We start from the raw sequence: 44,345 nt of genomic DNA on the forward strand, positions 1-44,345 counted from the left end.
CTTGGGTGCCGCTGGCCGGTTCCGCAGACACCGCAGGACCGGTTGCCGCGACGCTCAGATCCTGACCCACGCGGGCTGGGACACGGGCCAGGTGTTCGTGTCCCGGGAAGTACTTCCGGCGGTTGCTTCCGCGAGCCTGACAGTTGCGGCCGGGGCCCTCGTTGTTGTGACCGGGTTCTGGTTGGGGGCATCCCCTGCACGGTTGATCCTGACTTACGGAGTGCTCACGGCGGTGGTGGCAGTGACAACTGCGATGCAGGTGATGTGTTCCTGGCACAGCGTGGCCTCCGCGCACGCCGCAACCGATGGACGCATGCTGTGACGCTCCTGGAGGTTGACCAGCTCAGTTTCACCTGGCCCGCTGGCGGTGCTGGGCTCCAGGACGTCACCTTCGGCGTGGGTCCAAGTGAATGCCTGCACCTGACCGGGGACAGCGGCAGCGGCAAATCCACGCTGCTGGGCCTGGTGGCAGGTAGTCACAGACCCGCACGTGGAGCTGTCACCCTGGATGGGCACCCGGCCAATTCGGCTGACGCCCGCACTCTGCGCTGGTACATGACTTCCGCACCAGCCATTTACCCCCTGTTGACGGTGCGGGAGCAGCTGCATTTCTACGCGGCCGCCCACCACGTGGACCAGACCGCCTCCCTGACACTGCTGCACCACGTACTGCAGGCTCACGTGGAAGATCTGCTGTGCCGAGATCTGACCAGTGAACAAGCGCAGATCGTCTGGTTCACGGCTGCCTTGAGCTGCCACGGGGCTGGGCTCTTGGTCCTGGATGAGCCGTTCGCTGCGGTCGGCGTGCAACCGGCACGGCGCATGGTGGCTGCACTGCAGCAGCACCTGGATGGTGGCGGCACTGTGCTTCTGAGCAGCCGCACTCACGGTGATCTTCTGCACCCGTCAGAGAACTGGCGGACGTTGGCCCCACCGTGGAACGAATCGCCGTCGCTCACACCTTGACAATGCCCTCGCGCAGCGCCATCACAGCGATCTGCAGGCGGTCATGGACTTCCAACTTGTGCAGCACATTGGACAGATGGGTCTTGACGGTGGCTTCGGACATCGCCAGGGATTTGGCGATCTCTCGGTTGCTCTTGCCCTCGCACAGAGCCTCCACAACATCCAGCTCACGGGCGGAAAGCAGCGCTGCCTTTCGCTGCACCTCCTGGTCCGCCGCGCGCCGGGGGGCCTCCTGCTTCAGCGTGTGGATGAGGGTGCACGCCACTGCAGAGGACACCACGGAACCCCCCGCATGCACGGTGTGAATGGCAGCAAGAACTTCCTCCGGCTCAGCGCCCTTGAGGAGGTAACCATTGGCACCGGCTCGCAACACGGGAACCACGTACTCGTCCGATTGAAACGCGGTCAGAGCCAGGATCTGCACCTGAGGGAACTCAGCGGCAATGTGCTCGGTGGCCACCACACCATCCATCACCGGCATCTGAAGGTCCATGAGCACAACATCGGGGCGCAGCGCTCGGACTTGCTGCACAGCTGCTTCACCGTTCATGGCCTCCCCCACCACCTTTAGGCGGGAGTCACTGTTCACGTAGGCACGCAAAGCCGTGAGCATCAACCGTTGGTCGTCCACCAGCAGCACCGAAATCTGTTGCTCCGAGGGCTCCACTCGGGATTCCTCGGCGTGAGCGTGGCTGGTGGATGGTCTCCGCGCTGATTCCATGCATTGAGAGTATCCATACGTCCTTGGTGTGGTCACGTGAAAGCTCAAGGCAAGTCGATCTTGGATCATTCTCCGTCAGAAGGATGAGCGGCCACCGCCAACCGGGCGATGCACGCCCGCCACTTTGACGGCCACAGTGGTGCACATCACATCAATTGCAGTTGACCTGCACGCCAGAAGGGCAAGGACATGACTTTCCAGAACACCACCGCAGCCGCACAGACCGCTCGTCCGGACACCTTCGCAACTACGGGGCGTCGTCGTGCTGGGCGTCGCCTCACGCAGTGCGTTGCAGCCGCCGCCATCGCCGTTGCCGCACTGGCCCCCGCCCCTGCCATGGCTTTCACTTCAAACGCACTGGCCACACAGGTACCTTTGAGTGTGACCCAACCCACAACCCAGGTGGGATCGCCCAACCTGGGCGCAGGTCAGATCCCGGTCACGACCGCCAAGAACTTCGGGCGATGTGGTGGGTGGTACTTCTGGTGCTGAGGTGAGCCAGCCGCAGGCTTACTTCACCGGCACCATGTCTAAGGTGGTGGCGGATGGAGTTGGACGCTGCAAGTCGAGCCCGAAAGAACCCACCCCTTCCTTTGCCTGGGCCTCTGCGATCCGTTCGGCGCTTACTGGAGCTCAAAGGGCAAAAACCGCACATCGTGCTGGTGTGGGCGGGCTTGGCCATTGCCGTGGCCTCTGTCATCAGCGACGCTTTGACGCTCGTTGGGGAAGACCAGCAGGACCTGGCCACTATCGATTTCATCAGGGTTGGGGCATCGGTTGCCAGCAGCACTTACCTGTGCTTGGTCTTGCTTCGCCCCCAGGTGGCGCCCCTTTTCCTTGTGCTCTCGTGGTTTCCGATCCTGTTCGACCCTGCTCCCGGCGGACTGATCCCCTTTGTGTACCTGGGCCTGGCGTTCGCTGCGTTCACATCACGGGGTCGCACCATCGCAGTGAGCCTGGGCGTGACCCTGATCTGGGCGGCCATTTGGGTTCCATGGACTTCCAACTTGCCCAATGAGGCTTTGTGGGGCTACCTGCCGGTCACCGTTGCTTTTGTCGTACCCGGCATTGCCGTGCAGATGCTCACGGAGCAGGTGGTCTCCGAAAGACGACGACGCGAGGGTGCTGAGACTGCCACCGCGTTGGCCCGCGTCCAAGAACGCAAGAACTTGGCCCGGGAACTGCACGACATCGTGGCGCACGAACTCACCATCATCGCCATGCAAGCACGCGCAGGCGGTATGAGCCGCGACTTGGACGACGCACATCAGTCCCTGCAAGTGATCGGCGATTCCGCCCGTTCGGGCCTGGAGGAGATGCGCCGGTTGATCGCCGTGATGCGTGCCGATGGTGCCGCCCGCGCCCCAAGCGATCCCAACGACGCCGCGGGGCATGTCACGGACCTGGTGCAGGCCATCAATCAGGCCCGGGACAAACTGACGGCCGTTGACATACCCACCACGGTTCAGATCATCGGGGACACAGATGAAATCCCTGTGGGCCTGCGCGTGACCGTGGCCGCAGTCTTGCGTGAGGGTACAACCAACGTGATCAAGCACGCCGGGCTGCACGCAACCTGCGCGGTGTCTTTGACGGTGACCCGCGCCCACGTGGAGTTCTTCATGCGCAACACCGTGCCGGGAGAATCGCTGAACTTTCCCACATCTGGATTCGGGCTGGTGGGTGTGCGCGAGCGAGTGGACGTGCTCGGTGGCGAATTGATCTCCCAGCCCGAGGGCTCCGAATGGCTACTTGGCGTCCGCCTGCCCCTCCTGGAATCCGGCGGGGCGCCGGGGATCAGCGTGGGGTGAAACTCCTGATGTGCCTCTGAGCTGCATCCACGCTTCACCAGACCGTCCCGGCCATCCCCACGGCCGAACTGCAAGTAAGCCAATTGGATGATTGGCAGTGTCCACCCGACCGATCCACGCACCACGGCCACCTCCGATGCTTGAAGCAGCCCACCTCGGGCTGAAGTCAGAACAGGAGATGGATCTATGTCCCCCACAGCTGTTGTCACATCCACCCACGCACCACAGCATCGAACCACCGCTGCCTGCACACACAGACCGTCCGTCCTGCTCGTCACGGCCCAACCATTGCTGACACATGCGCTGAGTTTGTGTTTCAGCCGTGAATCTCAGGGCAGTCCTACCACCTCCCCCTTGGTCTCCATGGTCCTGGCCGGCGCCGCACGGACGGTGGATGAGGCCTTCGAGATCATGCGGACCCGCAACGATGCGGTCCAGATCATGGTCCTTGACCTCGACCTGGTTCGAGACACGGCCGCCGATTCGATTCGTGCCATCTTGGCCGAGTGCCCTCGGCTACGGATTCTCACCCTTTCGGGCGGTGATGACCTGGAGCTGGCCGTTACGGCATTGCGCGCGGGAGCCTGCGGCTATCTGAGCAAGGAAGCCGAATGCAACGATTTTGTGCAAGCGCTGCACTGCTGCTTGGACAGCGATCTGGTGGTGGAGGCAAGGACCATGCGGGCCCTTGCCGCCCGCGCCCTGGGGCGCGAACCCGCCGGGTTGTCCGCGAACACCGCCGCCAAATATGGACTCGATTCCCACGAGGTGGCTGTCTTGAACCACTTGGCCCAAGGCCGCAACAACCAAGAGATGGCCATGGCGTTGTTCGTGTCCCTGGGATCGGTGAAGGCCTATCTGGCAGGTGCCAGCAAGAAGCTCGGCGCCCGGGACCGTGTACAACTTCTTGTCCGCGCCTATGAGCTGGGTTTGGCCACGCCGCACCTTGCTGAGGTTGACAGCAGTCCCCAAACCCCTGTGGACCACCTGCACTGACCGAATGGTCAACCACATGGCCACCAAACCGCAGTCGTGAGTTCAGCGTGGCACCCAAGGTCTGGCCCCGGGTTTAGGTGGCCACGACTGTGGTGCTCACCACTTGCCGAACCACCTGCAAGGGTCACAACGTGAGGAGCCCGCCATGTCACCGAACACGATCACCCGTCCACTGACCACCCGCTTGGCCACCCTGTTGGGTGCCGGAGCCATTTTGGCCGGCAGTTTCGTGGGAATGGGCGCGCCAGCCGCCCACGCCGACCAAGGCGCCATGAGCATGCCGACCTCTGGAACCATCACGGGAACACCCAACGGGTACTGCAGGTCCGGCAACTCCCACGGCGGCTTCGACATCGCCAACGTCACCGGGACCCCCATTCGCGCGGCAGCAGACGGCAAGGTCACCTACCTGGGCTACGGGGCCCGTTCCGGCAACATGATCACGGTCGGCCATGCCGGTGGGTGGGCCACCAAGTACATGCATCTGAGCAAGTACAACGTGGCCAATGGCGCCAGCGTGAAGAAGGGCCAAGTCATTGGCTACATGGGCTCAACCGGCAACTCCACCGGGCCTCACCTGCACCTCCAAATCGAACGCAACGGTGCCATTGTGCGGGATGCCTCCCTGATCGATGACTTCCGCTGTGGATCTTCGGTGACCGCCGGCCGGGAGATCTCCTACGCCTTCCCGGGCCTGCCCAAGACCGGTGGCCCGGTGACCCCGCCGTCGTCGTCCTACCCCACCCTCCAGCAAGGTGCATCGGGTGCGGCCGTGACCCAGCTGCAAAACCTGCTCAAGGCCCGGGGCTACTCGGTGACCGTGGACGGGCAGTTCGGACCAGCCACCGCAACGGCGGTGCGCAGATTCCAGGGCAACATCGGCACCACGGTCGACGGCGTGGTGGGGCCCAAGACCTGGGGGGCCTTGGAAGCCCGTGCAGCCGGGTCCACCACGCTCAAGCAAGGCTCCTCGGGCAGTGACGTGACGGCTCTGCAGAAGGCGCTGAACGCCACCATGGGCTCGGGGCTCACGGTTGACGGTCAATTCGGACCCGCCACTCACAACGCCGTTGTCAGGTATCAGAAGAGCCGTGGTCTCAGTGCCGACGGCGTGGTTGGCACCCAGACCTGGGCTGCCCTCAAGGGCGGACGCTGAGGCCGCGGGCCGTCAGCCGTCACTGTCACTCTCCAAGGAAGGAACCCTGCCGTGAATCTCCACACCGTTTCTCCCGCATCGGCAACCGCCGAGAAGGCGCCCACACAGTTCTCCCGGCGAGGGGTCATCAAGGCCTCCACCCTGCTGGGTGCTCTGGGCATGACCACCGCCGCGAGCGCCGTCACTTCCCAAGCACCGGCCTTGGCCGCGATCGCGCCCCCCGCCATCATCTCCACGGCCGCTTGGGGTGCCAAACCCCCAACATCAGCGCTGAGCACCTTGAACTACCGACCCACCTACCTGGTGATCCACCACATGGATTCCCCCAACGTCACGGACTACTCCGTGGCCGCCGCGCATCGTATTGCGCGCAGCGTGCAAAGTTGGCACTTTGCCCGTGGTTGGGCGGACTCCGGTCAACAGTTCTCCATCAGCCGCGGCGGCCACGCACTGGAGGGTCGCCACGGTTCCGTACGAACCCTTCAGGGTGGCGCGTCCTTTGTCCTGGGCGCGCATGTTGCCAACAACAATTCCAAGGCCGTGGGCATCGAATGCGAAGGTGTCTACAGCAGGGTCCTGCCCACGCAGAGCCTGTACGCCACCCTGGTTCATCTGGCCACCTACATCTGCCAGCAGTACCGGATCCCCGTGGCCAACATCGTCCCGCATCGTCATTTCGGCAGCACCAGCTGTTGCGGCGACGCATTCGTGGCTGCCCTGCCCACCCTGCGTTCGGATGTGGCCAGGTCCCTGTCCGCTGGGCGAATCCTGGTCTCCCAGCTCGGGGGGCCGCCTCCGCTGCCACCGACGACGACCTACCCCACCTTGCGGCAGGGCAGCACCGGCGATGCAGTGGTCCGCCTTCAGAAGCTCCTTGCCGCACGGGGCCACAGCCCAGGGGCCGCAGATGGATCCTTTGGCCCGGCCACACTGGCCGCCGTCCAGTCCTTCCAGCGCGCCATTGGCACCACGGCCGACGGTGTGGTTGGACCCAAGACCTGGGGCGCGCTGGAGGCTCGAGCTGCAGCGGGATCCCGGCTGGCCATGGGCGCAGCAGGTGCAGAGGTCACCGCCTTGCAGAAGGCACTGAATGCCACCATGACGGCGGGGCTGACCGTGGACGGTCAATTCGGGCCCAATACAGAGATCGCGGTGAAGAACTACCAGCGTTCACGGTCTCTGAGCGCAGATGGCGTTGTTGGCACTCAGACGTGGGCTGCCCTCAAAGGTGGGCGGTGACGAGAACCGGCACCAACCGCCCGGATCGACAACACAGTGAGTGGAGCACTGGGGGTCGTAGGTGACGTTGTGTTCACCTACGGCCCCTAGACCCACGCCCCCAGAATCCACAACCCGCACAGCGCGATCACACCCAGGAATGCGGCCAACCACAACCATGCAGGTACACCCGTGCCGGCTGCCAAGAGTGTGGCGTCAGATGAGGGCAGGCGCCTGCGCCCTGACTTCACGTGGTGGCGCACCAGGTTGATCCACGCACGCACAGCTCCGATCCACAGGGCGGCGCCAACAGCCAGCAGGAACCATCGGCCCACTGTCAGATCGAACCAGGAGAGGGTGAGCAGCAGGGTGGCCGTCGTCGTCGTGACCAGCCAGGAGAGCCAGCCGCGCATGACCACCAAGGAAACCAGCAGGACAACTGCACTGAGCACTGCGGCCAGTGGCCAGTACCCTGCGCCCACTGCCGCGGTCCAGGCCGCCCCCACCAGGGCGGGGAACGGGTAGCCCCAGAACGTGGACCACATGGCTGAGGCGCCGCGACCCATGGAATGGGTGACGCCAGAGTGATTGGCGTTGATGCGGATGCGCATGACCCGGCGCCCGGTGAGCAGACCGGCCAGTGCGTGCCCGAGTTCGTGCACCACGGTGACCACCAGACCGAACCATCGCCAGGTGGCACGGGGTCCGCTCAGTGCCACGGCGGTGGCCAGACACAGCAGCAGGACCCAGGAGTCGGCGGGTGGAACCGGCCGGGCGGAGAACAACCCGCCCAGGAACTGCGCGAATGTCACGAGTGGGCGGCCTCCGGATACCCGCGCCACGTCATGAGCACGTGGTCAATACCTTCCTCCAGGAAGTTGGGGCCGGTGCGCTCAAACCCGAACTTGCCGTACCAAGCCTCCAGATAAGCCTGGGCATGGATCTCCACAGGCCGCCCGGTCGGTGCCGCCCGGTCCAGGGCCTGGCGCATCAATGTTTCCGAATGCCCACGACGCCGGTGGGCAGCTGCCGTGACCACCCTCCCGATCCGCACCACGGGACCGTCCGTCAGCAGTCGGAGGACGGAGACCACGTTGCCATCGACTTCCAGCCAGATGTGCACAGTGGTCTCCGCGCGGTCCAGGTCATCGATCTCCTCGCAGATGATCTGCTGTTCGGCCACGAACACGGCCACCCGCACCTGCAGAATTTTCTGCATCTGGATGGCGGTCATCTCTTGCGGGGCGTGGGCGAACACCTGAACGTCAGTCATGCCGGGATCCTACGAGCCCATCCTGAATGATGACCATGTGGCGGTCCCCGCGCGAGATTTCTGAGAACTTCTCAGACACCACCTGGGCGGTGGCTCAACCCCGCGATCCCGCGGATGAACGTCCCCATGGATGCCGCGGCAAGTGTTTGCGCCGGTCAGGGCCTCATGTGGCTTTCATAAGCGTGCTGTTCACTGCCCGCCATGATCAGGCGACTCACCCTTCTACTGGTGGTCATGGCCATCCCGGTGCTCACCGCTTTGGGCACCCAGCAATTGGCCCGCACCACCGCTCCCCCGGCACTTCCCACGGACCCGGTCACCTCCCAGACCGTGGACGGCACCTCCCAAGACACCTCCCAGGACCCCGACCACGGCGCCTCCCCCGGTCCGCGATCCGGCTCCGTGGCCCCTGTGGTTCCGGGCAGCGTGGATCAGAACGGGGACGTCACGGCCCCGGGAGTCGGCGCGTCAACGCCTGCTGATGACGACATCGTCGGTGACGTCGAAGACGACATTGACCATGACGACGATGACTTTGCTGATGCCGACGAGCACCCCGAGACCGGGACGGTGGACCGATGAACACCGCAAAGCCGATCGGACCCACACCCACCGCCAACCCGGCCCAGGCCGCCACCGCCAAACCCACCGAAACCCGTGGCTCACGGATCTCCGCCCGGTGGCGGATTGTGGGGTGGATGGTGCTCACGACGGCCATCGTGCTGTTGGCCATTGTTGCCTCCATGCGCTCGATCCTCATGGGACAGGTGGCCCAAGCCGCCAATGAGGGCATTGTCCAGGAGGTGGACGAGTTCCGGACTTTCGTGGGCGAAGGAGTGGACCCCACCACCGCGGAGCCCTTCACCTCTGAGACGGAGCTGATGGAGCGCTACCTCTCCCGCCAGACCCCGGCCACTCATGAGGCATTCATTGCCGTGACCGATGAACGCATCATGTTCCTGGACAACGCTGCTGATGACGCCGGAGAGCTGCTGGCCCAGGACAACGCCGAGGTGGAACGCCTGATGACTGCAGCGGCTGCCTCCGGCGTGGATGAAACCGAGTACGGCACCATGCGCTGGGGCCGGGCCGAAACCGAAGGTGGTTCCGCCCTGTTGGTGCTCCAGTTCACCGACCCCGCTCAGGAGCAGGTCAACCAGCAGACCTTCATCCTGGTGGCAGTGGCCACGGGTGGCCTGGTGTTGACGGCGGCCATCGCATGGTTTGTGGCCGGTCAGATTCTGTTGCCTGTGCGCAGGATCAGCGAACTGGCCACCGCCATTGATGACCAGGACCTCTCCGCCCGTATCCCCGTGGAGGGCCGGGACGACATTGCCCGGGCAGCCCATTCGGTCAACGGCATGCTGGACCGTTTAGAGTACGCCTACGGTCGGCAACGCCACTTTGTGGCCGAGGCCCGCGTTCACCTGAACCGCCCCCTGGACAAGAGTTTGCGGGCGTTGGAGACCGCTTCCCGTGAAGGTCCTTCCACGGCACGGTCCTCCCTGTGGGAGATGCGCCGCACCTTGGGAGACCTGGCCCTGCTGGCAGATGCCCAGACCCCCGGATTCCTGCGCCGCAAGCAGGTCTCCGTACCCGCCATGCTGGTCCAGGTCCTGCAGGAGGCCACCCGTCTGAGCCCCCAGCACGAGTGGACTCTGCATGAGGTGCCTGAAACCACAGCCAACCTGGACCGGGACGCCGTCCAGGCCGCTTTGCTGCAGTTGGCCCGTAACGCCGCCGACCACACGCAGACCGGCGAGGAGATCACCCTGGCCGGGGTGGTCCTGGACCCGGAGAACACAGGCCGCCACGCAGATTCCGTGGTGCCGGATGCCGCTGAAGCCTCCGTGCTGCCGGGTACGGTCCTGCGGGTTTCCGTGTCCAACCAGGGCGATCCGCTGGCCCCTGAGTCCGTGCGCGCCATGGTGGAGGACTACCGCTCAGCCGCCCAGGAGGACATCGGCGAAACCGAGCCCAGCACCCGAACCTCCAGCATCCACATCGGCCCCGGCGCCCCCATGGAGCAAGCCAATGGCAACGGTGACCAGGACCGTGTCCTGGGCATGGGGCTCGGCCTGGCCGTGGCCCGCAGCGTGGCTGATGCTCACCACGGCAGCCTCTGGGTCACCTCCGATCCCTCCGGACTCACCACCGTGGGCCTGGACCTGCCCCTGGACGACGACGCCCCCACGGAAGCCACCTCGCAAGCGCACCAAGCGCAGGTGGCGGATGCCATGGAGACGGACCGATGAGCAGCAGTTCCGCCACTGACACCGTGACCACCCCGTCCGCCACCCGGTGGGCATCACTTCCGCCGCAGGGACAGACCGAGGCCCCCAAACGGCGTCGTACCTTCCGACCGGCACCCCTGCTGGTGGCGTTGGTCCTGGCTGCCTTCGCGGGTTGGTGCATCTGGGCCGCCACCGGAGGGGACCTGAACCCCATGGGTGCCATGACCCTGGTGGTGTTTGCTGCCGCCGTGTGGCTGTGGATCTTCTCCCCGTTGGATGACACCTACGTGGCGTTGGGCGCGGCCCTGGTGCTGGTGGCCACGGGTGTGGTCACGGACAACGAGCTGTTCTCCTCCTTGGGTGAGGACACCGTGTGGCTGCTGCTGGCGGCCTTTGTGATCGCCGCAGGGGTCACCGCATCCGGCCTGGCCACGCGGATTGCGGGCTTTGTGGTCACGGGTGCCACCTCCGTGAACCAGCTGTTCCACCTGACAACCCTGGTGCTGGTGGTGACCGCCTTTGCCGTGCCGTCCACCTCCGGCCGCGCCGCCCTGGCCCTGCCGGTGTTCGTGGCGCTGGCCACCGTCCTCCAGGAGCGACGACGCGTGGTGCTGGCACTGTCCCTTCTGTTCCCGGCTGTCATCCTGCTCTCCGCGGTGGGCTCCTACCTGGGAGCGGGGGCGCATCTGATCACCTCGCAGATCCTGGCCTCGGCCGGGGAACGCAGCTTTGGTGTGGCTTCCTGGTTGCTGCTGGGCCTGCCGTTGGCGTTGGTCTCCTCCCACGTTTGTGCCGAGTTGATTCTGCGGTTGTTCACGCACAAGGCCGACCGGCGGCTGGGGGTTTCCATCACCCTGGAGGACCTGCAACGTCACGCCCCCACACCCATCACGGGTCCCATGACCACGGCACAGTCACGCTCGGCCATGTTGGTGGCCGTCGTCGTGGTGCTGTGGTGTTCGGAGCCGTTGCACGGTCTGCACCCGGCGGTAGTGGGGTTGATCGGTGCGCTGCTGGCCGCCAGCCCCAAGTGGGGGTCGGTCAAACTGGCCAAGGCGCTGAAGTCCGTGCCCTGGTCCCTTCTGGTGTTCATGGCAGCCACCCTGACCCTTGGAACCGGGCTGGTGAACTCCGGAGCTGCGGACTGGCTGGCGCGGCAGGCCCTGGGGCCGGTGAACTCTGCCGGTGCCACTGCACCGGCGCTGTTCGTGATCCTGGTGGTAATTCTCTCCACCGCCGCGCACCTGGTGATCCAGTCACGGTCGGCGCGGTCGGCCGTGTTGATTCCTATCATCGTGGCCCTGGCACCCGGCCTGGGCGTGGACGCGGCTGCCGCAGCCTTCGCCTCCACTGCCGCCGCAGGCTTCTGTCACACCCTGACCAGCTCCGCAAAGCCGGTGACCCTGTTCTCCGACGTGGAGGGTGTGGAGACCTTCCAGCCCGAGCACCTCTTGCGGCTCTCGGCCTTCCTGGCCCCCGTCAGCGCCGTGTTGGTGCTGATCTTCTCCTTCTGGATCTGGCCCCTCATGGGTCTGCCGCTCTTCATGTAATTACACGTTTCCCTCAAAGGAGTCTCACGATGCCCACCATGCCTTCCACCGCTTTTGTCCGCCGCGTCCTGGTGGCGCCCTCCGGCTTCAAGGAGTCCCTGGGTGCCGAACAGGTGGCACGCGCCATCGGTGCCGGTGTCCGCCGCGCCATCCCCGGCGTTCGGGTGCGCACCGTTCCCATTGCCGACGGCGGTGAGGGAACCGCCCGCACGTTGGCTGCAGCCACGGGTGGATCGATCGTGAACCGAACCGTCACCGGGCCGGTGGGAGATCCGGTGGAGTCCCACTGGGCCCGGCTGGGCGGCGATTCCGAAGGCCGCGCCGTGGTGGAGATGGCCGCCGCGGCCGGGCTGCGCCTGGTGCCGCAGGACCGCCGGGACCCCACCCTGACCACCACCCGCGGTGTGGGCGAGCTGATCGCCGCCGCGCTGGATTCTGGGGTCACCTCCGTGGTGGTCGGCTGCGGTGACTCCGGGACCTCCGACGGCGGTCTTGGAGCCCTCCAAGCACTCGGCGTCCGTGTGCTGGACGCCGACGGTCAAGAGGTGGGTCAAGGTGGTGTGGAACTGACCCGCGTGGAGAGCCTGGATCTGACCGGGCTGCACCCCGCCCTGGCCACCGGCAAGGCCCATGTGGTGTTGGCCCTGAACCCGCACAACGTGCTGACCGGATCGCGCGGCGTGGCCCGGGTGTTCGGCCCGCAGAAGGGCGCCACCCCGGAACAGGTTGAGCAGTTGGCGGCAGGATTCGAGAACTGGGCGCGGGTCCTGGAGCGCGACTGCATCGAATCCGCACGCGGCACCGACTTTGCCCAAGGAGTGGGTACGGGAGCCTCCGGCGGGTTGGGAGCGGGGCTGGCCGCCGTCGGCGCCTCCCTGGTTCCGCGGTTCGAGGCCCTGTTGGACTCCGGGCTGGCGGGGATTGATCTGGACAAGTCCATCCGCGGCGCGGACCTGGTGATCACCGCGGAAGGTGCCATCGACTTCCAGACCCCGCGCGGCAAGGTGCCTGCCGAGGTGGCACGCCGTGCTGCCGATCAGGGTGTGCCGGTGATCGGCCTGGCCGGGACCCTGGGGCAGGGCTCGGATGCGGTGCACGGCATCGGGATCGACGCCGTGGCCTCCATCCTCCCAGTGCCCATGAGCCTGTCCGAGGCCGTGCGCGACGGCGAGGACCTGCTGATCACCGCCACCGAACGGTTCATGCGCACCCTGATGTTGGGGGCATCCATTGCAGAAGCCCGTCTGGTGGGCGACGACTGGTGAGGTGAGCTGCCCTGGGCTCCGCGCCGCCTGTTCAGAACACGCTTTTGGCCGGATTCAGCGCCGGTTTTCCGGCCTGAAGCGTGTTCCAAACATTGAGCGATTCGGTGACCTGGACCACACTGGAGGTGTGCAGGGTGCTGATCAACACTCCGCAGCGCTCGGTGCCACCCACAGGCCGCCCGGGCACACCATCGGCTCCACGAAAGGCTCACCATGCTCATCGGCATCCCCAAAGAGACCAAGAACCAGGAAGATCGCGTGGCGATCACCCCGGCAAGGGTACATCAGCTGGTGAGCCAAGGCCACGACGTCGTGGTTGAACAGGGCGCCGGGGCGGGTTCGCGCATCCCTGATGAGGAGTACGTGGAAGCGGGCGCCCGCATGGTCTCCGTGGAGGAGGCGTGGGGTGTGGAGCTGGTGCTCAAGGTCAAGGAGCCCATCCCGTCCGAGTACGGCTACCTGCGTTCTGACCTGGTGTTGTTCACCTATCTGCATTTGGCCGCTTCAGAAGAACTGACCCGGGCGCTGGTGGAGGCCGGAACCACGGCCATCGCCTATGAGAACGTGGAGACCGACGACGGCGCCCTGCCCCTCCTGGCGCCCATGTCCGAGGTTGCGGGGCGGATGGCTGCCCTGGTGGGCTCCCACCTGTTGCTGGCCACGAGCGGTGGGCGTGGCCTGCTGGTTCCGGGGATTCCGGGTGTTCGCCCGGCGGTGGCCACCGTGATCGGTGCCGGAAACGCCGGCTCCAACGCGTTGAGCCAGCTGGTGGGGCTGGGGGCAGACGTGACAGTGCTTGACCTGTCCATCGATGCCCTGCGCCGCGTGGATGACCAGTACGGCGGGCGGGTGCGCACGGTGGTGTCCAGCCCGTACGAAATCGAAAAGTGTCTGCTGCGCTCCGACCTTGTGATCGGTGCAGTCCTGGTTCCTGGCCGCAAGGCACCCAAGGTGGTCCCGCATGAGCTGGTGGAGAGGATGATGGAGGGCTCCGTGCTGGTGGATATTGCCGTAGACCAAGGTGGGTGTTTTGAGGACACCCGAGCCACCTCACACGATGACCCCACATTCACGGTTGGCCCGGCCACGTTCTACTGTGTGGCCAACATGCCTGGGGCAGTTCCGGTGACCTCCACATACGGGCTGACCAACGCCACATTGCCGTTTGCTCTGCAGCTGGCCCACTCCGGGTGGGAGACGGCCTGCCAGGAGAACACTGCATTGAGCCGCGGCGTTCTGGTCTCCGGAGGCAAGATCCAGCACTCGGCCATCGCAGCAGAGTTCCCGGACCTGCCGGCCGCCTGAGTCCAGCTGCCCGTGAGATCACCGCCTGTTGCTGAGATGACACCCCGTTGCGTGTCATCTCAGCAACAGGCGGTGACCTCACCCTGCGTAAGGTACAGGATGTCCTGTCACTGCAGCTCAGAGGTAACTTGTGAACAATTCGGCGTCCGAATCCATCTCCCCACGGGGGCGGGGCGGATTTCCACTCCCAACACCATCCGGCGTCGAAAGTGGAGTCTGGCTGAGATCGGATTTCGCAGGGGCCGGCACAGCCTGCTGCACCTGATCTAGCAGGTGCCACTGACCATCATTGCCTCCGGCATCATGACGCTTGTTGTGGCTTCAACACTGGGGCTTTCCCCGCAGGGGGGTTCCAGCACAGATGAATCACTGGATGCTTCACCTGCCTTGGCCGCACTCGCAGCGATCATGATCATTTTGATCATTCCGTTGGCTGAAGAGTTCATATTCAGACGGATTCTTCTTGACTCGTTCAGGACCAAGATGCCGACCTTGGCCGCTGCCCTCCTGGTGATCGTGCTCTTCGCCGGCATTCACGTGGTGCCGCCAGTGATGCTCTACATCCTGTTCTTGGGGTCCGCGCTGACGGGAATGCGCCTCTGGTACGGCAACTTGTGGGCCCCCGTGATTTTCCACATGTGCAACAACGGATTCGTCTCAGGCATCACACTGTTGGCCATCCTGCTGTAGCCCCAAGGAGCAACCCCTAGCCACAAGCACCGACATCACAAGAAGTCTGCAGACACATGCATTCTCATTTGCTCGCATGGAATGGACTCAGCAGGACAGATCCAATCCGGTCGCTCAGCGTCTGATGTGCCTCGCGTGAGGGCAGCGATCGAAGGGTCGCCGTGGACCGGGGACCACGTACTCCCTCCGGGACCCGGAAACTCCATGGGGAGTGGAGAGATGGGAGAGTCAGCGTCATGATCAGCACAGGATCATTGACTACGGGGGCGCAGCCTCGCAGCTGGGCGGATGCACAACGCCGGAAAGCCCACGTCAAGACTTTGGCACCGAACCCCTCGCTCAGGGATGTTCTCTACGCCGGGGTGCTGGTCCTGGTGACGGACCTGGGCGCCACACTCGGCGTGATTCTGGGTGGGTTGGCCTTTGGTGCAACCGGCGCCACAACCACGGGCGTGGTGGCCAGCGTAGGGATCGCCGCCGTAGGCCTCGCCCTGGACGTCATGAGCTTGCGGCCAGGCGCCGGTCCGCTTTCACAGATCAGACCTGAAACTGCGCAGGGCTTGATGCTGGCGCTGGTCCCGAGCCTGGTGATGGCTTTGGTCCAAGAGGTCCTCTTCCGCCGGGTCCTGTTGGACTGGCTGCTGCAGCACTTGCCGATCCCTGCGGCTGCAACCATCACGGTGGTGGTCTTTGCAGCAGTACACCTGGATGCAGCATCGATCCTGTTCAGCCTGATCTTGGGTGTGGCGTTGACGGCATCCAGACTCTGGTACGGAAACCTCTGGGCACCGGTGATCATGAGTTGAGTGGTCAGCGCATCAGTTCTGGGTGCCGTGCTGTTCTGCATCTCATGACCGCACACGAACCAACCTGACACCGAGCCAGGCAACCAACAGGACGGTCGCCAGCACAAAGCCCCACGCTTCCAGCCCAACGGCCTCGGTCCACGCGAACAGATCCGGAGTCCCGAACCATTCCGCCAGCGCACCGGACAACGACGCTGCACCCACCACCAGCGCCACCACCACGGACAGGGTGGTGATCCCGATGTTGTAGGTCAGAAGCCGCCGCGGGTGACCATCTGCCCACCCGTAGGCTCGGCGAGCCACCCAACCTTGGGCCAGGTCAAAGGTGCTCATGCCCGCCGTGAAAAGAAGGGGCAGCGTGAGAACGGCCCACCACGGCACAGCTGCCAACCCTGCGGTCCCGGCCAACAGGAGCAGGCTGATCTCCGTGGCGGTGTCGAATCCAAAGCCGAACAGCAACCCCACCACGTACATCTGACGCGGGGTGCGGATATGCGCGCCGAGTCGGTCCAGCACGCGGGTCACAGGACCCACCGTCATGTGGCGGTGGGTGGCCGCCTGAGTCAGATGAGCATTCCCGTCCTCCTGGCCAGAGCAAGCGGAGCGACTGACCAGAATCCGCCGCAGGGTCTGGACGTTCAAAGCCGCAATCACCAGCAGAAATGTCCCGGCCACCAGCGGCCCCCACACGCCGGTGAAGTGATGCCATGCGGAATCTTGGTCCGCCACAGGGTCCATCAGAGCGGAAAGTCCGAAGGCCAGGAGCAGGCACAATCCCACAACCACGGTGGAATGGCCCATGGAGAACCAGAAACCAACCGTTGAGGCGGGTCGGTTTTCGGCAAGCAAACGCCGTGTGGTGTTGTCGATCGCCGCAATGTGGTCGGCATCAAAAGCGTGGCGCACACCCAGCAGGAAGGCCGTGACCCCCAGTGCGCCGGTGAACACCGCAGGTGTTCCATCGGCCTGTACGCCCAAGCTCAGATCGGCAGGAACCACCGTGAACAGCAGCAGCCCCCAACCCACCGCGTGCAAGAGCACAACGGTCAGGGACACCACCACGGTGGACCTGTGCTCCCGCGCTCTCACCCCCCGCGGCTGAGCGAGTGGTCGCGTGAGTGTTGACATGGTGGTCTCCCCTCCAGAGTTTCCGGGCACGTGCATCTGGTTAGTACTTCCGGGCGTTCAGTCGCCCTTGATTTCCCCAACGACGCCGCAGCGCTGCGTGCACATCCAGCAGCAGGTCTTCAACAGCGGAAGTTCCCGGACCCAAAACTCGGACAGCCAGACCGGCGGCAGCCGAACCCCGGGTGCCTTGCGCGACACCAGCGGGCTCGGCCAATCCCGTGACGCCCGCCCGCAGCCCGGTCACCTCGGCCTCCCGTTTGGTCAACAGGTCATGGACTACCTCGATCACTGCCCAGTCGATCTCCGGAGCCACCGCCAGCAGGGTGCCCAGATGGGTCCGTCCGGGCAGGAACCCGTGATCGGCCACGGCGTCGTCGTCAGGAACCAGGTGCAGGGTGTCCAGACTGATCAGCCCACCGTGGGGCCGGGCAAGTGTGGTTCGCAGCAGCACCGAGGACCACCGGTGGAGCGAACCGTCCGGGGCCCAACCCGGCGTCACCACGTCCGTCAGGACCGCACGTGCATCCGGACTGACCACCACTTCCGTGCGCTGCAGGTAGTCGGCGTCCTGATAAGCGATCAATGGGTCCGGAATCACCTCCAAGGTGCCGCCGGCTCCCACGGTGAAGGTCTGTTCCTGGACCACGGCCCGGCCTGGCGTCCGGTACACCTTGGTGGCGGATTGGGTGGTCACCAGAGCGGATGCCTCCGATCCCACCGCAACGGCCAATCGGTACCGGTCCCCACCCACATAACCGCCACCAGGGTTGACCACGGTCAGACACGGCTGGCCGGAGGAGTCCAGGTACAGGGGACGCAACAGTCGCAGCGCACCCTGATGGCGTTGACCGGTCACCACATGGCGGCCGCCACGGTGTTCGACCTGGAGCAACAAGCCTCCGGTCAGCTCCACGTCATGGGCAGCACCTGTCCGGGTCACCACGTCGATCACCACAGAGAATCCCCGGTCACTGTGCCAAGTCGAGCATCAACACGTCCCGACGGATCCAGTCCAACACCGTGTCCAGGCCCTCATCCGTTTTCAGGTTGGTGAAGGCGAACGGCTTGTCCTTCCGAAACACCCGCGAGTCGGCTTCCATCACGGACAGATCCGCCCCCACGTACGGCGCCAAATCAGTTTTGTTGATCACAAACAGATCCGACTTGATCATGCCCTGACCTGCCTTGCGCGGGATCTTCTCCCCCTGTGCCACATCAATGATGTAGATCGAAAAATCCACCAACTCCGGGGAGAACGTGGCGGAGAGATTGTCCCCGCCGGACTCCACAAAAATCACCTGCAGATCCGGGTGCCTTCTCACCAACTGCTCAATGGCCGCCTCGTTCATGGAGGTGTCTTCCCGAATGGCTGTGTGCGGACAGCCTCCGGTTTCGAGCCCCACAATGCGGTCCTCATCCAACACGGAGGTACGCACCAGGATCTTGGCGTCCTCGATCGTGTAGATGTCATTGGTGATCGCCGCCGTGGACACCTCGCCGTCCATCGCACGGGTAATGCGCTCCACCAACTGGGTCTTGCCGGCCCCCACTGGCCCTCCCACACCGATCCGTATTGGTTCAGTTTTCATCTGCGCCTCCTTTGTGTTGGTGGTGATTCACGACGACACCAGCCGCCGTCTCATGACATGAACATCCGGGCCCGTTGCCAGGCGTGACGCATCTGATCTATCTCCAGCGCGGGGCTGACCGCACCCACCTGGTCCTCCGTCAGTGCAGCCACCCGGTCCACAGCACGCGTCACCTCCGGGTGCATGGCCCGCAGCACCCGCTGACCGGCGTTCTGCCCGATGGGAATACCCCGCACCGCGTTCTGTGTCAGGGCGGTCAGCGACGTGAACACGTGGGCGGCACAGGCATCCCGCCAGTGGATGCCGTGCTCACGCGCCAAGAGCGCCAGGACCACCGGGACACTGCCCACAGCCCGGCGGGTGGAGACCAGCGCCGCGTAGTCGGTGATCTCCAGGCTGGGGAAATTCTCTGCCGCGATCTGCACGGCCCGCCTCCCCATGGCCGCATTGGCCTCCCTGACCTGTACCGGAAGGCTCATGGCGTGCAGCATGACGTCCACTCGCAGGGCATACAGGCCGTCACGCACCACGGCGCGGATGGCCCAGCCGTCCACCGGTGCCAGTTGGTGGTGCAGGAAACGGTGGAGCCAGGTCTGAAATGTGGCCTCGTCATGGACGGCGTCGTCGTGGATGGCCGTTTCCAGGCCCAGTGACTGGCTGAAGGCACCGGTGGGCAGGGCCGAGTCCGCGAATTGCAGAACGGTGAGCAGCCCGGATTCATCGCCGATCACGGTCAGTGCGTGTGCTCGGCATGGCGGAAAGGAACTTCCATGACCCGGTCCACCCGGGCAAAGCGCACCGTGTGCTCGGTCAGGAAGTGCTCTGAGGTGTGGTCGTACTGAACCACCATGACCCCGCTGTGACCCTCCAGACCCGTGAACTGGGCGTCCGGACCAAAGAACTGTGCCGGCAGGTGGCGGTTGCCCAGCGAATGAGCAACAAAGGCAGCTTCCTCCACCGTTGCCGGAGCAATGGCCAGAACCTCCGTGGGCAGAGTGGAGACGACGACGACGTTGCGCCCCTCCCGGTGCAGGATGTCCCCATCACGCAGTTCACGGCGCTCGGTCAGCCGTAGCCCCAGCTCATTGCCGTGATCGGTGGTCACACGCTGCACCCGCTGGCGCAGGGCAGCCCCCTCCATCGCCACGCGTTCAACATGCAGGTCAACCTTCTCTTCCTCAGAGAGGTCATGCAGGTTGCCCTGAATGGAATCAACAATCAACGGTTCGGCTCCTTGGAAGTACAGGGGTTTGGAAGATGCTCAGAACAGGAAGTAGCGCTGGGCCATGGCCAATTCCTGGGCCGGCTCGGCTGTGATCAGCTCACCGTCCACCCGCACCTGGTAGGTCTGCGGGTCAACTTCTATCTGCGGCGTCTGCCCGTTGTGCTTCAGATCTGCTTTGGTCAGGCCACGGATTCCGCCCACGGGCAGGGTCTTCTTAGCCAGGCCGAATCGGGTGCGGACGTCGTCGTCATGTGCGGCACCGGAGACAAAGTGCACGGAGTTGTGCGCGGGTGCCTGCCCCTGGGCGCCAAAGGCGTCCCGCATGAGCTGCGGCTGCGGCGTGGGAATGGACGCGTTGGGGTCCCCCATCACGGAGTGGACGATCTGCCCGCTCTTGAGCACGGCGGCGGGTTTGACGCCAAAGAATGCGGGCTCCCAGAGCACCAGGTCCGCGAGCTTTCCCACCTCAACCGAGCCAACGTGGTCGGCGATGCCGTGGCTGATGGCCGGATTGATCGTGTACTTGGAGACGTAGCGGCGGATCCGGAAGTTGTCCGCATGCTGGTCACCCGCCAACGGCCCGGTGCGCTTTTTCATCTGGTCCGCCAACTGCCACGTCCGCAGGACCACTTCCCCCACACGGCCCATGGCTTGGGAGTCCGAGGAGGTCATGGAGAACACCCCCAGATCATGCAGGACGTCCTCGGCGGCAATGGTCTCCGGGCGGATCCGGGAGTCCGCAAAGGCCACGTCCTCCGGGATGGAGGGGTTGAGGTGGTGGCAAACCATGAGCATGTCCAAGTGCTCTTCGGCCGTGTTTCTGGTGAAAGGCAGGGTGGGATTGGTGGAGGACGGCAGCACGTTGGGCATGGCCGCCATGGAGATGATGTCCGGGGCGTGGCCACCACCAGCACCTTCGGTGTGGAACGTGTGGATCACCCGGCCGTCGATCGCGCGGATGGTGTCCTCCACGAACCCGCATTCGTTGAGGGTGTCCGTGTGAATGGCAACCTGCAGGTCAAAGCGGTCCGCAGCGGTCAGGGCTGCGTCAATGGATCCGTGGGTGGCACCCCAATCCTCGTGGATCTTGAAGCCCACCACCCCGGCCCGCACCTGCTCCTCCAAAGGGTCCTGTGCCGAGGTGTGGCCCTTGCCCAGCAGGCCGAAGTTCATGGGGTAGGCATCAAGTGCCTGCAACATGCGTTCGACGTGCCACGGTCCCGGTGTGATGGTGGTGGCCTTGGAGCCTTCGGCCGGGCCCGTTCCGCCGCCGATCATGGTGGTGATCCCGGAGGCCAGTGCGGTGCCGATCTGATCCGTACCGATGAAATGGATGTGCGTGTCCACACCGCCTGCCGTGAGGATCTTGTGCTCCCCGGCAATGACCTCCGTGGCGGCCCCGATCAGAATGTCCACGCCATCCATCACATCTGGGTTACCGGCTTTGCCGATCGCACTGAGGCGCCCGTCCACCATCCCGACGTCCGCCTTGAACACCCCTGAGTGATCGATGATCAGGGCATTGGTGATCACGGTGTCCACCACGCCGTCCGCCCGGGTCAACCTCCCGTTGTGTCCCATGCCGTCGCGGATGACCTTTCCGCCTCCAAAAACCACCTCGTTCCCGGGGTTGGCCAGATTGCGGTTGGTAAGATCCTGTTCCACCTCCGCGAACAGTTCGGTGTCCGCCAGGCGCACTTTGTCACCGACGGTGGGCCCGTAGAGGGAGGTGTATTCGGAGCGGCTCAGTTCACGCGCCATGGTTGGCCTCCTGGTCTACTGATGCCCCGGCACTCCGGGCGATCTGGCCTGTCCCCGCAAAGCTGACCAACCGCACCGTTTTGGCATCCCCTGGTTCAAATCGCACGGCAGTGCCCGCAGGGATGTCCAGACGGTGTCCCATCGTTGCCGCACGGTTGAACTCCAAGCCGGGATTGGCCTGGGCGAACGGGAAGTGGGAGCCCACCTGGACCGGCCGGTCCCCGCGGTTGATGACCTCCACCTCCACCGTGGGCCGATCCGGGTTGATCACCACGGGCTCGTCCCGCAGCACGTATTCACCGGGAATCAAGCGGTTCTGCGTTGAGGCATGTGTGGCATTCGGCCCCGGGCGGATGGGCTCGTGCACGGTCACCAACTTGGTGCCGTCCGGGAACGTGGCCTCCACCTGGACGGAGTGGATCATTTCCGGCACCCCATCCATGACCTGCTCGGCGGTCAAAATGGTGGCTCCCCAGGACATCAGGTCGGCCACGGTGCGCCCGTCACGGGCGGCTTCCAACAGCTCAGCGGTGATCAGCGCAACCGCCTCCGGATGATTCAGTTTCAGTCCACGGTCACGACGACGTCGGGCCAGGTCACCGGCCACAACAATCTGCAGTTTCTCTTGTTCCCGGGGCGTCAGGTACATGTTTCGACCGTAGCGGGGACACGTTTCGGGCTTGTGTCCAGGACCAGAGGTCGATTCAACACCGGCGGCTCCCTGGCGGCTGGTCGAACGAGCCATTGGTTCCTAATATCTCCAAGTTCAGTTCCGAAAATCTCCAAGTTGGGGCGCCACGGACGGCGGGAAGGACACCCGCAACCTGCGCTTGACTTGCATCTTTGCCACGCGATCCCGTTCTCAGTCGATGGTCGCTGTGTCCCCCAACAACTCACACCGCGAGTGCCTCCCGCGCGGCATCCACGGCGGCTTCATCGGCCTGTCCGGAGCGGACCACTCGACCCGTGGCCAGCACGGCGTATTGATCGGCAGCGTCCAGGGCAAAACCGACCTTCTGCTCGGCCAGCAGGACCTGGGTTCCGGAACGGGAGGCCAGGCTCACGATCTTCTCCTCGATCTCCTGGACCACTGACGGCTGGATGCCTTCCGACGGTTCATCCAGCACCAGAAGACGCGGCCCGGTCAACAAGGCACGGGCGATGGAGAGTTGTTGCCGTTGGCCTCCGGAGAGCAGCCCCGCCCGGCGGTCCATCAGAGGTTCCAGGGCCGGGAACATGGCCACGACCTCCTCCAGTCGCCCCCGCCCACCGGGATGGGCTTCAGCCACCACCAACAGGTTTTCGCGTGTGGTCAGGGTGCCGAAGGACTGTTGCCCCTGGGGGACCCAGGCCAGACCTTCACGAACCCGTTGGTGGGCTGACATCCGGGTGATGTCCTTCCCGTCCCACGTGATCCGCCCGGAACGCACCGGCAGCAGTCCCATGACCGTTTTCAACAGGGTGGTCTTGCCCGCCCCGTTGTGCCCCAGGACGGTGGTCACGCCGTCGTCGGCAATGGTGAGGTCAATACCGTGCAGTACCTCCGTGCGTCCGTACCCGGAGCGCACACCTTCCAGTGCGAACATCAGTTCTCCTTGCTCTGTGTACTGCCGGAAACGGCCACGGCCTCCGGGTCCAGGCCCAACAATTCGGCCTCCACCTTGGCTTCCTCCAGGCTCTTGGTCCCGGCGGTTCCCAGATAGATTTCCTGCACGGTGGAATCGGCCTGGACCTGCGCCACGGTACCTTCGGCAATGACCTTTCCGGCGGCCATCACAGTCACGGACTGGGCGTATTTGCGCAGGAACTCCATGTCGTGTTCCACCACAACCACCACGTGATCGGCGGCCAGCTTGGTCAGCAGCTCACCCGTGGCATCGCGTTCGTCCTGGCTCATTCCGGCCACGGGTTCATCCAGCAACAACACCGTGGCGTCCTGGACCATCAGCATCCCGATTTCCAGCCATTGCTTCTGACCGTGAGACAGCACCCCCGCTTTGGTCTCCTGGTGCCGACTCAGACCCGTGGTCTCCATGACTTCAAGAATCCGCGGGGACACCCTTTGGCGAGTCCGCACCATGTCCCGCGGACGTCTGCGCAGCCCGGCAGCGATGTCCAGGTTCTGCAGGACGGTGAGGTCCTCGAACACACTGGCCGTCTGGAAGGTCCGCCCCACCCCGTACCGCACGATCTTGTGAGTCTTGCGCCCCACCAGCTCATGCCCGTTGTGATTGATGGACCCTTGGGCAGGGGCCAGGGCCGTCACGGCGTCGATGGTGGTGGTCTTGCCCGCACCGTTGGGGCCGATCAGGAACCGCAGATCACCTTGCTCAACCCGCAGGTCAACACCGTCAACGGCAACAAACTTGTCAAAGACCACACGTAGATCGCGGATCTCCAGATAACTGGGGCGGTGGTCGCGGGTCATCGTGTTGCCTCCGGTTCTGAACTCACAGGTGCCGTGGTGCTTCCCGCCGCTTGGCCGCCGTCGTCGTCCGCACCCTGGGAACGACGACGCCGCACCATCCCCAGTACCGAGGCCAACCCGCCGGGGAGGAACCCGATGACCAGGATGAACAGCAGACCCTGGAGGTAGACCCAGAAGGAGGGGAAAGCTGATGCCAGCTGCGTGCCGGCAAAGGAGACCGCAATGGATCCCAGGACCGGGCCGAGCCACGTGGAGCGGCCACCGATGGCCACCCCAATCAGGAAGGCGATGGAGGGGACCACGCCAATGTCCGCCGGAGAGATGATCCCCACCACCGGTACGAACAACGCACCGCCGATGGCCGCAAAGAGAGCAGCGATCATGTAGGCCACGGTCTTGATCAAGGCGGGGTCATACCCCAGGAAACGCACACGCTCCTCCTGATCACGGACCGCCACCAGCAGTTCGCCGAACCGGGAGCGGTACAACTGCCAGGTGGCGGCCAACATGACCAGCAGCACTGCGGCAACCACCAGGAACAACACGGTGCGGTTGGCCTGATCAGAGAGGTCCCAGCCGAACAGGGAGTGGAAGTTGGACAGGCCGTTGGAACCGTTGGTCAGCACCGGCTGGCCGATGATCAGCACGGCGAATGCGGCAGCCAACGCCTGGGACAGGATGGCAAAGTAGGCGCCTTTGACCCGCCGGGAGAAGATGGCCCACCCCAGCAGCCCGGCGACACCCGTGGGCACCAGGATGACCGCGGCCACCGCAACCACCGGGTGCTGCACGATCCCCCACAGTTCGGGCAGCTGCTCCACGCCGTTCTGGCGCATGAACGTGGGGATGGTTTCCCCCTCCAGCGTGGTGTCCGCCAGAGTCATGTGCATGGCCATGATGTAAGCGCCCAGCCCGAAGTACACGCCTTGGCCCATGGTCAACATCCCACCACGGCCCCAGGCCAGTCCGATGCCCACGGCCACCATGGCCACACACAGGTATCGGCCCAGCAGGTCCAACCCAAACCCGCCCAGGGTCAGCGGTGCAATCACCAGGAGCAGCACCGCCCCGATGCCCAGTCCCAGCAGGGCGCCGCGCGGCCCGGTGGTCCACACCCCGGCTCCCTCTGCCACGGAGGGCAGTTCAGCGGAACCGGTGGTGGGCGGCGTCGTCGTTGTTTGTTGGGGTGAAACTGTGGTGGTCATGCCAACCCCCTGGTTTGAGTGGCCACAATGCCCTGTGGGCGGATCTGGAGGAAGGCCACCACGATCACCAGGACAATCACCTTGGCAATGGACGCGGTGGTGCCGAATTCAAAGAAGACCTGCAGCAAGCCGAGACCCGCTGCGGCGATCACCGCACCGCGGATCTGACCGATGCCACCGGCCACCACCACCAGGAACGCGTCCACGATGTATGTGGTGCCCAACGTGGGACTGGTGGAGCCGATCAAGGTGATGGCCACGCCGGCCACCCCGGCCAGGCCCGAACCAATGAAGAACGTCAGGGCGTCAGTGCGGCGGGAGGAGATACCGGAGGCCTCCGCAAGGTCGCGGGACTGCACGACTGCGCGGATGCGGCGCCCCAGGGACGTCTTGGACAGCAGCAGGGAAAGCCCTGCCACCACCACAACCGTCAGTACCAGGATGAACACGCGCGAGGCCGGAACCGGGGTGCCCAGGATTATCACGGGACCGGACAAGAACTCAGGCAGTCGAACGTCAACCGAGGGCGCTCCAAAAATGTCCCGGGCCAGTTGCTGCAGGATCAGGCTGACACCAAAGGTCACCAGCAAGGTGTCCAACGGACGGTGGTACATCCGCCGTAGCAGCGTGGCCTCCAGGATCAGACCCAATGTGCCGCCGATCAGAAAGGCCAACGGGAGACTGACCAGCAAGGAAACCCCAGCGCTGCCCAGAACCTGCTGAACCGTGAAAGCCGTGTAGGCACCGGCCATGATGAACTCGCCGTGAGCCATGTTGATCACGCCCATCTGACCAAAAGTCAGAGACAAGCCGACTGCTGCCAGCAGCAGGACCGAGCCCAGGCTCAGGCCCGCAAAAACTTGGCTGATCAGAATCTCCACGTGCGCCCCCTTTCTGAAGGGTGTTGGTGTGGTGCTGGGAAAAAACGCAGATGTGCGGTGGGGCCGCAGGCATCAGGCCCCGGTGATGGAATCCGCCCAGGGATAGGTCTCCAGGAACGGGTCCGGAACCACAGGCTCGGGGGCTTCCCAGACGGTGTCGATCAAACCGTCGTCGCGAATCTGACCGATCCGCGGGGTCTTGGAGATGTGCTGGGTCTCCCCATCCACGGTCACTTCACCTTCGGGTGCGTCATAGGTGATCTCCCCGGTGTCAACGGCCTCCTGAACAGCGGCGACGTCAAAGGACCCGGCCTCCTCCACCATGGCCTTCCACAGGTACACCGAGGTGTAGGCGGCCTCCATGGGGTCGGAGGTCACCTGGTTCTGGCCGTAGCGGTCCTTGAAGTTGGCCACGAATTGGTCATTGGTGGGGGTCTGGATGGTCTGGTAGTAGTCCCAGGCCACGTACTGACCCTGGATGTTGTCCACGCCGATGCCCGGCACTTCTTCCTCCGCGATGGACACGGACATCACGGGCATGGTCTCCGGGTCCAGGCCCACGGCGTTGTACTGCCGGAAGAACGCCACGTTGGAATCCCCGTTCAAGGTGTTGAACACCGCGTCCGCATCCGATGCCATGGCCTTGTTCACGATCGTGGAGAACTCCGTGGAGCCCATGGGCACGTATTCCTCGCCCACGATCTCCATGTCATGGGCTTGTGCGTAGGCGTTGATGATCCGGTTGGCCGTGCGCGGGAAGACGTAATCCGAGCCCACCAGGAAGATCTTCTTGTGACCCTGTTCCCGCATCCAGTCCAGGGCCGGGATGATCTGCTGGTTGGTGGTGGCCCCCGAGTAAAAGATGTTGGGAGAAGCCTCCAGCCCCTCGTACTGAACGGGGTAGAACAGCAGGGAGTTCTGGGCCTCGAACACCGGGAGCATGGCCTTGCGGGAGGCTGACGTCCAGCCACCAAACGTGGCTGCCACACAGTCCTGACGGATCAGCTTGCCCGCGCGTTCGGCAAAAATGGTGGGCTCACTGGCGCCGTCCTCCGTGACGGGTTCAATCTGTTTGCCCAAAACCCCACCGTCAGCGTTGATCTCATCGATCGCCATGTTCAGGGAGCGGTTCACCGTGGTCTCACTCACCGCCATGGTGCCTGACAGGGAGTTCAGCAACCCCACCTTGACGGTATCTCCGCTGGTATCCACGCACGATGCCTGCGGCACCTGCTCTGCAGCCGCCTCCGCCTGAGGGTCGTAGCGCTGGCCACAACCGGTGATCGTCAAAGCGGCAACCAGGCTCAGAACTGCGCTCACGGTGGTACGAGCGGACACGGCGGCTCCCTCGGAACGGCGGGAGAACCCGCTGCGGTCAAGACAGCACTGAGGCTAGGGACGCTGTGTTTCGCCGTTTGTCCGAGTGTGTTTCCAGTCCTCACTCAGCGAGTTACAGCTGAGTGTCCGGCGTTAACCACAGATTTCCGCTCCACCTGATACCCGCCTGACGCCCTGGCCGACGTCCACCCACCGTGAGATCACCACCTGCTGCTGAGATGACACCCAACTGGCGGTGATTTCACCGGTAAGAGGTGATCTCACGGTGCGGTCGCAGCGGGTGGAGCCGCGACCGCGCACGCGTTCACACGGTCGGTGTCTCCACACTCTTGGCGATCGGCAGATGAATGAGCGTGGGGCCATCGGCCTCCAACGCCGCCAGCACGCGATCGGCCACATCATCCGTGGTGGCTGACGTCCCCCGAGCCCCCAAGGCCTCCGCCAACGCCACCCAGTTCGGCTGCTGCAGATCCACTGCCAGGGGCTCGATGGAGCGGTCCTCCATGTTGGCCCGGATCTCCCCGTAGCCGCCGTTGTCCACGCACACGATCGGCAACGTGATCCCCAGCTCCACCGCGGTCATGAGCTCCTAGATGGAGAACATCAAGGCGCCGTCGCCCACCAGGCACACCACCGGGCGATCGGGTGCAGCCAGTTTGGCCCCGATCGAGGCCGGCAGCCCGTAGCCCAACGTGGCGTAGGTGCCCATGTAGAGCAGCGAATTCGGCTGCTGCGCCCGGAAGAACGTGGTGGAGCCCATGTACGTGACTTGGGAGGAGTCCCCGCCAATGATGGTGTCTGCCGGGACGGCATTCATGATCGCCTCGTTGAGCTCGGCCAGCTCTGGCGCCCACTGGCGCCCCTCCTGATCCAGGCGCGCGAACACCTCCGTCAGATCCTGCGCCGCCCGCTCCCCCAGATCACCCAGGGCCTCGATCAGTTGCGGTACGACGGCGGCCGAGTTGCCCGGCAGCTCGATCTCCGGGTCCAGGTTGCACAACATCTGATCGCGCATGATGTCCACGCGGATGATGGGCCCGTCCGGGGTGATGTCTCCACCCCACAGTTCAGCAGCCCCCACCTTGGAGCCGATCACCAGCAGGGCATCGGCAGATCGCAGGAACTCATGTGCGGTGCTCAACCGCAGGTCAGCACCCAGGGACAGCCGGTGCCGCTCCGGGATGGCGCTCTTGCCGTTGGTGGTGGTGATCACCGGGGCTTCAAGCTTTTCGGCCAGTTGCAGCAGGTCCGTGCCGGCCGCCAGAGATCCCCCACCGGCCAGAATCACGGGGCGTTCAGCTTGGCGCAGGGCCCGGGCCGCCCGTTCGACGTCGTCCACCGGAGCCGGCTGCGGGGTTCCCAGTGGCCGCGGGGCAACCTGATGCTCCGTGTAGTCCAGCTCCGCTTCCAGGATGTCCAGGGGGATTTCAATGTGGACGGGCCGCGGGCGGGAGTGGGTGAAGTCCCGCATGGCGTCGTGGATCATGGTGATTGCCTCGCAGCCGTGGGTGACCCGGCGGCTCCTGCCCACGATCGAGTTGACCGCACCGGAGGGGTCCTTGGTTTCGTGGAGGTCCCCGATGTCCCGGAAGTCCTGTCCCAGCGGACGCCCCGGGGAGAGCAGGATCATGGGTCGGGACTCCGCGTAGGCGGTGGCAGCCCCGGAGAGAGAATTGAGCAACCCGGGGCCCGACGTCGTGATGACCACGCCGGGAAGCCCGGACACCAGGCTCCACCCGTCCGCACCGCAAGCCGCGCCTTGTTCATGCCGGGGCGTGACGGCGCGGATCCCGAGTTCACGCATGGGCCGGTAGAACTCCAGCGAATGCGTTCCGGGGATGCCGAACACGGTGTCGATCCCGTAGCTCTTGAGGGTTTCCAGGACGGCGCGGCCAGTGGTGCGTCGGGGGGTCACAGTGTGCTCCTAGTGGTGATCTCACGGCAAAAGTAGTCAGTCCTCAGGACCGGCAATGAACAGCAGGCGTTTGTTGACGAACTCATTCATGCCCAGCGGCCCCAACTCACGCCCGTAACCCGAGCGCTTGACACCACCGAACGGCATCTCCGCGGTCTCCGCAGACGCCGCGTTGACCGCGCTCATGCCCACGTCCAGCAGTTGGGCAATGGCCTCGGCCCGCTTGGGATCCGTGGAGTGCACGGATCCGCCCAGACCAAAGGCGGTGTCGTTGGCCAGGGCCAATGCTTCCTGGTCCGATTCCACCTTGTAGACCACAATCACCGGGCCGAACAGCTCTTCCTTGTAGGCCTCCGTGCCGGGTTTGACGTCGGTGAGTACGGCCGGGCTGAAGTAGGCCTCCGGGCCCTCGGAGAGTTCACCTCCCACGTGCAGGGTGGCGCCTTCCTCCACGGCCTTCTTGACCTGCTCATCCAGAGTTTCCGCAGCCGCTCGGGAGGACATGGGGCCGTAGGTGTTGGGCTTTTCCGACGCCGGATCGGCCGGTTCCAGCTGTTTGGTCAGGCGCACCATCTCGGCCACAAAGTCGTCGTAGATCTCTGAGGAGACAATGATCCTCTTGTTGGAGTTGCAGGCCTGTCCGGTGTTTTCGATCCGGGTGTCAAAGGCCAACTTGGCGGTCTCGGCCAGGTCCTTGGTGTCCAGGACGATGAACGGATCGGACCCACCCAACTCCAACACGGCCTTCTTGAGGTTGCTGCCGGCGATTGCGGCCACCTTGGCACCTGCACGCTCGGAACCCGTCAAGGACACACCCTGGACCCGGGGGTCGCCAATGATCTGCTCGATCTGGTCATGGCTGGCAAAGATGTTCTGGTACACGCCCTCCGGCAGCCCGGCATCCCGCATGAGTTCCTGGATGGCCAAGGCCGCTTGCGGGCATGACTCCGCGTGCTTGAGCAGCAGAACGTTGCCCAACATCAGGTTGGGGGCGGCAAAACGGGCCACCTGGTAGAACGGGTAGTTCCAGGGCATGATCCCCAGCAGCACCCCGATGGGCAGTGACTGGATGACTGCCTTGCCTTCAACCGTGGATTTGATGGGCTGATCCGCAGCCAGCGTGGGGCCTTGGTTGGCGTAGTAGTCAAAGATGTCCGCGCAGAACTCGGCCTCACCCCGTGACTCCCCCAACGGTTTGCCCATCTCCTGGGTGGCGATGGCAGCCAGGTCATCGGCTCGGTTCTTGAACAGCTCGGCAATGTTGGTCACGATCCGTGCCCGCTCCTCAATGGGAGTGGCACGCCACTCGGCATACCCAGCTTCAGCACGCACCAGAACGTCCTCGATCTGGTCATCGGTCAGACTGTCGTACTCGGCCACGGTCTGACCGGTGGCCGGATTCACGGTTTTGTACTGCAACGCGTTGCTCATGTCCATCTCCTGATGTGCTACTGATCACGTACTGCTTGCCATGCTTCTACAGCGGGCTCGGCCTCGCCAGAGGTGTTCGCTGCCAGGTGCAGACTCTGTGACGGCGCACAGACATGGTCCCTGCAGGTCACGCGTGTTCACCCACAGAGTCCCCCGACTGCCCGGCAAGCCGCCGGTCCCAGGCGCCCAGAACAGCAGGATCGGTGGGGCGGGTGGAGAGGGAGACCACCACGTACACCACGGCCGAAACCCCCAAACCGATGTAGATGGGGGCATTTGCCATCACGCCGAAGGCCAGCATGCCAACCACCACTGCCACTGAACCGGCGGCCATGGAGGCAGCTGCCCCCAGCGAGTTGCCTCTACGCCACAACAGACCACCCAGGATGGCCACCAGCAGACCGCCCACCAGCAGGTCATAGGCGATCGTCAGTGCCGTGACCACATCGGGGACCAGGACGGAAAACACGGTCACCACCACGCCGAAAGTCAGCAGGTACAGGCGGTCACCGCGCACGGAGGGCCGCGAATTCTGCTGCCCCGTCACCAGTGTTTTGAACAGCGGCACGACGTCGACCCGGGCCACCGTGGCGGAGGCGATCAGAGCCCCGGAGGCAGTGGACATCATGGCTGCCACACCTGCCGCCAACACCACGCCGCCCAGCCCTGCCGGAACGTGCTGTTGGGCCATGATGGCGAAGGCGTCGTCGGAGTTTTCCAGGGTGGGGAGGACGGCAGCAGCGGCCATGCCGATGACTGCACCAGCCACACCGTAAAGACCCACGTGAACGGCAGCCGATGTGCCGCCCCAGCGGGCCACCCCTGCCGATCGCGCGGTGAACACCCGCTGCCAGATGTCCTGCCCGATCAACATGCCAAAGCCGTAGATCACGAACATGGCGATGATCGATTGGAAGCCCATGGCATCCGGGGCAAAGAACGTGGCGTCCAACCGGTCACTCATGCCGGACCAACCGCCCACAGCCACCAGGGAGACCGTGTAGATCTTCAGCCTGGTGATCCGACCAGCAAACACCAGACTCAGCACCAACAGGCCTGTGGCAATAGCCATCACCAGCCACATTCCGGAGATGCCGTAGGTGTATCCCAGCCCGATTCCACCCACAGTGGAGGCGCCACCCAGAACGACGGCGGACATGGTGCCGGTGTAGAACAGGGGGCCCAGCCGGCGGCCAGCCACCCTGTAATCCTCCGTACTGGATGCCCGGCGGGCCGCCCACAGGCCGACCACCACCATGGCCACCAAGTAGACGACGATGATCGCAATGTCCATGGCGGGATTCCCGTCTGTTGCGACTGGCCAGCGGCTATGTTTCTTCCAGAGAAACAAAAGTTGCGTATCAGTATAGGCATCATGTGATCCACGGCATAGTGTTGGATCACAGCTGCGACAACTCGTGCCCCCGGAGGTTCCACTGAAAGCTCTTTCCGTTCACAGCGGATCCGGGGACGCACGGATCGGGGCGCGGCTACGCAACCTCCGGGGTCGTAATCACATGACCGTTGAACAACTGGCAGCAGCAGCGGAACTGTCCAAGGGTTTTGTCTCCCGGGTGGAGCGTGACCTGACGTCCCCCTCCGTGGATGCCTTGGTCCGACTGTGCAGGGCGCTGCGGGTTGAGGTGGGGGAAGTTTTTTGCCGCTGAGGCAGCAGTGGATGTGGTGCGACTGGCTGAAGCCCCGGAGGTCGATCTGGGTGGTCACGGGATTCGCGAACTGCTGGTCACCCCGTCCGTCAACAAGGCCCTGCAGATCATTCGGGCCACAGTGGAACCCGGCGGGCACAGCGAGGACGAGCCCTACAGCATGGATTGCCGCCATGAGGCCCTGCACGTGATCAGTGGGCAGTTCGTGTTGAGCACTCCCGACCAGCGCCTTGAACTCCAGGGCGGAGACACCGTCAGTTTCCCCGGCTCCGAACCCCACGGATGGGAAAACCCAGGCTCGCAGCCCGCCACGGTCCTGTGGATCATGGCCACCTGATCCACCTCACCTGTTGACCACCATCACCACCATCCACCCAGGAGAGAACCATGGACCCCGAACGTGTCACCCACACCGGCCCCGACGGGCGCCACCTTCTTGGCCCCGTCAACGCCGCCAAAACCCCGCGCTGGGCAGGCGTGGGGACGTTTGCGCGGTTGCCCAGGACGGATCAGGTGGAGCACACGGACATCGCGGTTCTGGGCATCCCCTTCGATGCCGGGGTCTCCTACCGCTCGGGCGCCAGGTTCGGTCCCAACCACGTCCGGGAATCCTCCAGGTTGCTGCGGCCCTTCAACCCGGCCCAGTCCGCCTCACCGTTTGCCGCGTGCCAGGTGGCTGATGCCGGTGACTTGATCGGCAACCCTTTCGACATCGCAGAAGCCATCGAATCCATTGCTGCCGGAGCCGCGGAGCTGATGGACGGCGGCACCAAGATGGTCAGCGTCGGCGGAGACCACACCATTGCCCTGCCCCTGTTGCGTGCCCACCACGCCCTCCACGGACCCGTGGCGCTGCTGCATTTTGACGCGCACCTGGACACCTGGGACACGTACTTTGGCGCGGAGTACACCCACGGGACACCGTTCCGGCGCGCCCATGAGGAAGGCCTGATCGATCCCGAATCGATCATGCACGTGGGTACCCGTGGCCCGCTCTACGGCACACAGGACCTGGACGACGACGCCCGGTTCGGCTTCGGCATCGTCTCCTCCGCAGATGTGATGCGCCGGGGCGTGGACGCCGTGGTCAGCCTCCTGCGGGACAAGGTAGGGAACCGGCCCTTGTACGTCTCTTTGGACATCGACGTCCTGGATCCCGCACACGCCCCCGGGACCGGGACCCCGGAGGCCGGTGGCATGACCAGCCGTGAGGTCCTGGAGATCCTGCGTGGACTGCGCGGCTTGAACATTGTGGGCTGCGACGTCGTGGAGGTCTCCCCCGCCTACGATCATGCGCAACTGGCAGGCATTGCCGCCGCCCATGTGGTCTACGAACTCATCACCGTGATGGCATTGGGGCCGCAGGCCGAGCCGGGTGGCCCTGCCTACGGCATCTCCCGCAACCTCTACGGCTCAGCCGCTGAAGACTGAGATTCCGATGACCGCGTTGCCCCAGCCAGCGGGATCCGGCTCAGTCTGCTGAACCTGCCTCAACACGCTGGGTCCACCACGAGTGGAATTCCCCGATGTGGTGCTCACTGGGCACCAGTGCGCCACCTGACCGGTAGGCACGGGAACTCATGGAGGGCTGGGTCTGTTCACAGGCCTCAAAGTCCTGCAGATTGACGCGGTGGAAGAGCTCAACGGACTTGGAGACGTCCAGCTCTCCGGCATCCACACGTTCCACGACCTCCGGGAGGAACAACCAGTCGCACACCACGATGGTCCGGGACTCGGAGACCGGGAACATCCGGTGGATGATGACCTGGTCCGGCGCGGTGTTGATGAACACCTGCGGCTTGACCGTGATTGCGTAGTACTTGCGCTCCTGGTCGGGTGCAATGGAGGGGAACTCAGTCACGCCGTCGGAACCGTCCACGGTGAACCCGCGGATCTGCTCGCCAAAGGAAGCGCCGTGCACCTCACCGTTGGCACGTTGCGAGGCCAGGCCGTCCGCGAACTCCGGGATGACCTCGGTCAGCTCCGGGTGAATGGTGGCGCAGTGGTAGCACTCCATGAAGTTCTCAATGATGAGCTTCCAGTTCGCTGCGACGTCGTAGGTCTTGGACTCACCGCACCGCAGGTTCTCGATTCCGTAGTTGTCGATCGATTCCACGGCACCGAAGCTGGTGCGCACCTCTCCAAGGACGGTTTCCTCAAACGACGGCGGCTGCTCACCCTGGTCCGCATCGGACAGGCACACCCACACGTAACCCAGCCATTCCCTCACGGCCACGGACTTCAGCCCGTACTGCTCGCGGTCCACATCAGGCATGGAGGTGAGGTTGGGCGCGGCCACGAGCTCGCCTTCCAACGCGTAGGTCCATGCGTGGTAGCCGCATTGAAGGGTCTTGTTCTTGCCGTCACCGCTGGTGCAGACCCTCATGCCACGGTGCCTGCACACGTTGTGATACGCCTTGATCCCGGCCTTTCGAGTGCGAACCACAATGATTTCCTCGCGCCCCACGGTCACGGTCTTCCACTGGCCAGGGCTGGGAATGGAGTCCGCGCGCAACACGCAGTTCCACATCTTCTCGAAGATCTCCTGCTGTTCGCGTTCAAACACCTCCGCTGAGGTGTAGGCCTCCCCCGTCAGGGTGGGGTGCAGGGATGATCCGGGAACGGGTGCGTCCAGGTGGTCAATGATCACGATGTTTCCCTTCAGCGTTCAGCACCGGCTGGTGACCGGTCAATTGATCAGGCTGTTGTGGTTTCTCCGTTCGCTCAGACTGCAGTCATGCGGGACTTGCCGCCGCGAATTCGCCGTTGCTTGCGCCACTTGGTGACGTCCCGCAAGCGGTTGATCCCCAGGATTCCCACCTCTTGTCCGTCACGCAGGTAGCGCACCAGAAGGTTGTGCTCCTCAGGCGTTCCGTCCAGCATTTCCACCTGGTTGGCCAGGTGGATTCGTCCAGCGCCCTGGATACGGAGGTCGAACTGGTCGGACCAGAAGTAGGGCTCCTGCAGCGCAACTTCATCGGCTCCGGTCAGCGCCGCTGCCACCACCGCAGCCTCTTCCACGGCTTCCTGCCAGTGACCCACCGGGCGCAGACCGCTGGAGTGAGAAGCCCATTGGGCACAGTCGCCGGCCGCATAGACCCCGGGGATCACGGTGGCACCGGAGTCGTCACAGCGCACCGCGCGGGTGTCCGGGGTGAAGGTCAACTCGGAATTCGCCAGCCATTCGGTGCGCGGCTTGGCCCCGATGGCACAGATCACGATGTCGCCCTTGAGAACGGTGTCGTCCGTCAGCAACACTTCATGACCGTCCGTGGCGGTTCGCAGGCACCTGGCACGCGACGGCGGGGCAATCTGCACCCCACGCTTTTCCAAAGCGGACCGAATGGCCTGTCCCACGGCATGTCCCAGACGCTTTGCACCTGGATACTGCTCACCCGCTGCCACGGTCACGGAGGCAGCTCCACGCTGAATACAGGTGGCTGCCGCTTCCAAGGCCAGGAATCCGCCGCCGACCACCACGATCTCAGCCCCGCTGAGGGTGGCATCACGCAAGGCCAGCGCGTGCCCCATGTCCCGCAGGACGTAGGGCTCCACGTGGGGTTGGGAGGAGTCGGGGGCAGCCGGCAGGGTCAGCGCAGAAGCTCCGGTGGTGATCACGACGGCGTCACCGGTGTGGAACTGGCCATCTGCGGTGTAGATCCCCAGCGGTGCAGGGAGTTCCTCAACGTCGCCGTCTTCTTCGGCCGGTACTGCCGACCCAGACAGTCCAACAACTCCCACGCCGCTGATCCAGGTGGCCTCCACCGGGTCCTCGGGGTCATCGAGGTTGAGATCCTCCTCGGTGACTGCACCCGTGAGGTAGGCCTTGCTCAAAGCGGGGCGATCGTAGGCCGGGCGGTTCTCGTCACCGAAGATGGTGATGGGACCGGTGTGACCGTGACTGCGTACGCCGCGAGCCACGTGATACCCGGCAAGACCCGCACCCACAATCAGCAAGTGACCGTCCGGCGCCAGCACCGGACCGTCTGAACCCACGGCCTCGTGCTGCAACAGGCTGTCATCGAGCACATCAGCACCGTGCGTGGTCATGCGGTGACCCCCGGAGGCAGGTTGGGTGCGTCCTGAGAGAGCTCCACCAGAACGTCGTCGCCGTCGATTTCCACACTGTGGACCCGCACCCGGCGCTTGGCGGGTGGCTGATCCACCTCCCCGGTTTCCAGGGAGAACGTGCTTTCGTGCAGAGGGCATTCCACCCGGCAGTCCTCCACCCAGCCGGCCGCCAGAGAAGCGTCCTGGTGCGTGCAGGTGTCGTCCAGCGCGTGGACAGTTCCTTCCTCGGTCAAGAACACGGCAATGGGCGGCTGCACCGAGTCGATGCGCAGCCCTTCACCGGGAGTCAAGTCTTGGAGGGAGCAAGCTCTGAAGCTCACGCCAGATCACCAACCATTCGTACCTTCGTTGCAAGATGTGCAACAGTGGTCACATTCCACAACACGTGGTTGGGGAAAGTATGAAGACATCCGTGGCACAGTCGTCAAGAGGCACAACACAAGTGATGGGAAATTTACGGGCGTGAAACCAGAACAAACCACCATCCAGTCAGTCGACCGGGCAGCCACGATCCTGGAGGTGCTCAGCGACGAGGCCCCGTTGAGCATCAGCGAGATCGCCCGCCGCCTGGATGTTCACCGCTCCACCGCATTACGCCTGCTGGCCACCCTGGAGGCACACAATTTGGTGGAGGAAACCACCACCCGCGGCTCCTACCAACTGGGCTTTGCGCTGCTTCATCTTGCCAACTCGGTCACACACCGCATCGACTTTGCCCGGGACGCCCAAGCCTGCTGCGATGCCGTTGCCGAACAACTCAACGAGACCATCAATGTGGCTGTTCTGGACTCCGGTTACGCCATGACCATCACCCAGACCACAGGCAACCGGATGATTGGACTCACGCGGCAGTACGTGGGCCAACGCGGCCCCCTGCACGCCACGTCCACCGGCAAGATGCTGCTTGCTCATGCCGACCAGATCGAACTGGAGCGCGTCCTGGACCAAGGCCTGGAGGCCTACACCAGTATGACCATCACGGATCCGGATGTGCTGCTCATGGAACTGGAGACGCTGCGTGAACGTGACTGGGCGTCATCCGTGGCGGAGTGGGAGGAGGGGATCAATGCGCTGGCGGTCCCCGTCCGTGACCCCGAGGAACGGGTGGTGGCAGCGCTGGCGATCAACGCCCCGGCCTTCCGGCTGCCGGAATCCAGTTTTGCGGAGGTGGCCGGCCTGTTGCGTGAGCACACGGAGTTCCTGGAGTCGCGCTTGAGCCTGGAGACTTCAGTGATCGGCGGCCCACGGACCGCGTTGCTCGGCCACTGACTTTCTCCAAAACGGTGCGCGTAACTATTGCCTGGATCACAGGTGCATTCGTACTGTAGTTGCACTATGCACTATGGCGTTGCATAGTTCGCAACACACGCGCTGTGGAGGTTTTTCATGACAGAACTCCGGTCGGGACCCGAGTCCCGCGTGGTGATCATCGGGCTGGGCGTGGTCGGCGCCGCGTTGGCCGATGAATTGGTTTTACGTGGCTGGACAAACGTGACGGTGGTGGAACAGGGGCCGATTTACGTCACGGGCGGTTCCAGCTCCCACGCCCCCGGTTTCGTCTTCCAGACCTCCCCCAACCGCACCATGTGCCAGCTGGCGCAGCGGACCCTGGACAAACTGGACGGCCTCACGGTCAACGGCGAGTGGGTCATGAAGCGGGTGGGTGGCCTGGAAGTCGCCACCACGGAAGAGCGCGCTCAGGAACTGCGGCGCCGTCACGACCTGGCCAACTCCTGGGGTGTGCCCTCTGAGCTGATCTCCCCTGAGGAGGTGGCGCAGCTATGGCCGGGCCTGGACGTCAGCCGCGTGCTCGGCGGGTTCCACACCCCCACCGACGCCGTGGTCAAGGGGATTCGCGCCGTCGAGTTCCAGGCACGTCGCGCCCAGAAAGGTGGCGCCCAGATCCTGGAGCACACGGAGGTCACGGGCCTGCAGTACGACGACGTCCGTGTCACCGGCGTGCAGGTCCGCCCTGTTCAACCGGGAGATCCGTCCGAGACCGTGGACATCGAGGGCGACCCGTCAGCTGACGAATCGGCAGAAGCCTCTGAGGTGATTCCCGCCGACGTCGTCGTGACGTGTGCGGGGCTGTGGGGGCCCAAGATGGCCCGTGAAATGCTGGGGATCGACATCCCCATGCTGCCGGTGGAACACGGCTTCGGATTCAGCCTGCCCGTGGATTCATTGGCGGAGATGGATTCGGCCACGGAAGTGGTCAAGCCCATGCTGCGCCACCAGGACCACGCCATGTATCTGCGCGAATGGGACAACCGGATTGCCATTGGCGCCTATGAGCACCGGCCGCTGCCGGTGGACGACACCCAGATCGCCAGCGCCCAGAGCTTTGCCACCACGGGGACCCACCCGGCCATCCACCCCTTCACCTCGGAGGATTTCGAATCCACATGGCGTGAAGCCCAGGATCTCCTGCCTGAATTGCGCCAGAGTGAACTCGAAGACTCCATGTGCTTCAACGGCATCTTCTCCTTCACCCCCGACGGCGGACCGCTGTTGGGGCCGGTGCCGGGATCGCCAGGTCTGTGGATGGCTCAGGCCGTGTGGGTGACCCAGTCCGCCGGAGTCGGTCAGGTCATGGCGGAGTGGATCACCACCGGGGACCCGGGAATTGACACCCACAGTGTTGACCTGACCAGGTTCGATCCTCGGGTGACCTCCAAGAGGTGGGCCCGCGAACAGGGCGAGGAGTCCTACGACGAGGTCTACGACGTCGTCCACCCCAAGGCCACCACGTTGCGGATGCGGGGGCTGCGAACGACGTCGTTCAACGACCGTCAGCGGGAGGCCAAGGCGGTGTTCTCCGTGGCCAACGGCTGGGAGCGCCCGCTGTGGTACGAATCTTCTGCTGAGCGTGGTCAGCCCATGCTCGGGGATCAGCCGTTGCCAGGACGTGGCGCCTGGGCGGCACGGCACTGGAGCCCCTTGGCGGCCGTTGAGGCCCACGGCCTGCGCAATTCCGTGGGGTTGGTGGACATGACCTCCCTGCCACGGCTCCGGGTCTCCGGAACGGGACGGCCGGGGCGCGATGCCACGGCGTTCTTCACCTCCCTTGCCGACGACGGCCTGCTGAGCCGCACCGTGGGCAAATCACCTGGCAGCGTGGTGTACGCACTGGTCCTCAATGCCTCCGGGGGGATCCTCTCCGACATCACCATTGCCAGGACCGGCCCGGACACCTACCACGTGGGTGTCAACGGCAACCAGGACCGGACATGGCTGCAGGAGCGGATGCGCGAACGCGGCGTGGACCTGACCGTGGAGGACGTGACCTCCGGGCACTTCGGTCTGGGCCTGTGGGGCCCCAACGCCCGGCGGACCCTGGAAACCCTGGTGGATCAGGACATCAGCAATGAGGCCTTCCGGTTCTACCGGTGCGGTGAACTCAGCATTGCCGGTGTCTCCACCCTGGCTCTGCGTCTGAGCTACGTGGGTGAGCTCGGCTGGGAGCTTTACGCCCCTGCGGAGTTCGGCGGCTACCTGTGGGACCAGATCATGGCTGCCGGGCAGGAGTACGACATTCTCCCGGTGGGGCGCCGCGCATTCGAGAGCATGCGACTGGAAAAGGGATTCCGCCTGTGGGGTGCGGACATGGACCGCAGCAACACACCGGAGGAGGCCGGGCTCGCGTTTGCCGTCAAGGGTGTGGCAGCCGAGCACATGGAGGCCCGTGGGGCGCCTAGCAAGATCCTGTCCTGCCTGCTGCTCGATGATCCCTCCGCCGTCGTGCTGGGCCATGAGCCGGTCCACGCGGTGGGGGCAGATCCAGATGCACCAGCCGTGGGCTATGTGACCAGCGCGGATCAGGGATACACCATCGGCAAGTCGATCGCCTACGCGTGGCTGCCTGCGGAGCTGAGCACCCCGGGCACCGCGGTGGAGATCTCCTACTTCGGTCAGCGCTACCCGGCCACCGTGACCCCGGAGCCCTTGCTGGATCCGAGTGCGGAGCGTATGCGCAGCTGATCCGCACGTCCTCACCGTCAACGGCGTCCGTGATCCGGCCATCTCTTGACCGGGTCACGGGCGCCGTGCACGCTGGTGCTCGCGTGTGCTCCGCGAACATCGGGGCCCGCAGCCCTGGACCTTCAGCAGATCGAGGCAACCCCCGATGTCACGCCATCAGCCCTCCCCCACTGCTTCATCCACAGACACGGGTTTCGCCACCCGGTCCAAGGAGTTTCGTCCGTCTCCGGTCAGAGCTGTGTTTGAGACGGCCCTTGATCCATCAGTGGTCTCCTTGGCCGGTGGAAAACCGGATCTGAGCACTCTGCCGGAAGGTTCGGTGGCGCAGCTGGCGTCGTCGTTGCTGAGCGAGCGTGGACCGGAGATCCTGCAGTACGGCTCCGGTGCAGGCATTGACGGGCTGCGCGAACTGGTGGTTGAGCTGATGGCGCGCCGTGGCTCCAGCATCGGTCCTGGTGAGGTGCAGCCGCTGGCGGGGTCGCAGGCTGGGCTGGACCTGGTGACCAAGCTGTACTGCAACCCGGGTGACGTGATCCTGGCCGAGGACCCCACCTACGTGGGCGCGCTGGGGGTGTTCGGCAGCTATGAGGTCCAGGTCCGGCACGTGGACATTGACCAGAACGGCCTGGACCCTGAGGCGGTGGCCCACGCGATTGACGCCGCACGCGCGCAGGGGCACCGGGTGCCGTTCGTCTACACGGTTCCCACTCATCAGAACCCCACGGGGGTCACGCTCTCCCCTGAACGACGCCGGGCGTTGGTGGAGGTTTGCGCCGCCCGCGGCGTGATGATCATTGAGGACGATCCCTACGGGCTGCTGGATTTTGAGCGCACCACCGGGCCGGTGGCCACGTTGCATTCCAGGGCTCCCGAGCACGTGATCCACCTGGGCAGCGCGTCCAAGATCTTTTCACCCGGTTTACGCGTGGGGTGGGCCGTTGCACCGGCCCATGTTCGGGCTCGTATGCAGATCGCGGCTGAAGCCGTCCTCATCCACCCCTCGGTGCTGTCTCAGGAGCTGGTGGTCACGTGGCTGGGTTCACCGCAGTGGACCACCGTGTTGGACCGCTCCGTGGAGCTCTACCGCGAGCGCGCACAGGCCACCACCGCTGCATTGCAGGAGCATCTGGGCGACCGTGCCGAATGGACGGATCCCAAGGGTGGGTTCTTCACCTGGGTGCGTTTCCCCGGAGTGGAGTTGGGGGACATTCTCAACCGTGGCATCCAGGAGGGTGTGGTGATTGTGCCAGGCGCCGCGTGCTACGCCGACGGCCGATCCTCCGACGCCGTGCGGGTGGCCTACTCGGGCGTGAGCCCCGACCGCGTGGCGGAGGGCATCCGACGCCTGGCACGTGGTGTGCCGGCCCGCTGACTGACGGCGGCCGGTGCCAGTGGTCGGGTCAGCCGTTCACGTCCCACAGATGGTGTTCGACGTCGTGAACGATGAACTGGCACAGCGAACCCACCGTGAACACCACTGCGTCGCTGCGATGCCCGGCGCGCTGCCAGTCCGCTGGTTCCAGCGCATCCAGGGTTGCAAGGACTTCTGTGGTGGCCTGCTTGATCTCCCGAGCCACCACCGCCGGGTCCGCCGCCCAGGTTTGGTTCTCCGCGGCGGAGGCATCGCCGTCGTAGTTCTGGAAGGTGGGGTCCTCCTGCGCCACCATGTTGCGAATCCGCGGCGCCAGAAGCTCCAGGAGTTCACGCACGTGGTAAGCGTATTCCACGGGTGACCACACCAGGGGTGCCGGACGCATTCGTGGGTCATCACGTTGCAGAACGAGTCCCCAGCGAGTTGCAGCATCCGCGAATCTGTGCACGGAGTCTTGCGGCGCAAACGGAGCCCACCCACACTCAGAACACCCGGCGTCCAAAACCACGGTCCAGTCCTTGGTTTCTGTGGGCATCGGTTCTGGGGTCTGTTGATGGGTCATGTAGGCATCCTCACTGGTTGGTCCACTCCACGCCCCAGATAACTCTTTACCTCAAGGCCGGATCAAGAAACGTTGACTTCAGGGGTAACATCGTCTGTGTTGGACATGGGCCCTCACATCAAAGGGAAGACGAACATGACCACGGACTCACCTCTCCCCCGGGGCATCAACCACATCGGGATCACCGTGCCGGACCTGGAGGAAGCCACCCGGTTCCTGCAGGACGGCTTGGGCGCCAAAGTCGCTTACGACGGATTGACCGATCAGGACGAACCCCGTTGTGGTGCCGAAACTGAACAACAGTTGGGTCTGCCGAACGGTGCCACAATCAGGCGCCAGCGCATGATCGTGGCCGGCACCGGACCATCACTTGAGGTCTTTGAAATTGACGCGCCGCATGCTCCGGCAGCAAGGCTGGCCGACTACGGCCTGAACCATCTGGCCTTCTACGTGGACGACATCCAGGGCTCCCTTGACCGCTTGGTTGCTGCTGGCGGCCAGGCTCTGTCTGAAGTACATGGAAACAGCCGCTACGAGGACACCCCCGGCAACGGAAGTGTGTACGTCCTGGCACCGTGGGGCACCATCATCGAACTCCAGACCATCCCCGGGGGTCACTCCTATCCCGATGACAGTGAGGCCGAGGTCTGGACCCCACCAGCAGTGTCCTGACCCGTCCGGGGCGGGTGGCTCCGGTGTCTGGACAGCAGGCCGTTGCGATCCTTCATGCACGTAATACCTTCAGAAGCACTCAATGGGTGAGTAGTCTGAACATGCAGCACGCACGTTCTGAACCGATGTTCTTTCGGTCCCGGCTCACCAGGAGACAGCAGCATGGGCACAGCCGGCACGGTCATTGGAATCGATTCCTCCACTCAGTCGTGCAAGGTCTTGGCCGTGGATGTGGAAACGGGCAAGATTACGGCCCGGGGCAGCGCACCTCATCCAGACGGCACCGCCGTCGATCCGCAGGCATGGATCGACGCATTGAACATCGCGTGGGATGCGGCCGGCATCCGGAGCCGCAGCGACGTCGTGGGTGTGGGCGTCTCTGCCCAGCAACACGGAATGGTAGCTCTGGATGCCCAGGGCAAGCCGGTCTGTGAGGCTCTTCTGTGGAACGACGTCCGCAGCGCACCCCAGGCCCAGGCGATGGTCGATCAGCGCGGAGTTCCCGGGTGGGTGGAGGCCGTCGGCACAGCGCCGGTCAGCTCAATCACCCTGCCCAAGCTCGCGTGGTTGCGCCAAACCGCCCCTGATACAGCAAAACGCGTGGCCAGTGTGGGGTTGCGCCATGACTGGCTCGTGCGCCACCTGACCGGCGGAGCGTGGGTCACGGATCGTTCAGATGCCTCCGGTACAGGCTGGTTCGACCCCGTTTCCAACACGGTTCGCAGCGATCTGCTCGTGGACTGGTTCGGTGCCGAGCCACAATTGCCGCAGGTCCTTGCCCCGGACGCAACTTCAGGCAGCGTCACCGGAGATTGGTTGCCCAAGTCACCACAGGCAGTGGTTTCAGCCGGGTGCGGGGACAATGCGGGGGCTGCACTGGGGCTGTGGATCCAGCCGGGAGACGTCGTGGTGTCGGTCGGGACTTCCGGCACGGTCTTCGCTCGCTCCGAGCAACCCACGCCGGATCCAAGCGGTGTGACGTCGGGTTTCGCGGATGCCACCGGCTAGTTCCTTCCACTGCTGTGCACGCTGAATGCCGCCCGCGTCATGGCCCGGACGGCCGCTCTGCTCGGCTTGGCCGTAGAGGACTTGGATGCTGCGGCCGGCCTCGGTGCCCCCGCGTGCGGT

The 44,345-nt window shown here is 64.5% G+C and carries 44 protein-coding genes and 1 pseudogene; 22 read left to right on the forward strand and 23 right to left on the reverse strand.

Annotated elements, in window-relative coordinates; all coding sequences use genetic code 11:
* Positions 1-322: hypothetical protein (locus L979_RS16570; RefSeq protein ID WP_047687880.1), on the forward strand; the 322-nt coding region annotated here is incomplete at its 5' end.
* Positions 319-966: an ATP-binding cassette domain-containing protein gene (locus L979_RS14200; RefSeq protein WP_052209232.1), complete on the forward strand. Its 648-nt coding sequence runs from the start codon at positions 319-321 to the stop codon at positions 964-966. The genes L979_RS16570 and L979_RS14200, both read left to right, overlap by 4 nt.
* On the opposite strand, the gene L979_RS00105 is transcribed toward L979_RS14200, so the two are convergent.
* Complete coding sequence (locus L979_RS00105; protein ID WP_081993471.1) at positions 956-1,687, reverse strand: response regulator transcription factor; 732 nt, start codon at positions 1,685-1,687, stop codon at positions 956-958. The genes L979_RS14200 and L979_RS00105 overlap by 11 nt on opposite strands.
* Positions 1,688-1,876: 189 nt before the next feature.
* On the opposite strand from L979_RS00105, the gene L979_RS00110 reads away from it, so the two are divergent.
* The 5 genes from L979_RS00110 to L979_RS00130 all read left to right on the forward strand — a co-directional run bounded on the left by L979_RS00110 (position 1,877) and on the right by L979_RS00130 (position 6,889).
* Positions 1,877-2,179, forward strand: coding sequence for a hypothetical protein (locus L979_RS00110; protein ID WP_047687882.1), 303 nt, complete (start codon positions 1,877-1,879; stop codon positions 2,177-2,179).
* A 164-nt stretch (positions 2,180-2,343) separates the two neighbouring features.
* Positions 2,344-3,498, forward strand: coding sequence for a sensor histidine kinase (locus L979_RS00115; RefSeq protein ID WP_047687884.1), 1,155 nt, complete (start codon positions 2,344-2,346; stop codon positions 3,496-3,498).
* A 363-nt stretch (positions 3,499-3,861) separates the two neighbouring features.
* Positions 3,862-4,494 carry a DNA-binding response regulator gene (locus tag L979_RS00120; protein WP_231559322.1) on the forward strand — a complete coding sequence of 211 codons (633 nt, stop codon included), beginning with the start codon at positions 3,862-3,864 and terminating at the stop codon, positions 4,492-4,494.
* A gap of 145 nt (positions 4,495-4,639) precedes the next feature.
* Positions 4,640-5,650, forward strand: a complete 1,011-nt coding sequence (locus L979_RS00125) for a peptidoglycan-binding protein (RefSeq protein ID WP_047687888.1) — start codon at positions 4,640-4,642, stop codon at positions 5,648-5,650.
* Between the two features lie 51 nt (positions 5,651-5,701).
* Entirely contained in the window at positions 5,702-6,889 is a 1,188-nt protein-coding gene (locus L979_RS00130; protein ID WP_052209233.1) for an N-acetylmuramoyl-L-alanine amidase, read from the forward strand.
* Positions 6,890-6,975: 86 nt separating this feature from the next.
* On the opposite strand, the gene L979_RS00135 is transcribed toward L979_RS00130, so the two are convergent.
* Together L979_RS00135 and L979_RS00140 are read right to left on the reverse strand one after the other, a co-directional pair.
* Positions 6,976-7,680 carry a M50 family metallopeptidase gene (locus tag L979_RS00135; protein ID WP_047687890.1) on the reverse strand — a complete coding sequence of 235 codons (705 nt, stop codon included), beginning with the start codon at positions 7,678-7,680 and terminating at the stop codon, positions 6,976-6,978.
* Entirely contained in the window at positions 7,677-8,141 is a 465-nt protein-coding gene (locus tag L979_RS00140; protein ID WP_047687892.1) for a GNAT family N-acetyltransferase, read from the reverse strand. Before L979_RS00140 ends, L979_RS00135 begins: the two co-directional genes overlap by 4 nt.
* A gap of 201 nt (positions 8,142-8,342) precedes the next feature.
* Between L979_RS00140 and L979_RS00145 the strand changes: the two genes are divergently transcribed.
* The 4 genes from L979_RS00145 to L979_RS00160 are packed head-to-tail and all read left to right on the forward strand — an operon-like array spanning position 8,343 to position 13,190.
* Positions 8,343-8,723 (forward strand): hypothetical protein, encoded by a 381-nt coding sequence (locus tag L979_RS00145; protein ID WP_156125257.1) that lies wholly within the window; start codon positions 8,343-8,345, stop codon positions 8,721-8,723.
* Positions 8,720-10,396: a HAMP domain-containing protein gene (locus L979_RS00150; protein WP_047687896.1), complete on the forward strand. Its 1,677-nt coding sequence runs from the start codon at positions 8,720-8,722 to the stop codon at positions 10,394-10,396. Before L979_RS00145 ends, L979_RS00150 begins: the two co-directional genes overlap by 4 nt.
* Complete coding sequence (locus tag L979_RS00155; RefSeq protein ID WP_052209234.1) at positions 10,393-11,925, forward strand: SLC13 family permease; 1,533 nt, start codon at positions 10,393-10,395, stop codon at positions 11,923-11,925. Before L979_RS00150 ends, L979_RS00155 begins: the two co-directional genes overlap by 4 nt.
* A 29-nt stretch (positions 11,926-11,954) precedes the next feature.
* Positions 11,955-13,190: a glycerate kinase gene (locus L979_RS00160; protein ID WP_052209235.1), complete on the forward strand. Its 1,236-nt coding sequence runs from the start codon at positions 11,955-11,957 to the stop codon at positions 13,188-13,190.
* 31 nt (positions 13,191-13,221) lie between these two features.
* On the opposite strand, the gene L979_RS16110 is transcribed toward L979_RS00160, so the two are convergent.
* Entirely contained in the window at positions 13,222-13,362 is a 141-nt protein-coding gene (locus L979_RS16110) for a hypothetical protein (RefSeq protein WP_197052028.1), read from the reverse strand.
* A gap of 41 nt (positions 13,363-13,403) precedes the next feature.
* Here L979_RS16110 and ald point away from each other — a divergent pair, with 41 nt between their 5' ends.
* From ald to L979_RS14205, 3 genes are all read left to right on the forward strand, one after another.
* Entirely contained in the window at positions 13,404-14,495 is a 1,092-nt protein-coding gene (gene ald / locus L979_RS00165; protein WP_047687898.1) for an alanine dehydrogenase, read from the forward strand.
* A gap of 273 nt (positions 14,496-14,768) precedes the next feature.
* A complete protein-coding gene (locus L979_RS00170) occupies positions 14,769-15,185 on the forward strand; it encodes a CPBP family intramembrane glutamic endopeptidase (RefSeq protein WP_052209236.1) in 417 nt (138 codons plus the stop codon).
* Between the two features lie 236 nt (positions 15,186-15,421).
* Positions 15,422-15,991, forward strand: a complete 570-nt coding sequence (locus L979_RS14205) for a CPBP family intramembrane glutamic endopeptidase (protein WP_081993473.1) — start codon at positions 15,422-15,424, stop codon at positions 15,989-15,991.
* A gap of 42 nt (positions 15,992-16,033) precedes the next feature.
* Here L979_RS14205 and L979_RS00175 read toward each other — a convergent pair whose 3' ends face one another.
* From L979_RS00175 to L979_RS00245, 15 genes and pseudogenes are all read right to left on the reverse strand, one after another.
* Positions 16,034-17,047: a HoxN/HupN/NixA family nickel/cobalt transporter gene (locus L979_RS00175; RefSeq protein ID WP_197052029.1), complete on the reverse strand. Its 1,014-nt coding sequence runs from the start codon at positions 17,045-17,047 to the stop codon at positions 16,034-16,036.
* 112 nt (positions 17,048-17,159) lie between these two features.
* Positions 17,160-18,074 carry an urease accessory protein UreD gene (locus L979_RS00180; RefSeq protein WP_052209239.1) on the reverse strand — a complete coding sequence of 305 codons (915 nt, stop codon included), beginning with the start codon at positions 18,072-18,074 and terminating at the stop codon, positions 17,160-17,162.
* Between the two features lie 13 nt (positions 18,075-18,087).
* Positions 18,088-18,708 carry an urease accessory protein UreG gene (gene ureG, locus L979_RS00185; RefSeq protein ID WP_047687900.1) on the reverse strand — a complete coding sequence of 207 codons (621 nt, stop codon included), beginning with the start codon at positions 18,706-18,708 and terminating at the stop codon, positions 18,088-18,090.
* A 50-nt stretch (positions 18,709-18,758) separates the two neighbouring features.
* Complete coding sequence (locus L979_RS00190; protein ID WP_231559321.1) at positions 18,759-19,439, reverse strand: urease accessory protein UreF; 681 nt, start codon at positions 19,437-19,439, stop codon at positions 18,759-18,761.
* Positions 19,440-19,441: 2 nt separating this feature from the next.
* On the reverse strand, positions 19,442-19,930 hold the full coding sequence (gene ureE, locus L979_RS00195; protein ID WP_047687902.1) for an urease accessory protein UreE: 489 nt from the start codon (positions 19,928-19,930) through the stop codon (positions 19,442-19,444).
* A gap of 39 nt (positions 19,931-19,969) precedes the next feature.
* Entirely contained in the window at positions 19,970-21,694 is a 1,725-nt protein-coding gene (locus L979_RS00200) for an urease subunit alpha (RefSeq protein WP_047687904.1), read from the reverse strand.
* Entirely contained in the window at positions 21,684-22,343 is a 660-nt protein-coding gene (locus L979_RS00205) for an urease subunit gamma (RefSeq protein WP_081993474.1), read from the reverse strand. Before L979_RS00205 ends, L979_RS00200 begins: the two co-directional genes overlap by 11 nt.
* A 244-nt stretch (positions 22,344-22,587) precedes the next feature.
* The gene (gene urtE / locus L979_RS00210; protein WP_047687906.1) at positions 22,588-23,280 is read right to left on the reverse strand and encodes an urea ABC transporter ATP-binding subunit UrtE; all 693 of its coding nucleotides are present in this window, start codon (positions 23,278-23,280) and stop codon (positions 22,588-22,590) included.
* Complete coding sequence (gene urtD / locus L979_RS00215) at positions 23,280-24,122, reverse strand: urea ABC transporter ATP-binding protein UrtD (RefSeq protein ID WP_081993475.1); 843 nt, start codon at positions 24,120-24,122, stop codon at positions 23,280-23,282. The genes urtE and urtD overlap by 1 nt, the downstream gene beginning before the upstream one ends.
* Positions 24,119-25,327, reverse strand: coding sequence for an urea ABC transporter permease subunit UrtC (gene urtC, locus L979_RS00220; protein ID WP_081993476.1), 1,209 nt, complete (start codon positions 25,325-25,327; stop codon positions 24,119-24,121). Before urtC ends, urtD begins: the two co-directional genes overlap by 4 nt.
* Complete coding sequence (urtB, locus tag L979_RS00225; RefSeq protein ID WP_047687908.1) at positions 25,324-26,208, reverse strand: urea ABC transporter permease subunit UrtB; 885 nt, start codon at positions 26,206-26,208, stop codon at positions 25,324-25,326. The genes urtC and urtB overlap by 4 nt, the downstream gene beginning before the upstream one ends.
* Before the next feature lie 72 nt (positions 26,209-26,280).
* Positions 26,281-27,546, reverse strand: coding sequence for an urea ABC transporter substrate-binding protein (gene urtA, locus L979_RS00230; protein ID WP_047687910.1), 1,266 nt, complete (start codon positions 27,544-27,546; stop codon positions 26,281-26,283).
* Between the two features lie 304 nt (positions 27,547-27,850).
* Positions 27,851-29,461 (reverse strand): annotated as a pseudogene (locus L979_RS00235) (thiamine pyrophosphate-binding protein).
* 36 nt (positions 29,462-29,497) lie between these two features.
* Positions 29,498-30,892 carry an NAD-dependent succinate-semialdehyde dehydrogenase gene (locus L979_RS00240; RefSeq protein ID WP_047687912.1) on the reverse strand — a complete coding sequence of 465 codons (1,395 nt, stop codon included), beginning with the start codon at positions 30,890-30,892 and terminating at the stop codon, positions 29,498-29,500.
* A gap of 127 nt (positions 30,893-31,019) precedes the next feature.
* Positions 31,020-32,186: a hypothetical protein gene (locus tag L979_RS00245; RefSeq protein ID WP_052209240.1), complete on the reverse strand. Its 1,167-nt coding sequence runs from the start codon at positions 32,184-32,186 to the stop codon at positions 31,020-31,022.
* Positions 32,187-32,409: 223 nt separating this feature from the next.
* Between L979_RS00245 and L979_RS16990 the strand changes: the two genes are divergently transcribed.
* From L979_RS16990 to speB, 3 genes are read left to right on the forward strand one after another with little or no spacing between them, the layout of a single operon-like run.
* Complete coding sequence (locus L979_RS16990) at positions 32,410-32,559, forward strand: helix-turn-helix domain-containing protein (protein WP_369792948.1); 150 nt, start codon at positions 32,410-32,412, stop codon at positions 32,557-32,559.
* A gap of 16 nt (positions 32,560-32,575) precedes the next feature.
* Complete coding sequence (locus tag L979_RS16995) at positions 32,576-32,896, forward strand: cupin domain-containing protein (RefSeq protein ID WP_369792949.1); 321 nt, start codon at positions 32,576-32,578, stop codon at positions 32,894-32,896.
* Positions 32,897-32,946: 50 nt separating this feature from the next.
* The gene (speB, locus tag L979_RS00255) at positions 32,947-33,990 is read left to right on the forward strand and encodes an agmatinase (protein WP_047687914.1); all 1,044 of its coding nucleotides are present in this window, start codon (positions 32,947-32,949) and stop codon (positions 33,988-33,990) included.
* A gap of 40 nt (positions 33,991-34,030) precedes the next feature.
* Here the strand turns inward: speB and L979_RS00260 are convergent, their stop codons facing one another.
* The 3 genes from L979_RS00260 to L979_RS00270 all read right to left on the reverse strand — a co-directional run bounded on the left by L979_RS00260 (position 34,031) and on the right by L979_RS00270 (position 36,950).
* Positions 34,031-35,209: an SRPBCC family protein gene (locus L979_RS00260; protein WP_052209241.1), complete on the reverse strand. Its 1,179-nt coding sequence runs from the start codon at positions 35,207-35,209 to the stop codon at positions 34,031-34,033.
* A 74-nt stretch (positions 35,210-35,283) separates the two neighbouring features.
* Positions 35,284-36,609, reverse strand: coding sequence for an NAD(P)/FAD-dependent oxidoreductase (locus tag L979_RS00265; RefSeq protein ID WP_047687916.1), 1,326 nt, complete (start codon positions 36,607-36,609; stop codon positions 35,284-35,286).
* Positions 36,606-36,950: a bifunctional 3-phenylpropionate/cinnamic acid dioxygenase ferredoxin subunit gene (locus L979_RS00270; RefSeq protein WP_047687918.1), complete on the reverse strand. Its 345-nt coding sequence runs from the start codon at positions 36,948-36,950 to the stop codon at positions 36,606-36,608. The genes L979_RS00265 and L979_RS00270 overlap by 4 nt, the downstream gene beginning before the upstream one ends.
* 142 nt (positions 36,951-37,092) lie before the next feature.
* Between L979_RS00270 and L979_RS00275 the strand changes: the two genes are divergently transcribed.
* The 3 genes from L979_RS00275 to L979_RS00285 all read left to right on the forward strand — a co-directional run bounded on the left by L979_RS00275 (position 37,093) and on the right by L979_RS00285 (position 41,983).
* Positions 37,093-37,899: an IclR family transcriptional regulator gene (locus tag L979_RS00275; protein ID WP_052209242.1), complete on the forward strand. Its 807-nt coding sequence runs from the start codon at positions 37,093-37,095 to the stop codon at positions 37,897-37,899.
* A 117-nt stretch (positions 37,900-38,016) separates the two neighbouring features.
* Positions 38,017-40,611, forward strand: coding sequence for an FAD-dependent oxidoreductase (locus L979_RS00280; RefSeq protein ID WP_047687920.1), 2,595 nt, complete (start codon positions 38,017-38,019; stop codon positions 40,609-40,611).
* A 238-nt stretch (positions 40,612-40,849) separates the two neighbouring features.
* Positions 40,850-41,983: a PLP-dependent aminotransferase family protein gene (locus tag L979_RS00285; RefSeq protein WP_047687922.1), complete on the forward strand. Its 1,134-nt coding sequence runs from the start codon at positions 40,850-40,852 to the stop codon at positions 41,981-41,983.
* 28 nt (positions 41,984-42,011) lie between these two features.
* Here L979_RS00285 and L979_RS00290 read toward each other — a convergent pair whose 3' ends face one another.
* A complete protein-coding gene (locus L979_RS00290) occupies positions 42,012-42,545 on the reverse strand; it encodes a DinB family protein (RefSeq protein ID WP_047687924.1) in 534 nt (177 codons plus the stop codon).
* 135 nt (positions 42,546-42,680) lie between these two features.
* On the opposite strand from L979_RS00290, the gene L979_RS00295 reads away from it, so the two are divergent.
* Complete coding sequence (locus tag L979_RS00295) at positions 42,681-43,217, forward strand: VOC family protein (RefSeq protein WP_047687926.1); 537 nt, start codon at positions 42,681-42,683, stop codon at positions 43,215-43,217.
* A 162-nt stretch (positions 43,218-43,379) separates the two neighbouring features.
* Positions 43,380-44,225 carry an FGGY family carbohydrate kinase gene (locus L979_RS00300; protein WP_052209244.1) on the forward strand — a complete coding sequence of 282 codons (846 nt, stop codon included), beginning with the start codon at positions 43,380-43,382 and terminating at the stop codon, positions 44,223-44,225.
* Positions 44,226-44,345 lie beyond the last annotated feature (120 nt).

Source organism: Kocuria sp. ZOR0020 (assembly GCF_000800955.1).
Lineage (GTDB): Bacteria > Actinomycetota > Actinomycetes > Actinomycetales > Micrococcaceae > Kocuria > Kocuria subflava.

Bases quoted from the DNA above. Each gene is read 5' to 3' on its own strand.
- L979_RS00105 (WP_081993471.1), bottom strand. From the start codon at position 1,687: ATGGAATCAGCGCGGAGACCATCCACCAGCCACGCTCACGCCGAGGAA.
- L979_RS00150 (WP_047687896.1), top strand. From the start codon at position 8,720: ATGAACACCGCAAAGCCGATCGGACCCACACCCACCGCCAACCCGGCC.
- L979_RS00245 (WP_052209240.1), bottom strand. From the start codon at position 32,186: ATGGACATTGCGATCATCGTCGTCTACTTGGTGGCCATGGTGGTGGTC.
- L979_RS00120 (WP_231559322.1), top strand. From the start codon at position 3,862: ATGGTCCTGGCCGGCGCCGCACGGACGGTGGATGAGGCCTTCGAGATC.
- L979_RS00240 (WP_047687912.1), bottom strand. From the start codon at position 30,892: ATGAGCAACGCGTTGCAGTACAAAACCGTGAATCCGGCCACCGGTCAG.
- L979_RS00205 (WP_081993474.1), bottom strand. From the start codon at position 22,343: ATGTACCTGACGCCCCGGGAACAAGAGAAACTGCAGATTGTTGTGGCC.
- speB (WP_047687914.1), top strand. From the start codon at position 32,947: ATGGACCCCGAACGTGTCACCCACACCGGCCCCGACGGGCGCCACCTT.
- L979_RS00145 (WP_156125257.1), top strand. From the start codon at position 8,343: ATGATCAGGCGACTCACCCTTCTACTGGTGGTCATGGCCATCCCGGTG.
- ald (WP_047687898.1), top strand. From the start codon at position 13,404: ATGCTCATCGGCATCCCCAAAGAGACCAAGAACCAGGAAGATCGCGTG.
- L979_RS00110 (WP_047687882.1), top strand. From the start codon at position 1,877: ATGACTTTCCAGAACACCACCGCAGCCGCACAGACCGCTCGTCCGGAC.
- L979_RS00155 (WP_052209234.1), top strand. From the start codon at position 10,393: ATGAGCAGCAGTTCCGCCACTGACACCGTGACCACCCCGTCCGCCACC.
- ureG (WP_047687900.1), bottom strand. From the start codon at position 18,708: ATGAAAACTGAACCAATACGGATCGGTGTGGGAGGGCCAGTGGGGGCC.
- L979_RS00200 (WP_047687904.1), bottom strand. From the start codon at position 21,694: ATGGCGCGTGAACTGAGCCGCTCCGAATACACCTCCCTCTACGGGCCC.
- L979_RS00290 (WP_047687924.1), bottom strand. From the start codon at position 42,545: ATGACCCATCAACAGACCCCAGAACCGATGCCCACAGAAACCAAGGAC.
- L979_RS00295 (WP_047687926.1), top strand. From the start codon at position 42,681: ATGACCACGGACTCACCTCTCCCCCGGGGCATCAACCACATCGGGATC.
- L979_RS00125 (WP_047687888.1), top strand. From the start codon at position 4,640: ATGTCACCGAACACGATCACCCGTCCACTGACCACCCGCTTGGCCACC.
- L979_RS14205 (WP_081993473.1), top strand. From the start codon at position 15,422: ATGATCAGCACAGGATCATTGACTACGGGGGCGCAGCCTCGCAGCTGG.
- L979_RS00280 (WP_047687920.1), top strand. From the start codon at position 38,017: ATGACAGAACTCCGGTCGGGACCCGAGTCCCGCGTGGTGATCATCGGG.
- L979_RS16990 (WP_369792948.1), top strand. From the start codon at position 32,410: ATGACCGTTGAACAACTGGCAGCAGCAGCGGAACTGTCCAAGGGTTTT.
- urtC (WP_081993476.1), bottom strand. From the start codon at position 25,327: ATGACCACCACAGTTTCACCCCAACAAACAACGACGACGCCGCCCACC.
- L979_RS00160 (WP_052209235.1), top strand. From the start codon at position 11,955: ATGCCCACCATGCCTTCCACCGCTTTTGTCCGCCGCGTCCTGGTGGCG.
- L979_RS00140 (WP_047687892.1), bottom strand. From the start codon at position 8,141: ATGACTGACGTTCAGGTGTTCGCCCACGCCCCGCAAGAGATGACCGCC.
- urtD (WP_081993475.1), bottom strand. From the start codon at position 24,122: ATGACCCGCGACCACCGCCCCAGTTATCTGGAGATCCGCGATCTACGT.
- L979_RS00300 (WP_052209244.1), top strand. From the start codon at position 43,380: ATGGGCACAGCCGGCACGGTCATTGGAATCGATTCCTCCACTCAGTCG.
- urtE (WP_047687906.1), bottom strand. From the start codon at position 23,280: ATGTTCGCACTGGAAGGTGTGCGCTCCGGGTACGGACGCACGGAGGTA.
- L979_RS00265 (WP_047687916.1), bottom strand. From the start codon at position 36,609: ATGACCACGCACGGTGCTGATGTGCTCGATGACAGCCTGTTGCAGCAC.